This window comes from Hydrococcus rivularis NIES-593, from assembly GCF_001904635.1.
Taxonomy (GTDB): Bacteria; Cyanobacteriota; Cyanobacteriia; order Cyanobacteriales; family Microcystaceae; genus Hydrococcus; species Hydrococcus rivularis.
Map to the genome: position 1 here is coordinate 57,672 of NZ_MRCB01000015.1, position 57,671 is coordinate 115,342.

Consider the following 57,671-nt stretch of genomic DNA (forward strand, 5'->3'; position numbering starts at 1 on the left):
TCCCTCCGGCATCGATAATGAGGTTATGTCTCAAGTTGGCACCCGCATCACCTGCTTGCTGAACGACGAAAAAGATATCGATGCGATTTTTACTGGGGTGTCTGGCGGTCAAGGTTTGCGATCGGTTTTAGCAAAACTCGACTCCAAACAACAAGCGCTAATTCTCGGTCACGCCGTTCCCATGCCCGTGGTGGTGCGTACCCGCGCCTACGACCAAAAATTTTATGCTGAAATAGGCGATACCGATTGGGAAGCGATGCCAGATGAGGAAGTGTTGGCAGCGGCTAAGTCAGCTAGGGCGGATTTGGGGTTTTGATATTTTAAAGAACCACATCATATTCGTATTTGTCTCCAATTGGAGACAAAATTTCTCATACTGCTGCTAGATAGTAAACATTAGACCTCTTGCCAAGAAATAAATTTCTTGGCTAACGGCATAAGTCCATTAAAATGGACTGAAAGCCTTATCTAGTCATCATTTAGTCCTATAGGCGAGGACTTTTGCGATCGCGCTTGGGAATTCATTCCCTTGTTGAGTGAAGCGCAGGTGCAAGATCTGATACCAATTTTCATTCATTAATGACAGAGATAGTCGATTGCCCTCACCCCCAACCCCTCTCCCAAATAGGGAGAGGGGTGAAGAATGTCGATCGCGAAAAGCATGAAAATTGGTATGAGATAACCAAACTTCTCGAATTTCCTCAATCTTGGCTTCGATCGCAACTTAAGTAATAATTTTTAAATCGATTAAGTATCTACAGAAGGCTTTATTTTTCCACTGATTCTTGCTCTCTTCCTCATCCAAACTGCTAAAATCCCTAAGAAAATTATCCCCATCGCACCCGCAATCGGATTATTATCTATTCCCGTTATCCAAGGAGAGACTTTCCCTGTATATTGCAACAATTGACCGACATTAAGAATATAATATCCCCAGACTAAACCGGCATGAATGCCAATACAGATTCCCAATCGTTGAGAGCTAGAACGTTTTGCCCAAACTAACGTCAATCCCAGTAAAATTAAAGCAGGAAAAGTTGGAAAAGTCCGAAGAATTTCTTCGATGGGTTTGAGAAAGTGTAGTAGCGCAAAAATTAGTGCATTTGCCCAAAGAACGGTATTGGGAGAATAATCTCGCTCTAACTCATTCAAAAACCATCCTCTAAATAATAATTCCTCGGCTAATCCAATTCCCAAAGCACTTAATAAGCCTTCCCCAACAATTCTCAATAAAAATATTGAAGGAGTTTTAATAATAACCCAACCGAGAATTGCTTCTAAAGCAAATAAACCTAGCACAGATAATAAACCAATACTCAAACCATTGAGGAGATCGACACCATTTTGTCTTGTCCCAACTAACCCGTAACGTTTTAGCCAATGGGAGTCTAGGTAAACTTTTTGACTCCAGAAGCGAAGCAAAATTATAAATGCTATAAACATCAACCCCATCGTCAGAATTGTGGCTAAATTGGGGTCGCTTTTTAGGAGACTATAAACAGGAATCGCTAAAGGAAGCCAGATTGACAGCAAGGCTAAGATAAAAATCCCCAGCCTTGCTGGTGCTGGGTAAGAGATAATACGAGTTAAGTTAAAAGTCAAGATTAAATAGAATTTGCTTTTTTGGGCTGAATCTAACAAGAAAGAGTCTCGAACAGCGTTGTAGGTGCGATCGCTGTTCGTTGCTAGCCGACTCTAGATTGATTTTACTCATCCGGTTCGATAGTACTGCTCAAGCCATGATTTTTCAGCGTCTCGCAGTAGAACTCGGCGGGTTCTAACGCACAGGTAATGACCAAGGCAACGCCATTGGTATGCGCTTCCATCATAATATTGACAGCTTGAGGCTGGGTCATTCCTGCCACTGCCTTCATGAGAGTTTGTACGACATACTCCATCGTATTGAAATCATCGTTGTGGAGTAGGACGCGATAGCGAGGAGCTGGTTTACGGACTGTTGAGGTAGAACGCTTTTCCAGAACTTCGGTAGACACAGTTTTCCTCCGTTGATTAGTTCAGTTACTCTTTGAAGTTCTTAACTCATATAAAAAATGTTAAATCATTCTTTACGGTCGTGAAAAGTTATATAGCGATCGCTCGGTAATGTTACCAACTATATCTTGCACCAGTATGTCATCCTTCGCTACTGCTGATGATTTCTCCAGATGTTTCGCGGAGTTTATCCGCATCGTAAAGCGAAGGACTCAACATGACAATGCAAGGTCTGAGTTAAGCTATTTCCAATCTTTAATGCTGCTTGAGAACAGAAAAGATCGGTTGCGGATCGGGTTTGATTTGTACTGCGCCTGCACGACCGTTACCATTCTAACTGGCATGAAGGGGCGAATTGCCGTGATAGGCATCGATTAACAGTTTCCTGAGATCGTCAATCAGCCGATAGCGCGGGTTAGATCCGGTACACCGATCGTCAAAAGCGCGATCTGCGAGTTCATCTAGCTTGGTATAAAATTCCGTTTCGCTTTCGTCGATGACATCTTTGATTGCCGTCGGAATCTCTAACTCGTGCTTGAGATCTTCTACTACTTCGATCGAGCGATCGATCTTTTCTTCTTCAGTATTGCCTCCCAATCCCAGATAATTGGCAATGCGAGCATAGCGCCACATCGCATTAGGATATTTGTATTGAGAGAAAGTGGCTTGCTTGAAGGGTGCATTCGTAGCGTTGTAGCGGATGACGTAGGAAATCATCAGCGCATTAGCTAACCCGTGGGGAATGTGGAACATTGCCCCCAACTGGTGCGCCATCGAATGACAAATCCCTAAAAATCCATTGGCAAATGCCATCCCTGCCATCGTTGCCACATAGTGAACCTTCTCCCGCGCCTTGGGATCGCTTGCCCCATTCTTATAGGCACTGGGAAGATCTTTAAATTAGGGATCTTCTTTGCGCCTTTGCGTCTTGGCGTGAGATCGAACGACAACAGCGGCAAAAGTATACTCGATTTATTTTAAATTCCCAGTACAATGACAGCTATAATTTCTCACTCCGAAAAAACCCTTTCAGAAAGACTCACTCGAGCTAAAATCAAATGGTTTCGCCGCCAGTTGTCTACTTGGGCCAAGAAAAACTTGCGCGACTTTCCCTGGCGACGTACTACTGACCCCTATGCTATCTTCATCGCCGAATTCATGTTGCAAAAGACTGATGCGGCTACAGTCGTCCCTATTTACGAAACTTTTCTGATTCGATATCCTACTCTCAAAGATTTAGCCGCAGCAACTGTTGACGATCTTGCCCAAATTTTAAAACCGCTCGGTCTCCTATTTCGAGCCGAGCGACTACTACAGTCGGCACAAACCATACTGGAAAAATATCAAGGAAAAATCCCTCTTTCGGAAGATAAATTGCTAGCATTGCCAGGAATCGGCATCTATACAGCGCGGTCTATCTGTGCCAATGCCTTCAACCAACCGCTAGCCGTTCTCGATACTAATGTTGCTCGGATTTTAGAGCGCTTTTTCGGACTGCGGGGAGAGCGGGTGAAATCTCGTTGCAAGTTGCTTTGGAAAGCCGCAGAGTCGGTTGCCCCTGCCAGAAAGGTAGGAACGTGGAATCTAACGTTGCTCGATTTTGGTGCCACAGTCTGTACGGCTAAAAATCCTCTCTGCGACAAGTGTCCTCTACAAAAGCAGTGCAATTATGCCAATTCAGCTTTTTTATTATAGAAATAGTTATTTCTCCAGTGCCAGTTGCTGAGATTCTTTTTCTAGAAGATCGATTAGATGTTCGTCGCCGTTTGCTTTAGCGACTTGTAAGCGACGTTCTAGACTGCGGCGCATATTTTCTAGATGGGTTTGGGAGATTTCGTCAGCAACAACTGTCTGCGGCTGTTGCGTGGGAAGCGGATAATACACGCCCGTCGTATCCCATTGAGGAACAAAAATTTCTCCTTCTCTAGGTATGGGACGAGTGCTATAGGCTATCCCTCGATACTGTCGATCCCATTTGGGCTGAAGTTGGGGAATATGTCTGGGATAGCGATAATTCCAGTTTCGTCCGCGATATTTGCCACCAATTTCTCCTTCATTCATCTCTAGAATTGGTAGCTCTTTTTCATAATCAATACCCCGATAGGATAGTTTCATATCGTTTGCCTCTAAATAACAGTTCAAAATTCAAATTTTAAAGTTTGCAATCGCTCGAATGCTTAACTGATGCGGTAATGAACGCCCCGATAAATCATTTCTTGAGAATAACGACGGCACAATGGCTTTTGAGAGCGATGAATTTTTGAGGGAACGCCCCGATAGGTTCCGTCGATTCCGTCTTCCATGACTTCCTGCACTACAGGGCGATATTCATACTCGATACCACGAAAAGAAAGTCTCATGACTATACCTCCGCTTGAATGGGGGACAAGGAGAACGCGCTAGGCAACTCTAGCGTTATTATTCCCGTCCCCTATTGCTAAGGTAGCAGCTATTAGCAAAAACAACAAATAATTCTGTATCTATGATTACATTTTGTCAAAAATAGGTTACGAAACGATCGCTCAACTTTTTTTGCAGAGGAAAGGTTCGGCAAAGATACAATAGAGCCGTCTATGATAGTATGTTTTAATTGCTCATGGCTACTGCTACACCTGTTAAAACCGAGTATGAAGCCATTATTGGTCTAGAGATTCACTGCCAGCTCAACACGAAAAGTAAAATTTTCTGTACCTGTTCTACTAACTTTGACAGTCCTCCCAATACCAATATCTGTCCCGTCTGCATGGGATATCCTGGAGTCTTACCCGTTCTCAACGAAGAAGTCCTTGCCTCTGCGGTTAAGCTGGGACTTGCCATTAACGGTCAAATAACCCCTCACAGCAAATTCGATCGCAAACAGTATTTTTATCCCGATTTGCCGAAAAATTACCAAATTTCTCAGTACGACCTCCCCATTGTCCAACACGGTTCTTTAGAAATCGAGTTAGTGGATAAAAAAACTGGGCAAGCAACGCGCAAAACCATTGGGATTACTCGCTTACACATGGAAGAGGATGCAGGAAAACTCGTCCATGCAGGTAGCGATCGCCTCTCCGGTTCCACTCATTCTCTAGTCGATTTCAATCGTACTGGGGTTCCCCTGCTCGAAATCGTCTCCGAACCCGATTTGCGATCGGGCCAAGAAGCAGCAGAATATGCACAGGAGTTGCGCCGTCTGGTACGCTACCTTGGCATTAGCGACGGCAATATGCAGGAAGGATCGCTGCGTTGCGATGTTAATGTCTCCGTTCGTCCGGTAGGAGAGAAAAAATTTGGCACGAAGGTAGAAATTAAGAATATGAACTCGTTCAGTGCCATCCAAAAAGCGATCGACTACGAAATCGAACGGCAAATTTCTGCCCTAGAAAACGGCGAAACGATCGTCCAAGAAACTCGACTGTGGGAAGAAAACGGTCAACGCACCGTCAGCATGCGGTCTAAAGAAGGGTCTAGCGATTATCGCTATTTCCCAGAACCCGATTTGCCGCCGATCGAAGTTTCTGCCGAACAGTTGGAGAAATGGAGAGCGGAAATCCCGGAACTTCCTGCCCAAAAACGCCATCGTTATGAATCAGAGCTAGGATTGTCTGCCTATGATGCTCGCGTGTTGACCGACGATCGCAACGTGGCAGAATATTTTGAAGCGGCAGTCGCGGCGGGGGCTAATCCCAAATTGGTTGCCAACTGGGTCACTCAAGATATTGCTGCTTATTTGAATAATAACAAATTAAGTATTGGCGAAATCGCTCTCAAACCCGAAATTCTGGCAGAATTAGTCAACTTAATCGAAAAAGGAACGATTAGTAACAAAATTGCCAAGGATATTTTGCCAGAACTGTTGGCCAAGGGGGGATCTGCCAAGGATTTGGTAGAAAAGAAAGGACTGACTACACTGTCCGATCCCGCAAAACTAGAAAAAATTATCGATGAAATCATTGCCGCCAATCCCAAGGAAGTTGAAAAGTTTCGTAGCGGCAAAGGCAATATTAAAGGTTTCTTTGTCGGACAGGTAATGAAGAAAACTAGCGGACGTGCCGATCCAAAGCTGACTAATCAGTTGATAGATAAAAAACTTCAGGAATAAGTATCAAATTGTGAAACAATTTTACTGTTTTTTTCCTTCTAACTCTCATAGTGGTAGACTGTACTCAGTAGATGCACCCTGATATTTTGGGAGAATCCCTTGGCAGGATCTCCCTTTTTTGTTGTTTTTTATTTAAGACTTAATTTTCTTTATTGTAAGTAACTTTTTATCCTCCTATATTCTGCTTAAAAATTTCTAAAAAGTTATTAGAAATGCTCCATTTATAATCGATAATTCTTTTATGCAAATAGCCATTTTAGTCCTCGTTCAAGTTCTGATTGTCATAGCCCTCTCCCGAATCATGGGAGTTGGATGCCGCGCAATCAAACAGCCTTTAGTCATTGGAGAAATCATCGCTGGAATTATGTTAGGACCCTCTTTATTAGGGCTAGTTTCTCCAGCGATCGCTAACTTTTTATTTCCTGAGTCAACTTTACCCTTCTTAAATGTCTTATCAGAAATTGGCTTAATCTTTTTTATGTTTCTGATTGGGTTAGAACTCAATCCGAAATATTTAAAAAGTCAGCTTAACGTTGCTATATTAACTTCTCACGTTAGTATTATCGTTCCTTTTTCTTTAGGAAGTTTACTGGCACTATTTCTTTATCCTTTAGTTTCCAATAGTTCGGTTTCCTTTACTGCTTTTGCGTTGTTTTTGGGCGCAGCTATGTCAATTACTGCTTTTCCAGTATTGGCGCGGATTATTACCGAAAATAATTTACAAGGGACAAAATTAGGAACTCTAGCCCTAACTTGTGCAGCAGTCGATGACGTTACGGCGTGGTGTTTATTAGCACTCGCGATCGCAGTGACTCGAACTAACAGCGTGGCAGGTGCTTTTCCAACTATTATTGAAGCCCTAATTTATATCGCCTTTATGGTAACGGTAGGGCGATGGTTTTTGCAAAAACTGGTCGTTCATTACAGGCGCAAGGGAAGACTATCTCAGTTAGTTTTGGCAGGAATTTACATGGCAGTTGTTACTTCTGCCCTCATTACAGAACTTATTGGAATTCATCTCATTTTTGGTGCATTTTTATTAGGGGCAGTCATGCCCAAACATGCAGGTTTAGTGAGAGAACTGGCTGAGAAAACTGAAGATTTCGTTCTCATTTTTTTACTGCCCGTCTTCTTTGCTTTTAGCGGTTTGCGGACGCAAATTGGTTTGTTAGATCGCCCTGAATTATGGCTGTTATGTGGTGCAGTTGTAGCCGTTGCTATTATTGGGAAATATGCAGGGACATATGTTGCAGCGCGAGTATCTGGCATTGAAAAAAGAGATGCTTCCGCTTTAGCTTGGTTGATGAATACTCGCGGATTAACCGAGTTAATTGTCTTAAATATTGGCTTGAGTTATGGAGTCATTTCGCCGCTATTATTTACCATGCTAGTCATTATGGCATTGGTGACGACATTTATGACTTCTCCTCTGTTGGAGTTAACTTATCCGAAAGAAAAAATTCGGTTAGATCTGATTGAGGAACAACCCGAAGAAGTAGCAGCAAAACCTTCTCCTGCTTATAAAATATTGGTGCCAGTTGCTAATCCAAAAACTCAATCAAGTCTGCTTAATTTAGCAGTCGCGATCGCAGGAAATCTATCTTCTGTCGTTCATCCTCTTAGTTTAATCGAATTGGAAGAAGATTATTTTTTCCAAAGTACTCCCGATGAAGCAGAAAGATTAATTAGACAGCGACGAGAAGAATTAGAAGCATTAATTGAGACGTTAGAACCTCCTGAGATGAGAAAGAATGTTGCTCCCATCGTTCGCATTGCTAACGATGTCGCGCGAGAAACAGCTAACATTGCCATCGCCGATAATGCTAACTTAATTATTGTTGGTTGGCACCGTTCGACCTTTAGCATGAATCGGTTGGGAGGAAGAGTAGGAAAAATTTTGAATACTTCTCCAGTCGATGTCGCTGTTTTTATCGATAACAGACAGCAAAAATTAGACTCGCTTTTAGTCGCTCATTCTGATAATATTCATGACGATTTTGCCTTGTCGCTTGCCTTAAGATTGCTGATAAACAGTCCCAATCGAACCCTAAAAATTCTTCGCTTTACAAAAGCTCAGCAAGAAACCAATGAGTTAGGCTATGAATTGCGCAACATGTTACAATTATTGCCTCAAGAGGTGCGATCGCGCATAGAAATTATTAAACCTCAAGAAGAAACCGATCCCATCCGAACGGCAATTAGAGAATCGCGCAATGCCGATCTCACTATAGCAGGAACGAGTCCGGCATGGGGAATCGAACGTCAAACCTTGGGACGCTATACCGACCGACTGTCGCAAGAATGCCACTCGTCTTTATTAATTACTCGCCGCTATTCTCGCGTCATTAGTCATATTAGTTCTTTGGTAAATCCAGAACAAAATTCGCTCTTATCGCGATCGAATGACAAACAATGAAAGAACATTTTAACTTAAAATCTTTAACATTTTATGGAGTCATGATAGGCTCGGTTTTGGTTCTTTTTAAAGGGATTACTGCCTACGGAGAAACTTATCTAAAAGCTTCTCCATCTGTGGCTGGAAATTATCGAATTAATTCTCAAGCATTACCAGAATGTCTTGGATCGAAAACACTCAATTTAAACATAGAACAATCAGGAATTTATTTATTTGGAAATTTATCGACAAACGAACAAAAAATTACTTTAGATGGCAAACTTAATGACGAACAGGTATTATTATCAGGTAAAGCCGAACGCATCGCTCAATGTCAAATTCCTAATTCAAACAATGGAATTGAAATCAAAGGACGCACTCAACAAAAGACATTTATAGGAGCAATTAGATGGAATGCTAATCCTCAAGAAATAAATTTTACAGGAACTCTAGAAACATTACCAACCAAATCCGAACCAGTAGACAGAGAATTTATTCTCTGTCTAAAATGCTAAAGTCCGTTTGAACGGACTTAATATTTGGGAAACAAGAAATTTATTTCTTGGTGAAAAATGAATTATTAACAGAATTATTAACAAAAGTATAAGTTAGAGAATGTTTCTCTTTTTATCCAAATTATTGCCTATATTTATCTACCCATTAGGATTAGTTTCTATCTGTTTAGTAATTGCTCTAGTAATGTCATGGAAAAAGTTTTCTTGGGAACAATTACCCATTGCCCTAGCACTAGGAATTATTTTATTAAGTAGTAATGCTTGGGTAACGACTTTCTTAGTAACCTCGCTGGAATGGCAAAATCTTCCGACAGATATTCCAACAGCAGAAGCGATCGTAATCCTGGGAGGATCGATTAAACCTGCTTCTAAACCTCGACCAATGGTAGATGTAAACGAACAGGGCGATCGCGTTCTCTACGCAGCGAAATTATATCGCGATAAAAAAGCACCTTTAATTATCGCCTCTGGCGGTCGAATAGATTGGCTCAACAACGATCGCTCCGAATCGGCAGATATGGCACAATTGCTAGAAATGATGGGAGTGCCATCGGAGGCAATTATTCAAGAACCAAACTCTCTCAACACCTATCAAAATGCGGTCGAGGTCAAAAAAATTCTTGATGAAAAAGGCATTCGCAAAGTGTTATTAATTACTTCTGCCCTACATATGCCGCGATCGCTTCTCATTTTTAAACGGCAAGGAATAGAAGCTATTCCAGCACCGACGGACTTTTTAGTTAGCGAACTCGAAAATCAATTCTTAGGAAATAGTTTTCAGGCAATTATCCTCAATTTATTGCCAGATAGCGATCGACTCGATAAAACAACCAGAGTTCTCAAGGAATATATCGGCATAGCAATTTATCGTCTGCGAGGATGGCTTTAACGGTTATTAGTAAATTGAACTAATAAGCGAGGAAAATACTTGCACTATCGAATTGATTTTAAAAATTTCTCTACTGTTTGATTAAAAATTTTTGGTTCGACTAAAAATGCCCAATGATTGCCCGGAACTTCACAAATTTGTAGATTTTTTAAATAAGTTTTATAGGGTTTAAGCTGCCATGCAGTGCGATTGAGTCCTTTTTGGGGTTTGACAAACAGCGTTGGAATGTCAATTAGTTGCGTTAGTCCTGCTACTTGCATGACTTCTTCAAAAATGCGATCGCGTGCTTGTACAACAAATTTACTGCCCCAAGTTCCATCGCTTTTTTGTTCGATACTAGCTTGAAAAACTTGTTTCTGTAAAGGCGTCCAATCGCGATATTGTTTCAATTGATGCGCTAATCTTTCCGCTTCCTCGTAACTAGAAAAAGGTCCCATAATTTTAAGAAAAGGTAAAACACGGTACAAAATTGGAAACGTTATTTTAAACCAACTGGGAATTTTCCCAATAAAAAAGGGATCGACGAGAATTAAACTCTGAAAACGTTCGGGATATTGTCTTGCCCAAATTGTTAATAATTTAGCACTCCACGAATGAGCTAAAACATGAGTGGAAGACCAACCTAAATGTTTCATTAGCGCTTCTAAATCGGCAATAAAATCGGAGAATAAATAATTATTTTCAGGCTTGCTACTGTCTCCATGACCGCGCAAATCGGGAGCAATAATGTGGTAGTTTGGCGCTAAATAATCTCCCAGACTCGACCATACTAAAGCGCAATCAGCCAAACCGTGTAAGAGAATTAAAGGTTCTTTTCCGCTATTCCATTCTAAATAAGACAACTGAATGTCAGAAAGGTCTAAGATTTGACGGATAGGCGCGATCGCATTCATATTACCAGCAAAGCTTTTTTCTTTCAGATTTAGCAAGTGCCAAAAGATTAATCAGGTAATTGCATCCGTCTTAGGGTGCGTCTAGCTGCATTAAAGATAAACAATCCCAAAATAATTAAAATTATAAAAAATAGCCAAACCCCTGCCCAACCAGTTCCTCTGACAAAAGTATCTCGGCTGATTTCGAGATAGTATCTAGCCGGAACGATATTAGAAATCAGAGAAAGAGGGAAGGGAATATTACTCAAAGGATAAATAAAGCCAGATAAGAGAAAAGCTGTTAAAAAACCAATTAGAGCGACTGCTTGAATAGCTGAAGTTCGATCGGCCGCTCGACTGCCAATTAGGAGTCCAAACATAACACTATCAGTTAGATAAATTAGCGTGCTAATTAATAAGAGAATTGGATCGCCTGCAAAACCGATTCGCCAGAGTAACATCCCAGATCCTACAATAAAAATCATTTCTAAAATACCAATGATGAGATAGGCTAATCCTTTTCCTAAAAGCAGTTCTGTTGCACTAAGGTTAGAAGCATAAACTTGTATAATCGTTCCTTGCACCTTTTCGCTTACCATGGCAAGTGCCGCTAATAAGGAAGGATAGATCCATAAAATTATGCCCAACAATCCGGGAACGATATAAAGCGATTCTTTTCTTCCAGGATTAAACCAAAGGCGAATACGGGGGATAACTTTATTAGTATTTGGTTGTAATTTAGAACTGCGTAAAAAATATAGAGTTGTTGCTCGGATACTATTTTGAATCACCCTGGCATTATTCACATCGCTGCCATCGACGATTGCTTGAACTTCTACAGGGATTTCGGATTTAATTTTACGGCTAAAATCCGGTGGAATCACAACAGCAACTTTAGCCAGTCCCCTATCGACAACTTCTTCAGGGTCGTTAGAAGATAATTGACTACCTTCAGCGATGGGAATAAACTGATTGGTAGCAAATAAACGCTCGATGTAAGCTCGACTTAAAGGCGTATTATCAAAATCTTGTACGTATAAGGGAATATTTTTGGCTTCTAGACGAATAGCATAACCAAAGATAATTAAAGTTATAAAAGGTAGAATAAATGCCAAAGCTACTGTAAGGCGATCGCGCTTAAATTGAGATAATTCTTTGTAGCATTGCGAGAGGATTCTTTTCATAATTATTTGTCATTTGTCATTAGGCATTTGATAAAAGGATGAAAGATTAGAGAGTATCGTTATTCTGTAAAAAAATAACAACTTCCATCAGTTATCGTTTGCTACTTATTGATTAACTATAGCAATCTAAATCATTTGCGAGCGTAGTGCGATTGGGACGCTTGCACCGGCAAGATACCCGCATTACAATTTTTATGAATCAACTAGGATTGCTATACATTAGGCAATAAAGCCTCTGCTAAGTGACAGTTAACAGGTTGGGAAAAGAAATATCCTTGTGCTTCGTCGCATCCCAAATTTCTTAATTGAGCGAGTTGATAAGAGGTTTCTACTCCTTCAGCGATCGCTTTAATGCCTAAAGAATGAGCTAGCGTAATAATGGTCTTAACGATTTCGCAATTGTTGCCTTGAGCGTCGATGGAACTAACAAAGGAGCGATCGATCTTTAAGGCATCGATTGGAAAACGGTGTAAATAACTTAAGCATGAATAACCTGTACCGAAATCATCAATAATCAACTGAATTTTTTGTGCTTTGATTCCACCAAGAAGCTCGATCGTTTTTTCTCCTCGATCCATCAACATGGTTTCAGTCAGTTCTAGTCGGAGATTTTGCCCATTTAAACCAGTATCGCTGAGAATTTTAGCTAACTTATCCACAAAATCGAATTGTTTGATTTGTCGGCTCGAAAGATTGACACTAATATAAATAGATGAAGCTGAAGGAAGTTTTTGTTGCCAAGTGCGTAACTGTTGGCAAGCCTCTCGTAAAACCCATTCGCCAATCGGAACAATTAAGCCAGTCTCTTCGGCGATCGCGATAAAATCGCCAGGATAAATTAACCCTTTTTCTGGGTGTTGCCAGCGCAGCAAGGCTTCAAACCCCGTCACTCTATCACTCGCTAGAGAGACGATCGGTTGATAGTACAGTAAAAATTCTTGACGATCGAGCGCATAGCACAAGTCAGTTTCGATTTGCGACAGATGTAGCGTCTGAGCGTACATTTCGCGATCGAAAACGGCATAGCGTCCTTTTCCTAAAGCTTTAGCGCGGTACATCGCAATATCCGCATCCCGCAGCAAGTCCGTGGCCATTTTGATAATTGGTCGCACCAAAAACAATACCAATGCTGGCACCAGCAAACAATTTTCGCTCTTCTAAATGAATAGGAGAAGTAAGTTTATCTAATAATCGTTCGGCGACGGCGATCGCATCTTGAAAATCTTTGAGATCCTCAAGGAGAATAGCAAATTCATCCCCACTCAAACGAGCCACAGTATCTGCCTCACGGGTACATCCTTTAAGGATGCGGGAGACAGCAATTAAAAGTCCATCCCCCACAGCATGTCCCCAACTATCGTTAATAATTTTGAAGCGATCGAGGTCGATAAACAAGAGAGCAAATAAATAATTTTTGTTTCTTTGACTGCGTTGGAGCGCTTTTTGCAGGTGCTCCATCAACAAAGTCCGATTGGGTAAACCCGTCAGCGCATCGTGTAAAGACTGTTGCAAAAGTTTTTGTTGGGTTTGTTTGTGTTTGGTAATTTCTTGATGGAGTTTGCCAATAACTTCTTCTAATTGTACCGTTCTTTGTTGGACTTTTTTGCTCTAATTCGGCGTTTAACTGACAAATTTCGGCTTTAGCTGCCCTCAATACCAATTGATGCTGGATGCGAACCACAATCTCTTCAATTTGAAAAGGTTTGGTGATATAGTCTACTCCTCCCACTTGAAACGCTTTCACCTTATCAAAAACATCATCCAACGCGCTGAGAAAAATGACGGGAATCTCGCGAGTATGGGCATCAGCTTTGAGTTTCTCGCAGACTTCGTAGCCATCCATTTCTGGCATTTTAATATCTAGCAAAATGAGATCGGGAGGGGCTTTTTTGGCGGTAATTAATGCCATTGCCCCATTTTTTACGCAGCGAACTTGATAGCCTCGCTTCATCAGAGATGCTGACAAAACCCGCAAATTATCGGGAGTATCGTCAACAACTAAAATATTGGCACCAAAAGAATTTAACTGAGTATTATTCATAAATTGATAGCTTCTTGAGCGAGGGTCATCAGGCGCTCGAAATCAAAATTATCGACTTCTTTCTCAATAGCTTTAGCTAAAGCTTGATGTTCTTGAGGGATTTGGGACAATAATTGCGCAATGTGTTGCTCGTCAATTAAAGCAGCAGCCTCAACAAGTTCCTTTAACCATTCATCGGGCATAATTGCTAAAGCGGCGGCGGTTAATTTTTCAACACTTGCTGTTTCAGAGGTATCCTCAGAATCAAGCTCTTCATAGATATAATTCACGCCGAGATATTGAGCCATTTTTTCAAAAATGACTTCTTCTCGAAAAGGCTTGCGCACAAAGTCATCGCAACCAGCCGAGAGAACAACAGCTTTTTCTTCTTCGAGAGTGCTGGCAGTTAGAGCAACAATTACTGTCGCTTGTCCTTGGATATGGGATTTAATTTGTTGAGTTGCCTCATAACCATTCATCACAGGCATTCGCATATCCATCCAAATGAGATGGGGTTGCCAACTTTGCCAAATTTCTACGGCTTCTTGTCCGTTACTAGCTTCTTTTACTTGAAATCCAATTGGTTGTAATAATCTTAATAAGAGTTGTCGGTTTTCCCAGCGATCGTCTACCACTAAAATACGATATTCTTGTTGATTAGGTTCGAGTCCAATGACTCTTTGAGTTGTTTTTTGTGCAGTAATTTTGCTCGCTTCACTCAATTGCGCTTGGATATTAAATTTAAAAATACTTCCCTGACCAACTTTAGAACTAACTGTAACTGTGCCTCCCATCAATTCGACGAACTTTTTAGTAATTGGCAAGCCTAAACCCGTTCCTTGTTGGGATTTTTTGCCGCTTTCAGTTTGCACAAATGCTTCAAATAAAGTCTCAATTTCTTCGGGGGCAATTCCAGCGCCAGTGTCTTCGATTTCAAAGTAAATTGTTGTTTGTCCTTGGTCATTTTTACTTTTTTCCTTGTGGCTTCTTGCCAATGAATCATGACTCATGACTGATGATGCTCTTAGGGTTACACTCCCTTCATGGGTAAATTTGATGGCATTACCTAGTAAATTAATTAAAACTTGACGGAGTTTTTTGTCATCAGTATTAACGTATCGGGGCAGATCGTTACTACGTTCAATAATAAACTCTAACCCTTTAGATTCTGCTCTCAGTGCTAACATTTCTTCGATTAAGTCTAACAAAGCATATAAATCGAAGTCTGTGGGATAGAGAGTCATTTTTCCCGACTCGATTTTAGCTAAATCTAGTACGTCATTAATTAGAGAGAGTAAATGTTCGCCACTGCGATTGATAATGCCAATATTCTCCTGTTGTTGTTTGGTGAGAGAGGTTTCTCGATTCAATAGTTGGGAGAAACCGAGAATGGCATTGAGAGGAGTTCGCAATTCATGGCTCATATTTGCCAAAAATTCGCTTTTAGCACGATTCGCTCGTTCTGCTAATTCTTTAGCTTGCTTTAGTTCGGTAGTTCTTTGTTCTACTCTAGTTTCTAACTCTTGATTGCTTTTTTCTAATTCTTGATTTACCCTATCTAGTTGTTGGTTGGTAAGCGCTAAATTAGCAAAAGAGGATTGCAGTTGTTGCGCCATTTCGTTGAAGGAGTGAGACAATACGCTCAGTTCGATGATGCCTTTGACTTCTACTCGTTGGTTTAAATCTCCTTGGGCAATAGCAACAGAAGCTTTACCCAAACGCAGAATCGGTTGCGTAATCCAACGAGAGGTAATTAATCCTAACAAAACTGCGATTAATAATGCCGCAAAACAGAGGGCGATGGTTATCTGAGTGTTGGCATTTATTTGTGCCATAAAGTCTGATTCGGGGATGGTAGTGACGACTAACCAATCCAAACAAATTCATCTTTCCAGGGAGTGACTTGCACAAATTGGCGTTTGCTTTGTAGTTGAAAATCCAGTTTTTGTTTGTCTTTAATGGCTTGAAAGTTACCAAATTTTTGTTGTAAATACTTGGCTGTTGCTTGAATTTGTTCGTCGGAACTGTTGAGTGCGCTGAGTCTTTTTGCTACGCTATTGACTAGGGTAAAAGGTTTTTCGGTACTGGAAGAGGCAATTAATAATCCATCGCGCTCGACAATAAAAGTTTTGGCAGTCGGGCTAATTTTTAGTTGCTGTAAGAAATCGCTAATACTAGCTAAAAGTAAATCGACTCCAATAACACCCACAAGTTGATGTTTTCGATCGTAAATGGGACTGGTAGCGGTAATAGAAATATATCCTGCTAAATTTTCTCCATCCCAGTTGTATACAGAACTCCATATTGGTTTACCTGCTTTAATGGCATCTTTGTACCAATTTTCTGTCTTCGGGTCGTAGTCATCGTATACTGTTACTATTTCGGTGCGGTTGCCCTGGCTATCAGTCGCATAAGTATAGCTTTTCCATTGGGTAGCGGAGGAAAGTTCATCTATGGTAACTCCCTGTCCGGCTAAAAATTTTCCCGCACCCGCATATTCTCCTGTAGTCAGTGCATAAGCCATGTAAGACACATGTGGGTAAGCTTGTAGTTGTTTCCAAAAGTAATGTCCCGCTGTCTTAAAGTCTTTTAAGTTCAATAATCCTAGCGCGATCGCGTCGAGATTAATTTGGTTGATTTTCTGAGGAGTTTCTAAATAATTATCGAGATGTTTGGAAACTAGATTGCTGCTTTTGTCCATCAAGCGATCGGCAAGGTCGTTAACCGCCTCCTGTCCGTTTTTGAAAGAAAGATAGCCCACCAATCCCACTGCACCGACAACTTGCAGCACAAAAGGCAATACTAAGACTAAGCGTAGAGGTATGCCTCGGAATTGCTTAGCTTGCTCTTTTGGAGTCGCGATCGCCTTGGATAATTTCATGTCGCTCCACTGAAATGATAGGACTTAAGTAGCGTTTTAATTCTAGGTTTCCCCCAAATTTCTCTTAAATAACATTTGCTCGCCGACTTATACCATTTTTCATTCATTAATGACAGAGATGATCGATCGCCCTCACCCCCAACCCCTCTCCCAGTTTGGGAGAGGGGAAAAAGATGTCGATCGCGAAAACCTGAAAATTGGTATTAGTTGGTGGGGAAGCGGAAAATCAATCTCCTTCCCCCCACTTCCCCACCTCACCTTTGCTGGGTGCGTTGTACGAGGCCGATGAAAGCATCTTCGAGGGAGAAAGGAATCGATCGCAGCGAATGAATTTTAATTCCAGCAGTTTCTAGTAAAGATCGGACTTCAGGAACTTCTTTATCGGGATAATCGAGAACGAGGTGCAGACGATCGCCAAAAATTGATACCCGCCAAGACGATAAATGAGTTTTTAATAGATTAGAAGCCTCCTGAGTGCGGTTGGTGACAACCTCCAGCAACTGACCCGGTTGAGATGCTTTAATCTCGCTAGGCGAACCCTGTACCACGATTTCTCCTGCTACCATCAATCCCATGCGGTTGCATTGTTCCGCCTCCTCTAAATAGTGAGTTGTCACTAAAATTGCCATTCCTTGACGCGCGAACTCGTTAATCGATCGCCATAACTGACGACGCGCAAGCGGATCGACTCCCGAAGTCGGTTCGTCGAGAAAGAGGATTTCTGGTTCGTGCATTACTGAAGCGCCAAAGGCAACCCGCTGCTTCCATCCTCCCGGCAATTGACCCGTAATCATATTCTCTTTTCCCTCCAGACCGCAAGTTGCCAGGACCCAGTCGATTTTGGTGCGGCGCAAGCGGCGGGGAACACCATAAACCCCGCAGTAGAACTCTAGATTTTCAACGATACTCAAATCGTCGTAGAGGGTGAATTTCTGACTCATGTAACCGATGCGTTGGCGCACTTGAGTGCTGCGTAAATTCCTTGTTTCTCCTGCCACAGAGATCGCGCCTGCCGTCGGATCCAACAATCCGCACAGCATTTTAATTGTGGTCGTTTTCCCCGCGCCATTTGCTCCCAGCAACCCGTAAATTTCCCCATAGCGTACTTCTAAAGTCACTTCTTCAACTGCATGGAAGTCGCCAAACACTTTTTTGAGAGAACGCGCACCAATAGCTACATTCAAATGAGAAGGTAGATTTTCGCTTTTGCTGCGGGGAAAGGGAATCGATTCGGGATTGTCTCCATACTCTCGCAAGCGGGTTACGAAGACATTTTCTAGAGTTGGAGGGACAACTTGAATGCGATCCGGCGTTATTTGTTGCTGGCGAAATCTTTTTCTAACTTCTGCTTCACCTGCCGATGCATCTTTAACCAAAACATCCAAGCGATCGCCAAAGGTTTGTACATCTACGATAGAGGTAGCGCGATCGCGATTGGACGTTAAAACTGCCTCCGCCAATGCCAGTCGATCCGTCCTTACTTCTAATCGCTGCAATCCCAAACTCTCTCGCAACTGCGAAAGCGTTCCAATTTGCTTAATTTCTCCTTCGTGCATCAAGGCAATGCGATGGCAGCGTTCTGCTTCATCGAGGTAGGGCGTAGCGATGACAACCGTCACTCCCTCACTGGAAATGGCGGCGAGAACGTCCCAAAATTCTCGGCGAGAGATGGGATCGACTCCTGTAGTCGGTTCGTCCAAGAGTAAAATTTTCGGTTGGGAGATCAAGGCGCAACAGAGGGCTAATTTTTGCTTCATCCCCCCAGAAAGACGACCCGCCAAGCGATCGCTAAATCTCTCCAAATCCATCAATTTCAGGTATTTAGCGCGGCGCTGGTAAAACAATGGTTCGGGAACTTGGCGCAATCCCGCCGTATAGCGCAAATTTTCATCGATACTTAGGTCGAGATAGAGAGAGAATTGTTGCGTCAGATATCCTGTAGACAAACGCGCATCGCGAGGTAATTTTCCTAATATTTGGACGTTTCCCGATGTCGCCTCCATCACGCCAGCGAGGATGTGGAAAGTCGTTGTTTTTCCCGCACCATCGGGACCGATGAGACCAAAGATTTCTCCTTGCCGTACCGAAAAATCGATCCCTTTGACAGCGACTAGCTTGCCGTAGCGCTTCAATAAACCTTGGACTTGGATAACTTCATCATTCTCATGCATAGATAATTACAATCGCAATTTGCCTAGTTATTCTTTCTGAAGTCTTTCCGATGCTTGGGCTATATAAACGATTGTCTTGTATACCAAAGATACTTTGCTATTTTCATCGCCATAGCGATCGCATAATTTCCCTAAGCCGGAGACCAATCGCTGTTGTACAGACTCAGAAAGGGGGACAAACGATTGACTCCTTGCTAAACCAATCAGTCCAGATAGATCTAATTCCTGTTTGTAAGCAAACTCATAACTGCGGATACTAGCAAAATTGTACGAACGCAACAGGCGAAAGAGTTGCCAGTCGTACCAAGATTGAACCAACTTGGAAGGCAGCAGAATTACTTTTTTGACAAGGCGATCTAGTGGATTTGGGAACGATAGCCTAAAAATCAGGCGAGTGCAATCTACGGTAAATTTGTCCGATGCATCGTCTTGGTTCCAAACTAAAGCTAAGCGTCCGCCAGGTTTAAGAATGCGGCGAAACTCTGCCACAGTCGGTTGGCGATCGAACCAGTGAAACGATTGAAAGCAAGTCACCAAGTCAATTGATGCTTTCGCTATGCCAGTCTTTTCTGCCGTGCTATCGAAAAACTCCACCAATGGATGAGGCGCTGCTGCTTGTCTCATATCGGCATTTGGTTCGATCGCCAGTACGCGCACCCCATGTTCGGCAAGCAGGCGTGAGGAAATTCCCGTCCCCGCACCAATATCGGCAGCTACAAGAGGATTATTCAGTCCTTCTAGAATGCGATCGATGGCTGTTGCAGGATAGCTGGGTCGGTATTTGGCATAATCTGTTGCGCGATTGCAAAATCGTTCCAAAGAGTTCATTGGTTTAACTCACCAGTTATACGACTTCGCGAACTACTAAAAAAATTTGAAGTGAGTAAGTAAGGTGGCGAATAAGACTTTAACGAGGGTGAAAATCTCGACTAGACTATAACAAAGCTAACGGAGAGGGAGGGATTCGAACCCTCGGATGGGTCTTACGAGTCCATCAACAGATTAGCAATCTGCCGCTTTCGACCACTCAGCCACCTCTCCTCGGTGACAGAGTTCTAGTGTAGCAGATTTTTAATAAAGTAATGGCGATCTTGACCTAACTTTGTTTGTAGCAGAATTTAGTAACATACTGATACACTTTTTTACATACTGCCGTGTATAATATAAGCAAACTAGAGGTTATAAATGCGGATCTGTCAAGGAGGTAAAGACAAAAAAATCTCAAGGATTTTTAACGCAACTCTTGTTTTGAATTTAAAAGGAGGAAGCCGCTAAGGCGAATTCTGGGCTTCTCGATTTATGGAAGTGCCAGCAGAAAGGAAGGGAATCGAAGTCAAGGCAAATAACTGCCCCGAACTTACCCCAACCTTTGTTCCATTTGAGGTTTTAATTGTAAGAATGAATAACAAACCAACAAAGTCCATAGCACTTATCTCGGTTCACGGCGACCCCGCTGTGGAAATCGGTAAAGAAGAAGCGGGTGGACAGAATGTTTACGTGCGCCACGTGGGTGAGGAATTAGCACGACAAGGGTGGAAAGTAGATATGTTTACTCGTGCAAGTGGCGCTCATCAACCGAGAATTGTAGAACATGCTCCCAATTGTCGTACGATTCGTTTAGTAGCTGGACCGGAAGAATTTGTACCGCGCGATGAAATTTTTGGCTATCGCCATCAATTTGTAGAAGCACTGCTGAAGTTTAAAGAAAAAGAAGGACTCGATTACTCTTTAATACACACGAATTATTGGATTTCTGGGTGGGTAGGACTGGAGTTGAAGCGAAGATTATCCCTACCCGTGGTTCATACCTATCATTCTTTGGGTGCGGTCAAGTACAAATCAGTCTCTACTATTCCCATGATTGCCAGCACCCGATTGAAAGTAGAAAAAGATTGTTTAGAAACAGACGATTGCATTGTAGCCACCAGTCCCCAAGAACAAGAACACATGCGATCGCTGGTGTCTGCTAAGGGCAAAATTAAGATTATTCCCTGTGGAACCGATATCGAACATTTTGGCGGAATCGATCGAGAAGAAGCGAGAGTTCTTCTTGGTTTTGAGTCAGATGCAAAGGTCGTCCTCTATGTCGGACGTTTTGATAAGCGCAAGGGAATTGAAACGCTGGTTCGCGCCGTCAACGCATCTGAGTGGCGCGACGATCCTCGGCTAAAGCTAGTGATTGGTGGCGGTTCTCGTCCGGGTCAAAGTGACGGCATCGAACGGGAGAGAATAGAAAGAATCGTTAACGAACTGGGATTGGCAGAGAAGACCCTCTTCCCCGGACGGATCGGCGATCGCGAGTTGCCGATTTATTATGCGGCGGCTGATGTTTGCGTCGTTCCCAGTCATTACGAACCTTTTGGTTTAGTCGCCATCGAAGCGATGGCAAGCGGCACGCCTGTTATTGCTAGCGATGTGGGCGGATTGCAATTTACGGTCGTTTCTGAAGAGACGGGTTTACTTGCGCCGCCGAAGGATTTTGAGTCTTTTGCCGTGGCGATCGATCGCATCCTCTCAAATCCCGAATGGAGAGATTTCCTTGGCAGAAACGCCAGAAAGCGCGTTGAGAAAAAGTTTAGTTGGAAGGGGGTAGCTTCCCAACTTGGCACTTTGTATGCCCAACTAATTGAGGAAACTGAGGCGGTTCCTCTAGGTTCGGTCAGTGCTTAGGTAATACCACATTCGTAGCCTCATAACTCCCAGATTCTCCTCGCTTTATCGAAAAGACAGCGAGGAGTTTTTCTCGTCGATTGCTTCTAGTATCGATTCAGTCAATCCTTGCGGAATATTTATAACCGGAATTGAAGCTAGTCGATCGCTCTGTTTAATCGATTGCTACCATCACGTCAGATGACTTAATAACAGCGTATACTTTTTTTCCCTCTGAAAGTCCCAGACTATCAGCCGAAGCTTTAGTAATAATCGAAGTAATTGTAACGCCTGGAGCTACTTCGATGACAACTTCGGTATTCACCGCGCCGGGTACGACTGCTTTCACAGTCCCTTTGAGCGTATTGCGAGCGCTAATCTTCATAGTGCGTTCCTCAAGTTTTTATCAAACCATCCTAATAACATAAAGGAAGGCTTAGTCGATTAGCAATTTTTATTGTTAAAAGATGATGATTAAATGGCGATTAGACTAATACCATTTTTCATTCATTAATGACAGAGATAGTCGATCGCCCTCACCTCCAACCCCTCTCCCTATTTGGGAGAGGGGAGAAGAATGTCGATCGCGAAAACCTGAAAATTGGTATAATAATTAAAAATTTAGATTATTTCGAGTTTTTTGTGGGCGATCGCAGCGTACAATTTCATCACACAATTATTAAAAACGAAAACAGAGTCAGATTACTGTCTAACTAATGCAAGTCCAAACAGCCAATTATGCGACTTTAGTGGAACTTTTGTACGATAGAGCGCAATCTCAACCCAAGAAAACGGCTTTTACCTTTCTCAAAGATGGGGAAACGCAAGCAATTAATTTAACCTATCAAGAATTAGAGCAACAGGCAAAAGCGATCGCCCTCCAACTCAAGGAACTCAAAATTAAGCAAGGCGATCGCGCAGTATTAGTTTATCCTTACGACGGAGCATTAGAGTTCATCGCAGCTTTCTTTGGTTGTTTGTATGCAGGAGTCGTTGCCATTCCTTGCTATCCGCCGCAAAATAGCCTCGCACTGCGCGATCTTCAATCTCGTCTCCTCTCCTGTCAAGCCCAAATTATTCTAACGAGCAAATCCCTCTTAGCAAAACTCAAAAACCAACTCATTACGCCAGGATCGGATTCTATTTTCAACCAACTCGATTGGCTAGCCACAGACGATCTAGAAAAGTTGCCTGAAACATCTTTACTCGATTGGGCAAAACCCAACTGCGATCGCGATACCCTAGCCTTTCTACAATATACCTCCGGTTCTACCGGAATTCCCAAAGGAGTCATGGTCACTCACGCATGCATCCTGCACAATCAAAAAATGTTGCAGATGGCATTCGGTCATACGGAAGAAGCAAGCGGTGTTAGCTGGTTGCCCCTATTCCACGACATGGGATTGATTGGCACGGTCATCCAAGCGGTATATTTAGGAAGTCCTTGCATTTTTATGTCACCTATTGCCTTTATCCAAAAGCCGATTCGCTGGCTTGAGGCAATTTCGCGCTACAAGGCGACTACAAGCGGCGCACCCAATTTTGCCTACGATCTCCTATCGCGTCGGGCAACTCCCGCACAGGTAGCGAATCTCGATTTGAGCAGTTGGACGGTGGCTTTCTGCGGTGCCGAACCTATCAGAGTCGAAACTTTAGATCGGTTTTCGGCAAAATTTGCACCTTGCGGTTTCCGCCGCGAAGCATTTTATCCCTGCTATGGCATGGCTGAAGCCACTTTATTCGTCACTGGGGGAATACACACAGAACCGCCAGTGGTTAAGTATGTCGAAAAAGCCCCTCTAGAAAAGAATCGCGTCGTTATTGCTAATAGCCAGAAAGAGGGAGTTAGAGAAATTATCGGTTGCGGTCGTGCCTGGTTAGATAGCAAAATTATCATCGTCGATCCCGAATCGTTAACCCAATGTCCGAGCGATCGCGTCGGGGAAATTTGGGTATCTGGAATGGGGGTAGGTAAAGGATACTGGAATTTACACGAACAGACGGAACGCACCTTCTGTGCTTATCTCAAAGATACGGGAGAAGGTCCGTTCCTGAGAACGGGAGACTTGGGGTTTATGCAAGATGGCGAACTGTTCGTTACAGGTCGTCTAAACGATTTGATGGTCTTTTGGGGGTTTAATCACTATCCCCAACAGATCGAAGAGACTGTAGAAAAATGTCATCCCGCCTTGCGATCGGGTTGCGGTGCTGCCTTTGCAGTCGAAGTCGCCGGGGAAAATAGACTCGTTATTGCTCACGAGATAGAACGCAGTTATCGGCAAGGGTTAGTTATTGATGAGGTAGTAGAAGCGATTCGTTGGGCAATCTTTCAGGAACATTTGATCGATGTTTATGCGATCGTTCTGTTGAAGACGGGTAGTCTTCCCAAAACTTCTAGCGGTAAGGTGCAACGAAGGACCTGTCAGGCTAAGTTTCTCGAAGGAAGTTTGGATGTCGTAGGAGAATGGCGCTTAAAAGAGCAAAGCGATATAACTTCGTTGATTAATAGATATTTGAATCCTATGACTCACTTGAGGCGCTATTCGCTGTTGTTTGGGGGGCGATTGAGACGATTTTTTTATTTGTGGGCGAATGGGAAAAAAACTAAAATTAAATGACTATTTGAAATTTTTGGAAATAACTAAATATTCTGAATGCGTAGATTACGGTTTCTGTTACTGGCGATTTTTACGACTCTCTTAATCGTTTTACCGGTCAGCGCTGCCGATCGCATTCTTTTTAATTATGGTCCTTTAGGTTTCTCCATTTCGGTTGAGGCTTTAGCAACCTTTGCTCAAGAGGGCAGAATCGAGAAAGAATTAGCCTTTTTCCTCAACCGTTTGAGTCCGCAACAACAAGAGCGGGTGCAAAACTTTTTGCGATCGCGCTACCAAGTCAATCCTATGGTAATCTATCGTCTCTCTCACAGCGCTGTAGGAGAAGGGTTGCTAAAAGATGTGGGCGAGTTAATTAATATTCCCAAAAATCAAAATGGTTTTTATGGACTGCGAGGAGCGTTAATTCAAGCAGTTCTTGAATCTAAGAGTATTAATGCGATCGATCTGATGCGCAAGTTTCCTACTGATATCGAGCTCAATACTGAGAACATTATGGGATTCGTTCGGGAAATGTCTACCATGGTAGACAAAACTAAGACGCTCGTTGCAGAACTCGATCGCATGACTTCAGAACAAGCCAAGTCTGAATCGTCTATCGATCTCAAGCAACTTCGAGATATTAGAACGCCAGGTCAGTTTAACAGTTCCAGGCAAACCGTCGAATTATACGACTCCCAACGCGAACGCGAGTTAATTGTCGATCTCTACTTGCCAGAAACATCGCAGCAAAAACAATTTCCCATTATCGTTGTCTCAAATGGCATCGGTGCCAAACGCGATCGCTTTGATGACTTAGCTTATCATCTAGCCTCTTATGGATTTGCAGTTGCCATTCCCGATCATCCTGGCAGCAGCAGTCAGAGGCAGCGAGAATTTTATAAAGGATTATACAAAGATAACTTCGATGCGATGGAATTTCGCGATCGCCCTCTGGATGTAACTTTTTTACTCAACGAACTACAAAAGCGCAACCAATCTGAATATCAAGATCGACTAAACCTACAACAAGTTGGCCTATTTGGTTATTCCTTTGGCGGTGCCACTGCCCTATCATTAGCAGGTGCCGAACTAAATTTCGAGCAACTAGAAAGAGACTGCAATTCTCAAACTCGCTTGCTCAATATCTCCCTGTATTATCAATGTCGCGCCCTAGAGATCCCAAAACAGCCTCTCAATTTGCAAGATAGTCGAATTAAAGCCATCTATCTCTTCGTGCCTTTTAGTAAAAGTCTCTTCGGACAAGCGGGAATGAGTCGCGTTACCACTCCTGTCATGTGGCAAGCGGCAGCCGAAGATATCATCACTCCCCTCGTATCGGAGCAGATGCCCGCTTTTGATGAGTTAGTCGCTGCCGATAAATATCTCTCCGTCTCGACGGGATTGCCCCACGCCTGGGTGCTTTTACCTCTGATGCAAGGACTGACAAACCAAGAAATTTCTAAGGAGGAGGCAGCAGCGATCGCTCGCGATTATCAAAACATCCTCGCGCTATCCTTTTTCAAAGTCTATCTCGATGGCGATGAACAATACCGTTCCTATTTACAAGCTTCTTACATCAAAACCCTGAGCCAAGCTCCCTACAACCTCAGCTTAGTGCAGTCTCTACCGTCTCTAGCGAGTCAATGAAAAAGCTCAGCCTTTATATCCTATTCTGGAAAGGAAACAAGCAGATCGATAGGATTAGGGAGCGATAAAAATGCGAATTTTAATTATGGGAGGAACCCGCTTTATCGGGGTTTATTTAACAAAAATTTTGGTAGAACGAGGTCACGAAGTCGTTCTGTTCAACCGGGGCAATAATCCCGCACCCGTTGCAGGAGTAAAGCAAATTCAAGGCGATCGCACCGATGCTGCCCAATTAACCGAAAAATTTGCCTCAGAGTCCTTTGATGCTATTTTCGATAATAATGGTCGGGAACTGAGCGACACTCAGCCCTTGGCAGAAATCTTTAAAGATAAAATTAAACACTTTGTCTACGTCAGTTCGGCAGGCGTTTATCTCAAATCCGACCAAATGCCTCACCTCGAAGGCGATCTCGTCGATCCCAAAAGCCGTCATAAAGGCAAATTCCAAACAGAAGAATACTTAGCACAAGCCGGCTTGCCTTGGACTTCCATTCGCCCGACCTACATTTATGGTCCCCAGAATTATAACGACCTAGAAGCTTGGTTTTTCGATCGCATCGTGCGCGATCGTCCCATTCCCATTCCCGGCAATGGCTTGCACATCACCCAATTCGGTCATGTCAAAGATCTCGCTAGCGCTATGGCAGCCGTTTTGGGCAACGAACGAGCGATTGGAGAGATCTATAATATTTCCGGCGATCGCTACGTCACTTTTGATGGCTTAGCCCGCACCTGTGCCGCAGCAGCCGGAAAATCTCCCGACGACCTGAAATTAGTGCATTACGACCCCAAAAAGTTCGACTTTGGCAAGCGCAAAGGATTTCCCGTTCGAGTGCAGCATTTCTTTGCCGATATCCATAAAGCGATGGAACATCTCAACTGGAAACCAGAATACGATCTCTTATCTGGATTAAAAGATTCTTTCCAAAACGATTATCTCGCTTCGGGTCGCCACCAAGCAGAAATTGATTTCTCAATCGATGAAGAAATTCTCGCGGCTGTTTGAGGCGAAATATATAGCAGTCCTAAATCATTCGCGAACGTAGTGCGGAAAGCGAAGCGTGTTCGTAGGACTTATACCAATTTTCAGGTTTTCACGATCGACATTCTTCTCCCCTCTCCCCAATTGGGAGAGGGGTTGGGGGTGAGGGCGATCGACCATCTCTGTCATTAATGAATGAAAAATGGTATTACGTCCCGCTCGCGCTTCTCATGATGCCCGCACTACAATTTTTATGAATCAACTAGGATTGCTATAGACCGCTGTCTCAATCGGGCATGGCAGCGTCATGCCCGCAATAGGTATGTTGCAGAGATTTTAGAGATTCTCGATGCCTGCGCTACAAAATATAAATTTTCTCAAGACCTTCAATATTTCCCGATGTTTTTTTCTTAGTTTTAAGGAAGAGAACAGAAATTAATTATGCGATCGGAGAAAAATAATGTCTAATCCAAGAACAAGCATCACCAAAGCACCCAGTCGCGCTCCCCAACAAAAACAAGCTTTAGAAATAGATAAAATTAGAGAGATTATCGAAACTAAAGTTTTAGCTGCGGAAGCTAAAATTGCCTCTCAAGCCACAGAAGACCCTAAAATCATTCTGAAAGCCGTTCGGAATGCTATGTCGGAAGTTATTGCGCTATTGCCCGACCAACAGACAGAAATTAATCAGACCATTGCTGCTGCCATTGAAGGCTTGATTCACGGAATTATCATTCCCAAACGCTCGGCGATTAACAGAATCCAAAAACAAATTCAAGAGCTACAAGCGAAGGAGAAAGAAGAAGAACAAAAGCTCCAAGCACAAATCGATGGCATTCTTAAAGTAGTCGAAGATCTAGGTAACGCTGAATCAGATAATATTCATGACGCGATCGCATCGGCACTCAAAGCGATCGAAGACAAAAAAGAAATGGAGTTCTTCTTGGGTGCTTCTTGCTAAAGTCAAATCCGAACCTAGTCAGATGGGAGCCAAAAACTCAACATGACTTTCTCTAAGAGCTATAAAGCTCCCCAATCTACCTAGTAATCCCTTACAATCGGAAAGGAGTATTTTTAGGGTTAACTATGATCAAATTGCGCTTAAAGCGATACGGAAAGAAAAGAGAAGTTAGCTACAGAATCGTAGCCACACAAAGCACCAGTCGCCGACAAGGTCGTCCCCTCGAAGAACTGGGATTTTACAATCCGAGAACCGATGAAACTCGGTTGAACGTTCCCGCGATTGTCAAGCGACTCAAAGAAGGTGCTCAACCAACAGAGACAGTACGCAACATTCTAACAAAAGCCAAAGTTTTTGAACAAGTCAATGCTTAAGGCAACAAACTTGTCTAAAGATACTCAAACTTCTATTCCAGACTATTGTGGGTTGGTAAAGTTTCTCGTCAGTCCGTTTTTGGAGTCGCCAGAGTTACTCAGTATCGACTGCGAGCAATCTAACCAAAACAAACGAGTTTGGGTTCGATTGGCTTTTGAGGGAACGGATAAGGGACGAGTTTTCGGTCGTGGTGGCCGCAACCTACAAGCTATTCGCACGGTTCTAGAAACGGCGGCGGCGGCAGCAGGTCAATCTCTTTATTTAGATATTTATGAAAGTCAAAGCGAAAAGCCAAAGCGACGGGAAGGTCGAGACAATAATGGCTCTCTTAAATCTCTTAAAAGAGAAAGAGAGGGAAGAACTCGCGCTCGTCGCCCCCATTCCCCTAGAACTTCAGGCAAATCGCGCTTCTGATTGGCTTTAGAATCGGGAAGCAGATAATAGGTTTTGAGAAATCTCGAAACCTATAACAATCCAACAAAATGTAGCGGACCGTGACCGCTTATTAATTCAATAATCAAGGCAATAAAGCCAACCATGGCTAAGCGACCGTTCCAAACTTCGGCGGCGGTCGTCATTCCCCATTCCCATCTTTCCTGGGGATACATCTTCATATTCTTCTTCGGGCGGGGCACTTCAGCAAAGGTCTGAGGTGCTTTTTTTAGCGACTCAACCGTCAACTCAGCCAAAGCATCAATGAAAACTGGATGGGTGTTAAGGGCAGGAACTCGTTGGAAGTTTTTAATTCCTGCTTCTTCTGCCACTTCTCGATACTCGATATCGATTTCCTGTAAGGTCTCGATGTGTTCGGACACGAAACTAATGGGGATAACTAATAAATCTTCGATTCCCTTCTTCCCTAATTCTTTTAGAGCATCTTCGGTATATGGCTTGAGCCATTCTACCGGACCTACCCGACTTTGATAAGCTAGCGTATAGTCGTTGGAACGGTTAAGGGTTTTCATTATCAGGCGCGTACATTCCTCGATCTCCTGTTGGTAGGGATCGCCTGCTTCGTCAACGTAACTTTGTGGAACGCCGTGTGCGCTAAAGAAAATATGAACGCGATCGGGGTCGGAAAATTTTTCTAATTCTTGGACGATGAGATCGACCATTGCCTTGATGTATCCGGGACTGTCGTACCAGCAAGGAACGATCGTGTAATCAATCTGTCTGAGGGCAGGGTCTTTCTTCCACATCTCTTCGAGGACTCGGAAACTAGAGCCGCTAGTACTGATGGAAAATTGCGGATAGAGAGGGAGTATGACTAGCCGCTTGATGCGATCGCGTTTGATAGCTGCGATCGCTTCCTCCGTGAAAGGATGCCAGTAGCGCATCCCTATATAAACCCTTGCCTCCTGACCGATTTCCGCTAGCCGTTCTTCTAGCGCCTGCGCTTGAGCTTCCGTAATTCGGCGCAACGGGGAACCGCCGCCGATTTGCATGTAGTTTTCTTGCGATTTTTGGAATCTTAAGGTTGAAATCAACCAAGCAAGTGGCTTTTGCAGCCAAGAAAAAGGAAGGCGAATGATTTCCGGATCGGCAAACAAGTTAAATAGAAAAGGACGAACGTCTTCTAACTGCTCCGGACCACCTAGATTTAGTAGTAAAACCCCGACACGACCCATGATTATTACAGATCACTTACTTTTCATATTCTTTACCAAGTTTAACAATATATTGGTTTTTCAGTTAAAACAGGTAACGAATTATACGCTATCTTAAAGTCGATCGGTGGGATTTTCGGCTTTCTGTTAATTTTTGTAATTATTAACTTTTAACTTAGGTTGAGGGGAACAAGGGACAAGGGGTGTGGAGAGATAGGGGAGGAGATGGGGAAACAATTAACGACTAACGACTAACCACTAACTAATGACCAATCCCTAATCCTTTTATCCAACAACCGATCTAAATAACAATAACAGCAACCAAGCATAAGCTCCCAGCTTTTTTCCTCTCTTATCTCAATCATCCCTGGAGTTGTACTGAAATTTAGTTTCAGATACCTGGCTCCCTTTCTTTTTAGCTGAGGAAATACGAGTGCTTAAGTTGATTGCTGCTATTGTTGGTTAACGAGACAGATGCGAACTTAAACAGGTTTTTCTCCTATTAATTGAACTATCGAACCTTGCAAGTTTATCTGCCAGGGAAGCTTGTTTAGCTTCAATTTTTAATTTAGCATTCCATTCTTGTCGCTTCTAGAGATTGCAACTAAAGTTTACATTATGGGGATCGCTACAAAACAAAGAATAGGTAATTATTCGTGCGATCGTGGCTGGAGCGATCGAGCTAGCCAGCGTAAAAATCGAGAAATACAGTTAATAGAAAAGTCAATAGACCTGCCAAAATTAGTAAATAAAGCACAAATTTAGCTCGAAATGTTGATAGCATCAAAGGAATTGCTTTAAGATCGATAATCGAACTAAATAGCAAAAATGCCAGCAGCGCTCCTCTTAAAAAAGTAGCATTTAAAAAGCTAATAAAGAATACATCGGCTGTCGAACCAACTGAAAGAACGGTTCCAAGCAGCAGCATGACCAAAATTTGTGTAGCGGGAGTTTTTGCCCAATTCAGAAGCGCCTCTTGAGGAAAAAAAACTTGACAAATCGAGGCGATCGCACAGCCTAAAACCAGAAAAATGCTTAACTCTATCAATTCTCGCACGGTATTTTCTACAAAAAGGTTGGCAGCTAATTTTCGAGATTTTTTAGTTGTTGTCGCTGCGCGATCGCCCTCATCTAAATTTTCTATTTCCTGTAAAGGCTGGCTTGGTACGGGCGATAGCAAGAAAGTACCCGATCGCAGCAAGGGAGAGCGACTTTCGATCCCGTTGGCTTCTCCACCTGAAGGAAGCTTGTCGTTATAGGTACTAAAGATACAAGCAATGACGACTGCCATAACCCAGGCAAACAAAACCCGAAAGAAAATCATTCCCGGTTGCTCCGGAAAGGCTTTCCAAGTAATCCAGAGAACGATCGGATTAATCGTAGGTGCGGCAATCAGAAAACTCATCGCTACCGATTTAGGAATTCCCTGCAACAGCAGCCGTCGCGTTACGGGGATATTGCCGTACTGACCTACCGGGACTATCAATCCTAACCAACTACCGACGATCGCGCCTATAATCGGACGACGAGGAAACTTGGTAGCTAATCGATGCTCATCGGCAAATACTAGCAACCAACTAGACACAAAAATTCCCAACAACAGGAAGGGAAGCGCTTCTAAGAATAGGCTCAAAAACAAGGTAAAAGCGTAACTGAGCTGGATCATGTTACTAAAGCGGGCAAGTCGCTATATCGAGCATCGGGTTTGAAAAACAAGCTTATACCATTTCTAAAAAAGAATGCTACAGATGCTCAAGGAAAAAGCCTTACACAGAGGACAGTTGACTAATTGCGAACTGATAATTGCGAATTGAGAATTGGTAATACTTGGTTGTTATCTCAATTTCAAGTAGAGCTAGCATAGATCTACAACCCATCACCAAGTAAAAGTATGGCTCGCATCAATCCTTACAGCCTACGAATGCAAATCGGTCGCATGTTCGAGCAAGGACAATCGTTTTTCTGTACGATTAAAGTCCACGATTGGCTCAAAGAACGCAATCAAGATCCCAACGCCTACGACATTATTTTCCATCCACAACCCGCGCCACCAGGAGCGAATATGAGGACGATGGTTGAAATCGAACTGCGCCGCAAAGACGGACAACCCGTCGATCCTTGGTTGCAAGAAGAAATTAATCGCTACGCCTAAAATGTCATACCATTTTGGATGAAAGGATTTTGGTCGCCGTTGTGCTGGAAATCAATTCCAGCGGCGTGCGGCGACTGCTCAGACGCAGATTTTGGATTGGGAAACCCTTTCTACGATTGAATTGTGTAAATTCATCTGTCGCCTTCTTATTTCAAATTGGTATCATTTCCCTAATTTACGATTGTTGCAGCATCCGAGCAAATCTGGATCGAGCAGCGTTATCAAATCGATTTTAGTTTAGTTAACTGCTTCCATCCAAGCAAGACACTGTTGCATTTGTTGATGCATCGTTTCGGCATCGGCATGATAGCGGCGACCGTGACCGGGTAAAACCCACTCAAAGGTGTAGTTGGCTAATTGATGCATGGACTTGACCTGTTCTGACCAAGAGTACCAGCAATAGCGAGGAAACGCATAAAGATGCTTCAAATAGGGAGACCAAGCCAGATGATCGCCTGTAAACAAGAATTTTTGGCGATAGAGTAGAACCGTGTGACCTTTGGAATGTCCGGGAACGGGAATAATTAATACGTCTGGAGCTAATTCTATTGGTTTGGTTCCCGTCAGTTGAATTTCTATATCTTTGGTACTCGATGTAATGTCATCTGCGTGGAGAATGCGATCGCAGTTAAAATGCTCTCTAAATTTTCGATGATCGGCTACGTCATCTCGATGGGTTAGATACATGTAGCGCACTCCTCCCATTTCCTCTAGTCGTTTAACTAAAGGGGGCGCATAGCGAGGCGAATCGACCAAAATATTACCATCTGAACGCTGAATTAAGTAACTAGCCGCACCGTAGGAATGCTCAGAATGATAGCCGCAGTGATAAACATTCTCTTCGATAAGAATGGGAATGCTTTGCTGAGCAGCTTTGATATCTTTAGGTTTTTCTACCGTGCCAATAGAAGCTGTCGGACAGGACAACAGCGCTTGCATGGCATGCAATCGTTCTATTTCATTGGCGGGTTGATGATAGACAGCTGACTGTTCTCCCGAACGATTAAATATTTCTGGTGCTATCGAGCGACAAGTATCGCAGTCGATGCAGGTGGAATCGACATAAAAGTTACCATCGACGTTTTCAGAACGTCGCTGTTTGAGCTGAGCCATTATTTTCTCTAACCCTTTAAAAGTCTTGCGTCTATTCTAGCCCATAAATGTAGTCGTTATGAATACGGTTTATTTCATGAAGCAACAAAATTAAAGCGATCGCACTTCACAATCGAGAGCGATCGCCCCAGCCTAAACTCAACCTATGTCAACTTCAGTTATTGATTTTAATTCTTGCCATTTCGTTGTAGAGAAACAACGCGCTCTTCCATAGGAATATAAGATAGAGCGTGATCGCCAGTATAAATCTGCGTAGGACGGTAGATCCGGTTAACTTCTAATTGCTCTTTCCAATGGGCTAGCCAACCGGCAACTCGCGAGATGCCAAAGATAGGCGTAAACAGGTCGTTAGGAATTCCCAACTTGCGATAAACCAAACCGGAGTAGTAATCTACATTGGGATAAATTCCTCGTTCTCCAAACCCTTTCTCTTCTACAAGGACCTTTTCTAACTTGATAGCAACGTCGTAATACTCGTCGCGACCCTTCTTTTCAAAAAGCTCTTCTGCCCAATTTTGCAACATAATTGCGCGGGGATCTTTAACTTTCCAAACGCGATGTCCAAAACCCATAAATTTATGTTTGGGATTTTGCTTTAGGCACTTTTCTACATAAGGGCGGACATTATCTACCGAGCCGATTTCTTCAAGCATTTCGAGAACTTCTTCATTGGCTCCCCCATGCAGCGGTCCGGCTAGCGTTCCCACAGCAGAAGCAATCACGGCATAGGGGTCGGTTAAAGTCGAAGCCGTCACCCTTGCCGAGAAGGTAGAAGCATTCATGGTATGCTCGGCGTGGAGAATCAGACAACGGTCGAAAATCTCGGCTTCTTGAGGATCGGGAATCCGCTCGGTGAGCATGTATAAAAAGTTAGCAGAATAGTCCAGATTGTCGTTGGGTTGAATGGGATCGTTCCCCCGACGCATCATATGAAACGCTGCCACCATGGTTGGAATTTTAGCCAGCAGGCGCACGACTGCCGCTCGGATATAAGCTTGGTCATCTAAGGCTCGACGGGAGTAAAATAGTCCTAGCGCTGCCGCAGAGGTTTGCAGCGCATCCATCGGGTGTCCCGTTTCCGGGAAGCATTTCATCATGTCGCGAATGCGATACTTGATGCGTCGATGGTAGCGGATTTCTGTTTCAAACGCGGCGAGTTCCTCTTTAGTCGGTAGTTTACCCCAAATCAAGAGATAGGCTACTTCGAGAAAAGTACTTTTGACGGCGAGTTCCTCGATTGGAATCCCGCGATATTCAAGAATTCCCTTCTTTCCGTCTATATAACTGACGCTAGATTGAGCGGCTGGAATTCCTTCCAAGCCGGGTTTATATTCGCAAGCTGTTGTCATGGTTCTAATCGTGACGTGTTTCTACTACCTGAAGCTAACTTACCTCAAGATGCTCTAGTGTCTTCGGTTTTACCGAAATGCTTTAATGATTGTTTATTATCTAGAGCATTATTTGGAGCCTAGAGCAGCCATTTGGGCGAGGTCAGTAAAAATAATTCGCTGTTGCCTAGAGGGTTTTCTCCATCGGGCAGGAGCAAGCCGATAACACCTGCTTTTTTCACCACTAACTTTTCTTTCGGACTTCCCCACACTAAAATTTCTGCCCAATTTCCCAAGTCCGGTTGATGACCTACTAGAGCAAGACAGCTATTTCCTTTATTGTATCGAGATTCCAACCACCAGTTCGCCCAAACCCGTACATCGCCATCGGGAGCTAGGGCAGCAAATTCTTCTAGGCGATCGCACAAACCTGCTTTTTGCAAAATCTCAGCCGTTTGATACGCCCGCACTAGCGGACTGGTCAAAATTAAATCGAATCGCACCCCAATATCATACAAGCGTTGGGCGACTTGCTGCGTCCTTAGACGACCTTTATCCGTCAGGGGTCGTTCTTCATCGTTAGGATACTTAAGGGGATCGCGATCGCCAGCAATCCCGTGGCGGATGAGGTAGAGTTCCACGATCGGTTACCAGTGAGCAGGTACAAAGGACAGATGACTAATGACTAATAACAATTAAGTATGAATCACTTTATCGTCGGGGTTGACCAAGCGTAAGAATTTTTGCTTGATTTGATTGTCAAAGACTTCCCATTTAAGCTTAGTGTATTCGGCATTGTCGTTGCTGCCGCTCAAGAAGCCGATGGGAATTTCAAATCCTCCCGCCATATTGCGTCCGCCGCCATAATAGCGCCCCTGGCTGTCTTTACCGAGGGCTTGTTTGAGGAATTCGTCCGGATCGAGCGTCAGTTTGGTAGTTCTCAGGGAACCGATAATAACTTCTATGTCGTTGTCTTCATCGTGAACGATCCCATAGACGACGGCAGTGTGGACGTTTTCTTCGGTGGCGAGGAAATCAGCCGCCTGGGGAATAGCATCGCGATCGTCATAGCGCAAATAGCCCACCCCAGCGATAGAAAAGTTATTTTTGAGCTTGCGATTTTTTAGCGCTCGCTCGATCGCATCCATTACGTGTCGCGATCGCGCTGATTGTAGAACGGCACTGAGCAACTGGCAGTCGTAAAATCGGCTTAGATAGGCTGCTGCTAGTAAATCTTCTTCCTGCGCTTGTAGTAAACCATTGGTATCGGAGCGCACGCCGTGCATCAAAGCAGTGGCGCATTTAACGTGGGCTTTGTTGTTACTGTTAAAGGTTAACAGTCCCGCCTGGATGTATTGGGTCAAAATCGTAGCCGTAGCTCGGATTTGCGGGCGCACGTCGATAAATTCTGCCTCTATTTCTCCTTGCTGGGTGTGGTGATCGATGACGACAACAAAGGGGATTTTTGCCTGTTTTACCAAGGGGATAAGTTGGCTAGTCGTTCCTTGACTGTCTACCAAAACGCATCCTTGATAAACGGATAAGTCCCGATCTTTGAGAGTCTGTACGCCCCACCGTTTTGCCGGTAACTCCGTTAATTTTACCAAGGCAATATTCTCTTGATGGGAAAGGGTTCCTGCATAAACAATGTCGCATTGGATGTCGTACTGCTGGGCGATCAGTTGATACGCCCAAGCGCTAGAGAGGGCATCTGGATCGGGAAAATCTTGGATGACGACGATCTGATATTCGCCTCGATGCCTTTCTAGCGTCTGCTTCAGTTTTTCTGCGATCGGTCTGATAGATGCAGCATGGCTTTCTCGCTCGAAGGTCAAAGCAGCCGTTTCTTTGTGCCGATCGACAACTGCTGCATCTGCTTTGACTTCTGAATCGGTGGAATTGTTGCGATCGAGAGGAGTAAGTAAATTTGAAGTCATTTGAAAAGAATTTTAAAAAAGACTCAGCCGTTTTCCTGTAATAATTGAAGAATTATATAACCTGCTTCTAGTCTAAAACTAACTCACCTGTCGAGTGATGGATTTCATCGATTTATTTTCCTTGAGCGATAAGATTAAAGACAGCTCAAACTATTTACGATATAGTTTATACAAAAATTTCTGTAGAAAGGGAGTCGGGTTAACCGACACGACAGCCGGACGCGATCGGCAGCGCAGCACTCACACAAATTCAATATCGTTCGACTTCTGAGGCGATTGTTTTTATCATAGCCTAAACTCAATAGTTTGTTATTGTATTGGAGATTGGTAATATCAATTCGCCAGGATTGGTAATTTACCTTAATGTTGGCAGGAGGCGCCCGCCATAATCTTTGATTAAAATATAGTCAGGACATGAACTTGTCATGTAAAATTCACAATATTGTCACAGAAAGTTCATATCCCTCATCTACAGTAAGAAATGTCAGCTCAAGCGCTCTAGCCGTTTTCCTCAAACGACACTCCTCACACTGCTGAGCTGACATTTCTTCTCCTAGTGACCCGAAGCTATAGGGTATGCGAGACGATTCAAATACTATGAAACGAGCTTCTTTTGATTCGGAACTTCCCCATCAATCTTCTTTTTCTGGCTCTCGCTTCTCTCCCGCGAAGAGAATGGCAACCTACCTATCGCTGCTGCTGTTAGGAGCAGGAATGGGAGTAGGAGGAGTATATATTGCCGTCGGTTCGCCAATGTTGACGCGTACGCTGGGGACTTCAGCTTTAGCTCAGAATAATGAGAACTCTCAAGAAGATTCTACTCCCGCGATCGCCGCTCCCACTAACTTTGTGAGCGAGGTAGTCAATCGAGTCGGTCCGGCGGTAGTTAGAATTGATGCCTCGCGCACGGTACGAACACAAGTGCCAGAGATGTTCGACGACCCGTTTTTCCGTCGCTTCTTTGGGGATGCAATTCCTTCTTCTCCAGAGCGGCAGATTCAGAGAGGCATAGGTTCCGGCTTTATTGTTAGCGCCAACGGTCAGATTTTGACGAATGCCCACGTAGTCGATGGCGCGGATCGAGTTACCGTAACCCTCAAAGACGGTCGCACTCTAACGGGTAAAGTGTTGGGGACAGACGATCTGACGGATGTAGCGGTTGTCAAAGTAGAAGCAGAGAATTTGCCGACCGTGAAGTTGGGCGACTCAAACGCACTCCAAGTCGGAGAGTGGGCGATCGCGATCGGAAATCCTTTAGGATTAGATAACACTGTCACCACGGGGATTATTAGCGGTACGGGTCGCAATAGTTCCCAAATCGGCGTCGGCGATAAGCGAGTCAATTTCATTCAAACCGACGCGGCGATCAATCCCGGTAACTCTGGCGGTCCTCTACTGAATGCCAAGGGAGAAGTAGTGGGCATCAATACCGCAATTATTCGTGGCGCTCAAGGTCTCGGTTTTGCCATTCCCATCGATAGAGCAACGCAGATTGCCGAACAATTGATCGCCAAAGGGAAGGTCGAGCATGCGTATCTGGGCATTCAAATGGCAGAGATTACCCCAGAACTCAAGCAAACGTTACAAGAAAACGAGGGGTTGACCATCAATGCCGACCAAGGAGTATTGATTGTCAGAGTCGTTCGCAATTCTCCAGCTGCTCGTGCGGGATTGAGGGCAGGCGATGTTATCCAAACAATTAATGGTCAATCTGTCAGCACGCCCAGTCAAGTTCAAGATACTGTCGAGAAAACAGCAGTAGGCAATGAGTTGTCCATAGCAGTAGAACGCGATGGGAGAACGGTAAATTTGAATGCTAGAGTGGGAGTATTCCCAACTCGACAAGCTCAAGGTTAGTAGCTGGAAAAAGGAAGCACAGACAAAATTCCGATCTCCTCTAGGGACAAGGTATTGTCTTGTCCCTACGTCTAACTTCCAACCCTTAATTTCTCTCTATGCGACAAGTTCTCAGCGGATTTGGCTTCCTTTCGGGAGCTTCTTATCCTTTTCGCGCCCTGGCAGTTTTTCGACGCACGCCTCGTCTGTGGGGTTATTTAATCGTTCCAATTTTGCTCAATTTTTTTCTGGGCATTATTTTATATGCAGGCTCTCTATATTTAGGCTGGCAGGTAGTCCAGGATCTCATCACTTATCTCTCCAATTGGATCGATTTATTAATTGCTAATCTTCCCGCTTGGTTAGGGATTTTAGAGTATCTTATTGTTGGGTTGGGTTTTTTACTGCACCTGCTGTTGATTATCGTGTTATTCATCGTCACGGGCTTTTTGTTGATTCAAGTGGGGGTAACTTTGGGAGCACCTTGGTATGGAAAACTATCAGAAGAGTTAGAGAAAATCCGCACGGGTAAGCTACAGGTGATAGAGGTCGGAATTTTTCGGGATATTGGGCGGGCAATCTTGTTTGAATTGAAAAAACTGGTACTCCTCGTCTGCATAGGAATCCCTTTATTTTTATTAAATTTTCTGCCGGGAGTTGGTACGGCAATCTCTACAGTTGGTGGCATAATCCTGACGGGAACGATTGTTTGTCTCGATTTTTTGGACGCTCCCCTAGAACGCCGACGCTTGAGCTTTCGAGACAAGTTGAGCGTTGTTTTTGGCAGTTTGCCCGCCAGTGCTGGTTTTAGTTTAGTTTGTTTGGGATTGATTAGTATTCCCTTAGTCAATCTAGTAACGATTCCTTTGTGCGTTGCTTCGGGAACATTGTTTTTTTGCGATCGCATTTTGCCCAAGCGTTTTCGGTCTGTTGATAATGCTAAGGGCTAATTAGCTAATTTATGTTAAGTCAAACGATCTCGATTCCCAATACTCCAAATGTCAGTTTGGTAGCCTTTTATGGCACTAAACCAACTGCCTTAAAATCATTCACTGAATCCTTACAAACACGCATTTCAGAAGCGCTGGATAATAGTTTTGAATGTTATCCCCTCGAACAAGTACACGCCACAATTATTGGATGTGAAGGATTGAAAACAGAAAAAGGCATCCTAAGCAAGTGGTTTTTAGAGCATCGGGGTGAAGAAAGATATATTAAGTTAGCTGATTTTATCAATTATGTTCGTCAGAGCGATCGCTTGCCCATTCATGTGAAGATCGGTGGCTACGATCCAAAGATCGACTATGGTTTTTTAAGTCAAAATAAGCATCCCTTTGAACGTTCTTTTCAATTTCTAGGAAATATTGCCGTATCGATCGGATGGTCGTTGAGAGAAAGAAAAATTTCTCGCGATCTCGATTGCTTTCGTCTAGAATGCCAAAATTTTAACTTACTCCATAAATATCATAAGCACCCCAATTCAGTAGATAATGATTGCTATATGCGGATTGGCGTTATCAAAGGCAAAGTTGATGATAAAAAAATCAAAAAGATCGAACGAGAAATTCAGAATAGTTTGAGGAATATGTCGCCCGTTCATTTATCTATAGGTTTCGATAATCTCAAATTTATAAGGTATCAAGATCTAGCGCCTTCACCTGACAAAACTCAAGCAATTTCTCTAAAAAATGCTACTGAAGATAAAGTCGAAAAACTTTATCCATCTAGATTGTAAAAAACGTAAACGATCGAGCAAAGATTATTGAGTTAATAATGCAATGGCACAGTTACTAAAGGAAGCAAAACAAAAAATATCCAACTCCAATGCCACCAATTATAAGTCAGATAAGAACTATCTTCGCTAAGAATAAGATCGATTCGTTCTTTTAAACGGCTATGAGAAGTTGGATCGCTTAGAGCAGCACAAAAACTAGCTGATATATCTATGAATGAAGATTGACTAACTTGTTGGGCAACTAACAGGAGCGATTCCGCTAGAAGCAAAGAATCTACTTGTTGAATTGCTTGCCGATCTGCTCTTAGTTCTCTTAATAATAAAAGTTCTTGCCAAAGAGATTCTGTATTCGGCAACCAAAACGTTAGCGATCGCAACCAACCTAACCAGAAAAACCAAAAAGTATCTCGATTATTATAATGAGCTTGTTCGTGAGCTAATACAGCTATGATATGTTCGCGATCGAGGATATTTAAAAGTCCCTTACTTATAACTAATTCAGGATTTAAAAAACCAATTTGGGCACTGTAAGGAAAATTTGTCTCTAAAATTCTGGCTATTTTTCCTTCTACTATTTGCTGGGGATAGGCACAAATTTTTTGTCGAGATTGCCACGCTTGATAGGATAACTTAATAACTAAAATGCCTGCAAAAGTAACAAACCCTATAGCTAGAATATAGCTCAACCAGCTTGCTCTCCAGCCTAGCATTGTGCCTTTATATCCCATGCACGATACTGCTACAGCCGTCATCAGCAATAGTAAGGGAGGAAAAAGAAATAGAAATAGCGATCGCTGCCAGGATTTTCCCAAGTTTCTTAACAGCTTGAACGACAGTAATCTAATACTAAAAGCCAATCCCAAGGCCAACAAAATCATCAATGCATGCATTATTTTTGTTCCTCTCTTTGGCGACGAATTTTTTCTAAACGGGACGCAATCGCTTCTAGTTGTTCGAGACTGGCTGTATCCAGGCTATCGGCAAAAGAAGCTACAATATCGGGATTACTAACGGCTAAAAATTGATGCAACTGTTCGTAAGATTTAATTGCCCGCGCTTCTTCGCGAGATACCAAAGGTTCCCAATAAAAAACGCGCCCTTTTTTATAACAAGACAACCATCCTTTGTTAGTTAAACGATTGAGAACGGTGGTGACTGAGGTATAAGCTAATTCTCGGTCTGGATCGGATAAAATTCGCTCGTGAACTTCTTTGACAGTCGCGCAACCCAGTTCCCAAACAATGTTTAAAATTTCTGTTTCTAAAGGGCCCAGAGACAGTTGTCTGGGGCGATAATCAGGTAACGGAGACATATTTCTTGTTTTCGTTTGCTGTTTAATGATGCCTGGTTAAAGGCGATAAATCAGATCGTCGATCGCGCGATCGATTTCGTTAATCGATCGTTAAGCCAATTTAATTTTAGAGGGTTAACGTTCCTGATAGAATGGCTTCGTCCCTTTTAACTACACTAACATGTCTGCTGAAACCCAAGCATCGTCACAAAATACGACTGGCGCTGATGCGGTAGATGCCGCTATCGCCAAAGGAATCGATCTCGATGGCACTCCCATCCCGACTGAAAAACTAGAACTCTACAACAAAGTCATGGCACTAGAAGCTAACAGACAGCGTAGCGGCGTTAGCAATACAATGCGATCGCGAATCGTTAGAATTGGTTCCAAGCATATTGCTAAAGATGAATTAAATCAAATGTTAACTGATGCTGGTTTTGCCCCTCTAAAAGAGAAAGAAATCGCCTTTTTTTATGGCAATAAATAACCTATAAGATTGAGAGGAATCGCCTGAAGGGACGTTCGGCATTTAGGATCTTAAAGATGTGCTACTCAAACTCTGCGATCGCAATACCATGTCCGAACGTCGGTTCTTCCAATTCCCCCACCTAAATTTTAAAATCTGGATTCTTGCAGCCGGTCGATCGATCTCTCAAATTGGCACGGGTTTTACACTATTTTATGCGCCAATTTTTTTCGTCAATCAAGTTGGTTTATCTGCCACGACTGTCGGAATTGCTTTAGGAAGTGGCTCGATTTCTGGGATAGTCGGACGTTTTTTAGGGGGATCGTTTTCGGATTCTCAGTGGTGGGGACGCAGAAAGACTTTATTGCTTTCTGCCGCTATTTCTGCGATCGCAGATGTCGTTTTGGCGCTTACCTATAATTTTCCCATGCTAGTCATTGGCAATTTATTGATGGGGTTGGGAATCGGTTTATATTGGCCCGCTACGGAAGCCGCTGTTGCCGATTTAACCACCATCGAACAGCGAAATGAAGCGTTTGCCATTACTCGCTTAGCCGATAGTATTGGTTTGGGATTGGGAGTCGTTTTGGGCGGTGCCTCTATAGCTTTTTCAGGTAATTATCGCACTTTGTTTATTATCGATGGCATTTCTTTTCTTGTTTTTTTTGCTATCGTTTATGTTGCCATTTCTGAAACTTACCAATTTCACGAACGCCAACGCGATCCGAGTCGAGGATGGTTAGTTGCATTAAGCGATCGCCGTTTAATAATTTACTCTATTGTTAACGTTATTTTTACTACTTATGTCTCTCAAATACAGAGCACGATGCCTCTCTATTTCAAAAATTTTGTTTCGGGAAGAGGATTTTCTCCCACGATAATTAGTCTTATTTTTAGTTGGCATATCGTCTTTAGTGCCCTCTGTCAGTTACCCGTCGCGAGATTTCTTAACCGCTTTAGCCGCATCGAGGCTTTGATCTTTTCTCTTCTGTTTTGGGGAGTCGGATTTATCTTAGTTTGGCTGACAGGAATTTCCACAACTCATGCTTTAGTCTGGGCAATTTTAGCGCTAGGAGTTTTGGCAGTGGCTACGGTAGCCTATACGCCTTCTGCTTCTGCCCTCGTTGTCGATTTATCGCCTCCGTCTTTGAGAGGAATTTATTTATCCATTAATTCTCAATGCTGGGCAATTGGTTATTTAATTGGTCCACCACTGGGAGGATGGGCACTCGATCGCTCTCCCAGTTTTGCCCATGGTTTTTGGTTGGCTTCTGCTGCTAGTATTGGTATCGGCATCTTGATTTTGAGATCCCTCAACCGAATTTTAAAAAGCGAGCGCTAATTTTCTCAATTTTTTTTCTATATAATTTGCGCCCAATTTTTTGTAGCGTTTTGCTTTACTTTTTTGATTTTCTGTCTTATATTTTAAATAATGGGCATTTATGTGTTTTTATTGTGAGGCAAATTTTTCTATTATAAAAAATATCCTTTAAAAAATTATCTCAAAAGCTGCTAACAATTACAAGAAAATTTTCACGAATAGGACTTACGCACTCACCCGTCATGCAATAGCAATAGTGAAGCATCTCAAACCCCTAAGAGATTCTTCCCCTTCGCTATCGCTGAGGGCTACGCAGCGCTTCGGCTCACATCGCTCTCCAATGACAAATTTGGGTTTGAGTGCGTAACTTCTGTTACTAATTAATAATTAAGATTTTATCGTCGCCGTTCTTGTAACTTGCGATAAACATCTCTAAGATCGACCTGATGATAAGCCAAAGCGACCAGGGCATGATAAAACAGATCGGCTACTTCAGAAGCGATCGCGTCTTTATCGTCGTCCTTACATGCCATCACGACTTCTGACGCTTCTTCGCCAATTTTTTTGAGAATTTTATTATCTCCGCCTGCCAATAGCTGACAGGTATAAGATTTTTCAGTTGGATTATCCCTGCGATCGCAAATAACTTTAAACACTTCAGATAAAGTATCGGCAGGCGGAGCATCCTTGATACCATCTACTCGATGAAAACAACTCCTTTCCCCTGTATGACAAGCGATATCGCCTATTTGTTCGATGGTGAGTAATAGAGCATCGCTATCGCAGTCATAGCGAATGGATCGCACCTTTTGAATGTGTCCAGAAGTTTCTCCTTTGTGCCACAATTCTTGTCGCGAACGACTCCAATACCATGCCTCGCCGGTTTCTAGGGTTTTTTGGAGAGAGTCTCGATTCATCCATGCCATCATTAAAACCGTCCCATCGAGATAATCTTGAGCGATCGCGGGAACTAATCCTTGCTCGTTGTAGCGAATTTCATCGATAGGGAGGGCTTGGGTTAGCGAGGTTGGCTGAGTCGAAGACATAGTGTTGGTAAGCTCTCAACAAAGCTGTAGTGCTTTCCAAATTGTACTTTATAAAGACTCTTATCTTTGATATAGAGAGTGTCAATGAATGGCATGATAGTTTATGATACCCATTCAGAAGCTTTGCTGTTGAGATTATTGGCTTGGCAAACCGATCGCGCTGACATTGCTGTAGAAGACAATCTCTCTGTCAAAATAGCGTTTTATCCGTGCAGTCGGTTGGGAGTTACCGATATAAATCAACGCGCTTTTAGCCTGGGAAAATGCCTTGGCAATTATCTCTCACATTTTGTCCGAACGATCCGATTCAAAAACTAAAAGGAAAGAGTTCTGCTCCCAACTCTGGATCTGACGGTGCGATCGCTGCTCGCGAGAGACTAAATTCGATGAGTGCAAGCGTTTGAGAAGATGCCTCTAAAGTCGAGACAGCAAAGTTTGGAAGGGTACTGAGTTAAGTACGTACCATGAATGAACTAAATTCTTTCGGGAGAACAATGGTAAAAAGATTCATTTGGGTTGTTATAGCAACCGTATTTTTTGTATTTCAATTCCACGTTAGCGGTGCATCGGCTTTGGAATTCGATGAAGCCACGCGCACTATCACCTTAAACGAAGCCGGTGAAACCGTCACCCTGAGTTCTAAAGAAGTGACCGAAGGTCAGCGTCTATTTAACTCAACTTGTACGAAATGCCACCTCCAAGGCAAGACCAAGACCAATAACAACGTGAGTTTGGGTTTAGATGATTTGGCTGGTGCAGAACCTCCTCGCGATAATCTTTTAGCTTTAGTCGATTACCTCAAACATCCCACCAGCTACGATGGAGAAACCGATTTGTCTGAGGAGCATCCCAACGTCAGCAGACCCGATCTTTATCCAGAACTAAAAAATTTCACTGAAGATGACATCTATAACATCGCTGGCTATATGTTAGTCGCGCCGAAGTTAGATCCGAGATGGGGAGGAACGATTTATTTCTAACTCTTGAAAGTTGACGATTTCGGCGTTACAACGTTGACTCAAAAATTCCCCCTGGTTTTTCGCTGGGGGGATTTTATTATAATTTTCTAAAAATCTATAAATGTTAATGACCAATGACCAAATTTTAGAGAGCAATCGCGCGAGAAGCCTTTGGTGGGAGACTTGGCGGCGATTTCGTCGAGATGGGATGGCTATCTTGGGAACGGTCGTTCTGTTGAGTATTATCATTGCGATCGCCATTGGACCGCTGATTTATACTGCTCCTATCGATCGCATCGATTTCGGGCAAGCGGCCGCGCCTCCGAGTTGGCAACATCCTTTTGGCACTAACGATCTCGGTCAGGATTTACTAGCTAGGATATTGTTTGGCGGGCGCGTTTCTCTAACCGTTGCCCTCGCAGCCATGTTAGTGACCACCTTCTTGGGAACGTTTATCGGCGCGATCGCAGGATTTTATGGGGGAATTGTCGATAGCGTACTGATGCGCCTGACAGATTTATTTTTATCGCTGCCTCAGTTACCTTTATTGCTGTTGGTGGTGTATTTATTCCGAGACGCGATTCGGGCGGTCGCCGGCCCCGAAGTCGGGATTTTTCTGCTGGTTGTTGTGGTCATTGGCGGACTCAATTGGATGCCCGTGGCGCGATTGGTGCGAGCCAATTTCCTGAAACTGCGGGAGATGGAATTCGTCATGGCAGCTACTGCCATAGGCGCGCGTCCGAGTCGATTAATCTGGATGCATCTCTTTCCCAACGTTCTTAACGTCATTATCGTTGCCGCTACCCTAGCGGTTGGCAATGCCATCATTACCGAATCGACTCTCAGCTTTCTGGGATTGGGATTTCCGCCCGATGTCCCTACTTGGGGCAGAATGTTGTACGACGCTCAAAATTATCTGACCTCGGCTCCTCACATGGCACTGTTTCCCGGTTTGGCAATCTTTTTGACCGTGCTGAGTATCAACTATATCGGCGACGGTTTGCGGGATGCCCTAGATCCAAAAACGCGATAATCTTTGATAACTTATTCGATATTTTTTAGGTTATTCTAGGGAATTCTGAGAATATATAAATTAAATAAACGCGACTTTGCCTATTTATGAGCGCTACCCCAGTAATCGTCCCTTTTGTCGATCTTTCCTGGCAACACGAACCGCTACAAACCGACATAGAACAAGCGATTAAAAGCGTCATCGAGCGAGGAGATTTTATCCTGGGTCATGCCTTGAGCGAGTTTGAAACGGCTTTTGCTCGTGCTTGCGGAGTCGAACATGGCATCGGGGTAGCATCGGGCACCGACGCGATCGCCCTTGGCTTGCAAGCTTGCGGCATCGGCGCAGGCGACGAAATTCTCGTTCCTGCCAATACATTTATTGCCACGATTCTGGGAGTTATCCAAGCGGGAGCAACCCCCATTTTAGTCGATTGCGACCCCGATACCGCCCTCATCGATTTAAATTTGGCTGCTAAGGCAATTACTGCCAAAACCAAAGCGATTATCCCCGTTCATTTATACGGGCAGATGGTTTCTCCAGGGCAGTTATTAGATTTTGCTAGCGCCTATAACCTACTGATTTTTGAAGATGCTGCCCAAGCGCATTTAGCGCAACGGGAAGGCTACACGGCTGGATCGGTAGGAATCGCAGCCGCCTTTAGCTTTTATCCGAGTAAAAATCTCGGCGCGTTTGGCAATGGCGGCATGTTAGTGACTCGCGACGAAGCGATCGCCAAAAAAGTCCGAACCCTGCGCAACTACGGCGCGCCCAGCAAATACTACCATGTCGAACTGGGCAAAAACAGCCGTCTCGATACGATCCAAGCCGCCATCCTTCAGGTTAAACTGCCCTATCTATCCAAGTGGAATCGCTTGCGCTATCAAGCTGCCCAAGAGTACGATCGCCGCTTGCAACCCCTACAGTCGTTCGGAATCTCTGCGATCGCCAATCAAAGCGGCGCGGGACACGTCTATCATCTCTACGTCATTCAAATTAGCGAAGCTTGCCCTTTAAACCGCAATGAAATTCAGAACCAACTGGCAGCTAGCGGCATTCAAACGGGCATTCACTACCCTCTTCCCTGCCATCTCCAACCTGCCTGCCGACATCTCGGCTATCAAATCGGCGATTTTCCCAGCAGCGAACGGCTGTGCGATCGCATTTTATCCTTGCCAATGTATCCGGGGTTGAGCCGCGAACCGATCGAATTTCTTAGCGACCAGTTGTCATCTCTCGCTAGAGTGGTTTCAATTTAAAAAGGTTGTTGTTAAATCTAAACGCGATCCAACTAGGAGCGTAACAATGCTCGCCAAACAAAAATTTCCGCTCGTCAGAGAACAAAACCTTTTTACCATCCTTATTATCGTTTTACTGGGCGTTCTCTACGCTCCGATCCTTCTCCACTGGTACGATGGCTGGTTAAACAAAAGTATCAGCACCGAACACGAATACTTTAGCCACGGGCTAATCGGTTTTCCCTATGCCGCCTATATTTGTTGGATGCAGCGTAAAAAGTGGCGGCGCTTAGAAAATCGCTCTCATCCCATCGGCGGATTTTTATTGCTATTAGCAGCAGTTTTTTACTCAACTGGCTCTGCCGAATTTGTCAATCTGTCCTTTCCCATGATTTTAACGGGAATCTGTCTCTGGCTCAAAGGACTGCCCGCTTTGAGGCTGCAAAAATTTCCTTTGCTTTTAATTTTACTAGCTACTCCCAATTCAGTTCCTTACCTAATTACGCCCTATACGTTACCCCTGCAAATGTTTATTGCGGGAGCCGCAGGTTTTCTTCTGATGCAATTAGGATTTAACGTTACGGTGGATGGAATTTATCTAGCCGTCGATGGAAAACTCGTAGAAGTCGCTCCCTATTGTGCTGGCTTAAAAATGTTGTTTACCAGCCTCTATGTTTCTTTACTTCTTTTACATTGGACGGGAAATTTAAGTAATAGAAAAAAAACAAATTTGTTATTAATAGGAGCCGTCGTCATTAGTATCGTTGCTAATATTATTCGCAATACGTTACTGAGCTTTTTTCACGGTAGAGGATACGACCAACTCTTTAAATGGCTCCACGATGGAATGGGCGGCGATCTGTATTCGACCGCTATGTTAGGTGCCATTGTCTTACTTCTAAATTTTTTAGGGAGGTTCGATCCAGTCATCGAGTCAGAAAAGTCGGAATCACTTTCTAAAACTCAAGAGTCATAATTTCTAAACATCGAGGGAGGGATAATTTGATGGCTGCGATGAACCTAATTAAAATCCAAAAATCACTTTCAATTACTCGGATGGCTTTAGTCTTGCTGCTGATTGCGATCGTCGCTATTGGAGCCATTCCCGGCTACTTGAAGGGTCAGTGGTCATGGGCAGATTTGCCAAAAGTGACCCAGATCGAGCGGCTCAAAAATCTACGCGACAATGGTTTAACGCTTCCTGGCTGGAAAACCATCGAACAACAACAAGTTTTGGTTGGAGGAAATCAATGGTCGTATCAAAAGCTCGAACGAGAGGGAAAAAATCCCGTCGAACTCTGGCTGATGCCCCAAGATTATTACAAAAACCATCCACAAGTTGAATGGACAGATCTTAACGGTTTCGAGCGCTGGCAGACAGATTCCCACAAAACCCTCAATCTAACCGATCGCGTCAGCGCTAGCTTTTTTAGAGCCTGGAATCGAAAAACCTATGCGGTAGTTCAGTGGTATGCTTGGACTGGCGGCGGGAATGCTTCTTCGCTGCAATGGTTTTTAGCCGACCAATGGGCACAGTTACATCGCCGCCGTGCTGCCTGGGTTGCCGCAAGTCTAAAAATTCAAATCGATCCGCTCTCAAGTGTAGAATCGACGGAAGCTTTCGCTCAATCCCTGGCTCAAACGGTTCGGACAACTTTAGAAAAAGAGATTTTTCACCCATCGTAAAGGCTAGCGATCGGGATTTACGAGCAGTTAAAGTAGGAAAATTGCTTTTTAAGCAATGAGGGGTAGATCTACAAGACGAACGCGAGCGAAATTTTCTCGTCTCGCGTTCAAGAGATTTAAATACCAACTTGCCGTAAGTACTGACGAGGATTGTAACTGCGAAGGTGGCGGAGTTTTTCGTAGTATTCCCGTTCGGTGGCGCTAAGATTTTTAGGCGTATCGATCGCGATCTTCACCAATAAATCGCTTCGTCTGTCTTTGGGATGAATCCATCCTTTGCCCCGCAGCCGGAGAGATTGACCGGAACGAATGCCGGGGGGCACTTTTACCGTTACCATGCCATCGGGAGTCGGAACCTCAATGGAGGCTCCTAAAACGGCTTCATCTGGTGCGATCGGCACCTCGCAAACTAAGTTATCTCCCTCAAACTGGAAAAAAGGGTGGGGTTCCAACTCCACCGTCAAGTACAAGTCGCCCCGTTGTTGCGTGTAGGGACTTACCGAACCTTTGCCGCGCACTCTTATACGACTGCCCGGTTTGGCGCCGGGAGGAATGCGGACATCTACAAGCTCATTGCCCAGATTAAGGCGTTTTTGAACGCCGCGAAATGCTTCGGAAAAGGTGAGGCGAATGCTGGCTTCCCGATCTGCGGCAGGTGCTTGAGTCCCAAAACCGCCAAAGTCGCTATATCCGCCAAAATCAGTATATCCACCCGGTCTACTACCGGTTGAAGTTCGGTAAGTGTAGGTTCGACCTTGAGTCCCGCCGGGACTAGAAACGCGACCGAGTAATTCGTTGATAAAATCTTCAAAATTGGCGAACTGGCTGAAGTCAAAGCCGCCAAAATCAACGCCAGCGCCACCGGGAGACCACCCTCCAGCTTGTTCCGCTTGTTTCCAGTACCGACCGAATTGGTCGTATTTTTGGCGCTTATTGGGGTCTGACAAGACTTCATAAGCTTCGCTGATTTCTTTAAAGCGTTCTTCGGCTTTTTTATCGCCGGGATTGCGATCGGGATGATACTTTACCGCTAGCCTGCGGAAGGCTTTTTTAATTTCTTCGGCGCTAGCATTTTTGCTGACCCCTAGAGTGGCATAATAGTCTTTGAAGTCAGTCGAAGCCATTATATAGATATCTCCTCTTCAATTACTGGTGGTTCGCGCTTGTTGGCGAGGATTTAACAGTTAATGAGTTAAGAATAATAACTTTTTCTGAGAGCTCCTCTTCATCTAGGTTAACAGAATGATTAACTGAAGTCAGTTCGGTTCTTACTCTCTACAGCAAGGGCAATTTCCGTACCAGTTGTACGGACAGGTTGAATTTTCAAAATTTCTAATCTGGTCTCCAATCTCTTCCGGCAAGCCTGCCTCGGCTTTCAGTTTCCGACGTTCCCGACCGTTGGGTTCGGACTCATTACTCCAAAATCGCACAAAAATGAAAAAAAAATGAGACTTTTTTGCGAGAAATTCAGTTAAAATTTTTAGAGGCGCGAATTAGTTACTAAATGGAATCTTTATCAACAGTATTAATGGCAGTAGGATTATCAGCAGATGCATTTGCTGTTGCTATGAGTAGTGGGTTGCTGATTAAGCATATCAAAATTAATAAAGCGCTAAAGATTGCTTTATTTTTCGGAGGATTTCAATCTCTCATGCCGCTGCTTGGATGGATGGCAGGGCTAACTTTTAGAGAGATTTTATCTTCATTCGACCATTGGATTGCTTTTGGCTTGTTGGGAATTATTGGAGGAAAAATGATCTATGAATCCCTGACAAGCGATGATGATGAAAGAAGATTTAATCCTTTAGATACCTACACGCTGACCGTTCTTGCTATAGCGACCAGTCTTGACGCTCTTGCAGCAGGACTGGGATTAGCAGTAATTAAAACTTCAATTGTTTTAGCAGTAACTACTATTGGGGCTATTACTTTTAGCTTGTGTTTTTTTGGCGTATTCATCGGTCATAGATTCGGAAACTTATTCAGTAAAAAAATTGAAATTATTGGTGGATCGATCTTAATTTTTATTGGAAGTAAAATTTTGTTTGAACATTTAACTATTTAGGAAATATTTAGCGATCGACTCTGGCAAGGGAAGAAATTATTTGCTTGCGATCGCCGTTCTCAAACCAACCAATTGCTGTTGGAGTCTATTTTCTACGATTGATGGTCGATTTCTGGCTCCGACCTGGATAAACTTTTGGGGCAAAAAGTTGGTAACATCTAAAATGCCCAGTCACCATTTGCCTTTCCTGAATTTTTGGTTGGCAAAGGTGTCTTTAAAAGAGAAAATGAGATTACAGTTTCTATGTCAGTCTGTCTTGTGGATAAGGTTCGTACTGTTTCAGACGCAAAGCGTGATTTCTATACTCATCACACCCGCCCGATCAACTCGATCTATCGCCGCTTCGTAGAAGAGTTGATAGTAGAGATGCATTTGCTCTCCGTCAATACGGACTTTCGTTACGATGCTATTTATGCCTTGGGAGTCGTCACCGCTTTCGAGCGTTTCATGCAGGGATATCAACCCGAACAAGATAAATCATCGATTTTTGCAGCACTGTGCCAAGCAACTGGCGGCAATTGGGAACAGTACCGTCAGGAAGCCGGAGAAATCTTATCCCAAGCCAAACAGATGTCGGTGCAGGAATTAATTGCTAAAATTAATTCCTCTGCCTCTACGGGCGGCGAAAATAGATTGGTAGAAACTTTACAGGCAATAGCTAATCGGTCGAACTACAAGTATAGCCGTCTGTTTGCCATCGGTCTGTATACGCTTTTAGCAGAAGCCGATCCAGACATACTCAGAGACCCAGAAAAACGCGATCGCACCCTCAAGGAAGTGACCGAAGCCTTACATCTCTCGCCAGAAAAGCTACAAAAAGATTTAGATCTCTATCGCTCAAACTTAGATAAAATGGATCAGCTTCTCAAGGTTCTTGAAGAAGCTTTGGAAGCCGAGCGCAAAAAGCGCCAACAGCAAAAACCAGAGCAAGGAACCGCTCAAATCAATAGCGACGAGAAAAATCCGTAAAGTTAAGTAAAATGTCGCAATAACGAAGACTCATGACAACCAAACCGAGATCGGGAATCAACGTCGAACGCCAACCCACTCAAGCACGCTTGAATGAATTAGGAGTGTTTGGCTGGTCGATTTGGACAAAAGAAGTATCGGAGTTTCCCTGGACGTATGATGTAGAAGAAACCTGCTATTTTCTCGAAGGCGATGTCGTCGTCACTCCCGATGGCGGCGAACCTGTAGAAATAGGAAAAGGAGATTTAGTGACTTTTCCCGCAGGAATGTCCTGCACTTGGAAAATTCGCCGCGACGTAAAAAAACATTATTCCTTTGGCTGAAAGATCGGTCAAGAAGAGTCTAAATTGCAGGGTTAAATTGGGAAATTTTTGTTCGATTGTTCGGATTAATCCCCTAAATCTAGCTAAAATGAAAGTACAGGCTGTCGTGGAGGGCACAATTGTGACAATTTCTTCCTATCTAGATAAAATCTTTTCCGAACTCGAACAACTCGATCGCGTCGATACAGTTACAGGTGCCATTTATCGCCAACAAGCGCAAGAGATTTTAGCCGATCCTTCTATTGCCTTGAAAGTTAAAGTTGCGATCGCCGATTTGCTCAGCCAAGCCAACCGACAACTTGCCATAGCATCGGCTGGAAACAATGAAGAAAGCTATTAACATTTCGTCGCTACACTGCAAAGCGGTGTAGTGGCGGATTGGCAAGGTCGAGAAGGAATCCTACTTAGTAGGATATTAGGTATATTAGATCTCTCGATTTCAATCACAAAATTTAATTCTCATGCCAAGAAAACATGTGGTTGGAGGTAAGGTGGAAAGGCTTCGTCTCGTACCTTACAGTAAGGGGCTTACCCCAATATTAAAGTTAAACTCGTAAAGTTATCAGTCATTGACACGAAAGCGCGAAAGGTTACACTGATAGCAAACAACTAATAACTAATAACTGATAACTGAATTCATGTGCGGCATTGTTGGTTATATTGGTACCCAAACAGCAATAGATATTTTATTAGAGGGATTAGAAAGGCTAGAATATCGAGGCTATGATTCTGCCGGAGTCGCTACGGTTTTAGAAGGAAAACTCCGCTGCGTTCGCGCCAAGGGCAAACTCTACAACCTGCGAGAAAAATTAGCTAGAGAAGACAATACCGCCCGCATCGGCATCGGACATACCCGTTGGGCAACCCACGGCAAACCAGAAGAACACAATGCCCATCCCCACATGGATACAGACGGAAGAGTTGCCGTCGTTCAAAACGGGATTGTAGAAAACCATCAGGAGTTGCGCGAAGAACTTAAAAGTCAAGGTCGCCAGTTCCTCTCGGAAACCGATACGGAAGTCATTCCTCATTTAATTGCCGATTTATTACCCGAAAAGACAGAAGAAGATTTAAGCCATCCCAGTCCTTTCTTAAAAGCCGTCCAACAAGCCGTCAATCGGTTAGAAGGGGCATTTGCGATCGCAGTTTTATGTGCGGACTACCCCGACGAACTGATCGTCGCCCGCCAACAAGCCCCCCTTATCGTAGGATTCGGTCAGGGGGAATTTTTCTGCGCTTCCGATGCCACCGCCTTAGTGTCCCATACCCGCGCCGTACTGCCTCTAGACAATGGAGAGATAGCCCGCCTCACGCAGCTGGGTGTAGAAGTCTACGACTTTACAGGCAAGCGCCTCAAAAAAATGCCCCATATCCTCGACTGGACTTCTACTACGGTAGAAAAACAGGGCTTCCGTCACTTCATGCTAAAAGAAATCCACGAGCAACCGGGGGTAGTACGCGCTTGTCTGGAAACCTATCTCAATCCCGATTGGCACGCACAAGATCGTCCTGCCTTTAGCCCGATCAATTTGGGCATCCCGCCAGAACTTTACGACAATCTCGAACACATCCAGATCCTCGCCTGCGGGACGAGTTGGCACGCCAGTCTAGTCGGCAAATACCTCATCGAACAGTTAGCCGACATTCCTACGATGGTACAATACGCCTCGGAATTTCGCTATGCACCAAGTCCAATTACTGCCAATACCCTTACCATCGGCGTTACTCAGTCGGGAGAAACGGCGGACACCCTAGCTGCCCTAGAAGCAGAAAAACAGCGTCGGGCTGGACTCGAACCTAAATATGCTCCTCAGCTGTTGGGAATTACCAATCGCCCGGAAAGTACGCTGGCTCGAATGGTCGATCGCATCGTGAACACCCAAGCAGGAATTGAAATCGGCGTGGCAGCAACAAAAAGCTTCATGGCACAGTTGATGGGATTCTATTTTCTCGCTCTCGATCTCGCCTATCGCCGTCAGAGTTTGCCCATAGAAAAGTTAGCGTTGATTGTAGAAGGGTTGCGCCAACTGCCCGGACAGATCGAGTTAGTGTTAGAAAAACAAGAACCCCTCATCGAAGAACTCGCTCACGAATTTGCCGAGACGCAAGATTTTATCTTTATCGGACGGGGCATTAACTTCCCAATCGCCTTAGAAGGGGCACTCAAACTCAAAGAAATCAGCTATATCCATGCAGAAGGCTATCCAGCCGGAGAGATGAAACACGGTCCCATCGCACTATTGGATTCAAAGGTGCCGGTAGTCGCGATCGCGGTTCCCGGTAGCGTCTATGAAAAAGTCCTCTCCAACGCCCAGGAGGCAAAAGCCCGCGATGCCCGTCTGATAGGAGTGACGGCAATGACCGACCGACAAGCCGAATCGATCTTTAACGATTTATTAGCCGTCCCAGCCGTAGATGAATTATTGTCTCCCGTTTTGACAGTGATTCCCTTGCAGTTATTGGCTTATCACATTGCAGCACGACGCGGTTTAGATGTAGATCAGCCAAGAAATCTGGCAAAGTCGGTGACGGTGGAATAGGGGTTAACCCAATTCACAATTCATAATTGGCAATTCGCAATTTTAGGAGTCGCAGACAAGCTAGGCGTAAGCGATCGCAAAAGGTTTTTACTACCAGCCGCAGCGATCGGAAACCAGAAAAATGTCTACCATGGTAAACAAATCGAGAGATTAATACTAATCGATCGCGGCTTTGAGGGACAAGAAGTCGTTGAAGCTCATCGCCATGCAGAAGAGAAAAAAAGACAGAAGGGGGTTCAAAGCGTCTGCCTAGCCATAAGCTGAGCAAACAGACCTTCTCGCTTGGCTAGTTGCTCAAAACTGCCCTGCTGCACCACTCGACCGTTTTGAAACACGTAGATACGATTGGCATTGCGAATCGTACTGAGTCGGTGAGCAATAACGATTCGCGTCACTTGTAGTCGGTCGAGGCTTTCACTGACAATCGCCTGCGTTTTATTATCCAAGGCGCTAGTCGCCTCGTCAAACAGCAAAATTCGAGGTTTTAACACCAACGCGCGAGCAATTAACAATCGCTGTCGTTGCCCGCCAGAGAGGTTAGTCCCGCCTTCGCTGACGACGGTATGCATTCCCATGGGCATGGATTCAACATCCTCGGCAAAGCCTGCCATCCGGGCTGCTTCCCAAGCTTCCTCCATTGTGACCCTAGCGCCGCTAGCAATATTCTCGAAGATAGAGGCAGACATCAGTCGGCTATTTTGCAGCACGACACCCAACTGTCGGCGCACGGCATGAACGTCTAGTCCTGCCAAATCCTGCCCGTCATAGTAAATGCTGCCAGATTCGGGGACATCAAACCCCAGTAGCAATCGGAACAAAGTTGATTTGCCACTCCCAGAAGTTCCCACTAGGGCGATAAACTCTCCAGGCTCAGCCCGAACGCTTACATCATCGAGCGTCAGGGGTCCATCATCACGGTAGCGGAAAACGATATGGTCTACAACCACTCTGCCCGAAAGCTTGCCGGGATCGGCTTTAGCGGAATCTACTTCTGGTTCGGCTTGCAAAATTGGCTGCGATCGCTTCCACAAAGGTACGATTTGTAAAACATCCACCACCGTACTGCTCAAGCTGGTTGCACCGCCAATAAAGGTGCCAAAAGCAGCGTTGAAGGCAAGGAAAGTACCAGTGGTCAGTCCTTGACCTCCGTCTTGGCGCAGCATGTTAGTCGCAAACCAAAAGAGAGCGCACGATGTTAGGGTAGGCAATACCTTATTAATAACCGTTAGGATGTCTTCAATGCCTTGGGTACTCAGCAGCAGTTTGACTTGTTGGCTATACTGTTTGCCCCAGTAGCCGAAGGCGCGTGCTTCAGCGCCAGCGACCCTCAGCTTGGCAACACCATTAATGAGCTGCACCATGACGCCAAAGATCTCTCCTTGCAACTCCAGTAGCGGGCGAACTTTACGAAGCGTAAGCATACCAGAGACAATCGTGACGGCAATATTGGCCATGGCTGCAACGATCGCGATCGCGGCGAGTACGCCATTGTAATAGATCAACAGTCCCAAGTTCAGCAGTGCAAACAAGCTGGTGAAAATAGTTTTGAGAACCGTGCCGCTCAGGAGTTGACGGATCTGACTGATGGCTTGTACCCTACTATCTAAGTCACCGATTGAGTACTGGCGAAAGAAAGATGCTTTTAACTTCAAAAGCCTATCCCAGACTGCCGCTTGGGTGGTTGAGTCGGCAAAAGTTTCCAGCCGCAGCAGGGCAAGTCCCTGAGCCAACTGAAAGATCGTTGCGCCAAAGGCAGTAGCAGAAAGACCCAAAGCAATTTGCAGCAATAAACCGCGATTAGCATCCGGGATAGCGTTGTCGATGAGGATAGCTGTGGCTTGGGGGGTCAACATTCCAAGCAGCGTCGCCGCAATGCCAGTTAGCAGAACCACCGCCAGTTCCTTCAAACGACCTCGCAGCGCAAATTGCAGTAACTCCCAAGTTTTTAGCGCTTTTTCGGGTAAAGGTCGATAAAATATGTAGGCAGAAGGGGCTAGCCGATCGGCACTGCGAGCATTGACAGGGGTGCGTTTGCGCGTCTTGGGGTCGAAAATCTCGTACTTGCCGTCAGAGATTGGCAATAGCGCCACCGGGCGCGTGTCTTCAAGAGTATAGGCAAGAATAGGACCGGAATCTTTTTTCCACCAGCTATCCGTTAACTGGATCTGGCGCATGCGAATTCGCGAGGCTCGCGCGATCGCTTCTAGGGGATCGGGAACCCGTTTGAGGTCTTCTGACTTGGCTGGCGGACGAATGGTAATTCCTAAAGACCGCCCGACTGCCCCAGCAGCGCTCAGTAAAAGGTCTTCTGGCTGGCTATCGGTTCTCGCCGGAGCGGGTTCGCTTCCCTTGGGTTGCAGCACGGATGACAGTGCCGCCAAGGTTTCATGCATTACTTGACGATTGAGGCGCTCTCTCTCCTCAAACCTAACTAATTCTTGATGCATCTCCTGCTGCTCTAGCAAGTCGATGTAGCGCAGGAAATAGATTTGCAATTGGGCGATACTGTTGATTAGTACATTGACATTTTGGATCTCCGAAGTGTGAAGGCTCTCAAGCTCAACTCTATCTTCTGCCTGCAACCACATCTCAGAACCTAATGGCAACATGCCAGAGGCAGGCTCCAAAGGCAGTTCTTCCAATCCCATCCAAAATGTGCGTCCTTGCTGGATTCGCGTCCAGGATACGCGGTTTGAAAGGGGTTGAAATATTTCCCCGCCCGCTAAAGAAAAGAATTGGATTCCTTCATGAGGTACGCTAAAGCTTGGAGCGGGCAGATCTGCCAGTCCGGAACTCAGTCGCTCGATCCAGCGCTCTACTAGCGCCACGGCTT

General features: G+C 44.1%; 54 protein-coding genes, 1 tRNA gene and 3 pseudogenes (2 of these 58 cut by a window edge). 33 read left to right on the top strand and 25 right to left on the bottom strand.

Annotated elements, in window-relative coordinates:
* Together NIES593_RS13375 and NIES593_RS24215 are read left to right on the top strand one after the other, a co-directional pair.
* Positions 1-316 carry the 3' portion of a helicase HerA domain-containing protein gene (locus tag NIES593_RS13375; protein WP_073600057.1) on the top strand. The gene continues 1,400 nt to the left of window position 1, outside the view, so 316 of the gene's 1,716 nt are visible here — the last part of the coding sequence; the start codon falls outside the window, past its left edge; the stop codon is at positions 314-316.
* 263 nt (positions 317-579) lie between these two features.
* Entirely contained in the window at positions 580-732 is a 153-nt protein-coding gene (locus NIES593_RS24215; protein WP_175561129.1) for a hypothetical protein, read from the top strand.
* A 15-nt stretch (positions 733-747) separates the two neighbouring features.
* Here the strand turns inward: NIES593_RS24215 and NIES593_RS13380 are convergent, their stop codons facing one another.
* The 3 genes and pseudogenes from NIES593_RS13380 to NIES593_RS13390 all read right to left on the bottom strand — a co-directional run.
* Positions 748-1,602, bottom strand: coding sequence for a CPBP family intramembrane glutamic endopeptidase (locus NIES593_RS13380; RefSeq protein WP_175561130.1), 855 nt, complete (start codon positions 1,600-1,602; stop codon positions 748-750).
* A gap of 104 nt (positions 1,603-1,706) precedes the next feature.
* Positions 1,707-1,994, bottom strand: coding sequence for an ATP-dependent Clp protease adapter ClpS (gene clpS, locus NIES593_RS13385; protein ID WP_073600058.1), 288 nt, complete (start codon positions 1,992-1,994; stop codon positions 1,707-1,709).
* A 331-nt stretch (positions 1,995-2,325) separates the two neighbouring features.
* Positions 2,326-2,892: pseudogene (locus NIES593_RS13390) on the bottom strand (bifunctional acetaldehyde-CoA/alcohol dehydrogenase); the annotation flags it as partial.
* 93 nt (positions 2,893-2,985) lie between these two features.
* Here NIES593_RS13390 and NIES593_RS13395 point away from each other — a divergent pair.
* Entirely contained in the window at positions 2,986-3,687 is a 702-nt protein-coding gene (locus tag NIES593_RS13395; RefSeq protein WP_073600059.1) for an HhH-GPD family protein, read from the top strand.
* 6 nt (positions 3,688-3,693) lie between these two features.
* Here the strand turns inward: NIES593_RS13395 and pirA are convergent, their stop codons facing one another.
* The gene (pirA, locus tag NIES593_RS13400; protein ID WP_073600060.1) at positions 3,694-4,107 is read right to left on the bottom strand and encodes an arginine synthesis PII-interacting regulator PirA; all 414 of its coding nucleotides are present in this window, start codon (positions 4,105-4,107) and stop codon (positions 3,694-3,696) included.
* Positions 4,108-4,169: 62 nt separating this feature from the next.
* Positions 4,170-4,352, bottom strand: coding sequence for a DUF4278 domain-containing protein (locus NIES593_RS13405; protein ID WP_073600061.1), 183 nt, complete (start codon positions 4,350-4,352; stop codon positions 4,170-4,172).
* Between the two features lie 236 nt (positions 4,353-4,588).
* Between NIES593_RS13405 and gatB the strand changes: the two genes are divergently transcribed.
* The 4 genes from gatB (at position 4,589) to NIES593_RS13425 (ending at position 9,875) form a co-directional block, all read left to right on the top strand.
* Positions 4,589-6,076 carry an Asp-tRNA(Asn)/Glu-tRNA(Gln) amidotransferase subunit GatB gene (gatB, locus tag NIES593_RS13410; protein ID WP_073600062.1) on the top strand — a complete coding sequence of 496 codons (1,488 nt, stop codon included), beginning with the start codon at positions 4,589-4,591 and terminating at the stop codon, positions 6,074-6,076.
* A 241-nt stretch (positions 6,077-6,317) separates the two neighbouring features.
* Positions 6,318-8,492 (top strand): cation:proton antiporter, encoded by a 2,175-nt coding sequence (locus tag NIES593_RS13415; RefSeq protein ID WP_073600063.1) that lies wholly within the window; start codon positions 6,318-6,320, stop codon positions 8,490-8,492.
* A complete protein-coding gene (locus NIES593_RS13420) occupies positions 8,489-8,986 on the top strand; it encodes a hypothetical protein (RefSeq protein WP_073600064.1) in 498 nt (165 codons plus the stop codon). Before NIES593_RS13415 ends, NIES593_RS13420 begins: the two co-directional genes overlap by 4 nt.
* A 100-nt stretch (positions 8,987-9,086) precedes the next feature.
* Positions 9,087-9,875, top strand: coding sequence for a YdcF family protein (locus NIES593_RS13425; RefSeq protein WP_073600065.1), 789 nt, complete (start codon positions 9,087-9,089; stop codon positions 9,873-9,875).
* A gap of 44 nt (positions 9,876-9,919) precedes the next feature.
* Here the strand turns inward: NIES593_RS13425 and NIES593_RS13430 are convergent, their stop codons facing one another.
* From NIES593_RS13430 to NIES593_RS25590, 4 genes and pseudogenes are all read right to left on the bottom strand, one after another.
* Positions 9,920-10,768, bottom strand: coding sequence for an alpha/beta fold hydrolase (locus NIES593_RS13430; RefSeq protein WP_073600066.1), 849 nt, complete (start codon positions 10,766-10,768; stop codon positions 9,920-9,922).
* Positions 10,769-10,815: 47 nt separating this feature from the next.
* A complete protein-coding gene (locus NIES593_RS13435; protein ID WP_073600067.1) occupies positions 10,816-11,931 on the bottom strand; it encodes an ABC transporter permease in 1,116 nt (371 codons plus the stop codon).
* 212 nt (positions 11,932-12,143) lie between these two features.
* Positions 12,144-13,972, bottom strand: a pseudogene (locus tag NIES593_RS25585) (EAL domain-containing protein).
* Positions 13,969-16,832: pseudogene (locus tag NIES593_RS25590) on the bottom strand (ATP-binding protein). The pseudogenes NIES593_RS25585 and NIES593_RS25590 overlap by 4 nt, the downstream one beginning before the upstream one ends.
* A gap of 109 nt (positions 16,833-16,941) precedes the next feature.
* Here NIES593_RS25590 and NIES593_RS23610 point away from each other — a divergent pair.
* Positions 16,942-17,121, top strand: a complete 180-nt coding sequence (locus tag NIES593_RS23610) for a hypothetical protein (RefSeq protein WP_139253702.1) — start codon at positions 16,942-16,944, stop codon at positions 17,119-17,121.
* On the opposite strand, the gene NIES593_RS13450 is transcribed toward NIES593_RS23610, so the two are convergent.
* The 3 genes from NIES593_RS13450 to NIES593_RS13460 form a co-directional block, all read right to left on the bottom strand.
* Positions 17,087-19,003, bottom strand: coding sequence for an ATP-binding cassette domain-containing protein (locus NIES593_RS13450; protein ID WP_073600068.1), 1,917 nt, complete (start codon positions 19,001-19,003; stop codon positions 17,087-17,089). The genes NIES593_RS23610 and NIES593_RS13450 overlap by 35 nt on opposite strands.
* A 27-nt stretch (positions 19,004-19,030) precedes the next feature.
* Positions 19,031-19,831 (bottom strand): class I SAM-dependent methyltransferase, encoded by an 801-nt coding sequence (locus NIES593_RS13455; protein ID WP_073600069.1) that lies wholly within the window; start codon positions 19,829-19,831, stop codon positions 19,031-19,033.
* A 121-nt stretch (positions 19,832-19,952) separates the two neighbouring features.
* Positions 19,953-20,044, bottom strand: a tRNA-Ser gene (locus NIES593_RS13460).
* A 357-nt stretch (positions 20,045-20,401) separates the two neighbouring features.
* Here NIES593_RS13460 and NIES593_RS13465 point away from each other — a divergent pair.
* Positions 20,402-21,673: a glycosyltransferase family 4 protein gene (locus tag NIES593_RS13465; RefSeq protein ID WP_073600121.1), complete on the top strand. Its 1,272-nt coding sequence runs from the start codon at positions 20,402-20,404 to the stop codon at positions 21,671-21,673.
* 154 nt (positions 21,674-21,827) lie between these two features.
* Here the strand turns inward: NIES593_RS13465 and NIES593_RS13470 are convergent, their stop codons facing one another.
* Complete coding sequence (locus NIES593_RS13470; protein WP_073600070.1) at positions 21,828-22,037, bottom strand: TOBE domain-containing protein; 210 nt, start codon at positions 22,035-22,037, stop codon at positions 21,828-21,830.
* A 128-nt stretch (positions 22,038-22,165) separates the two neighbouring features.
* On the opposite strand from NIES593_RS13470, the gene NIES593_RS13475 reads away from it, so the two are divergent.
* From NIES593_RS13475 to NIES593_RS13490, 4 genes are all read left to right on the top strand, one after another.
* Complete coding sequence (locus NIES593_RS13475; protein WP_073600071.1) at positions 22,166-22,369, top strand: hypothetical protein; 204 nt, start codon at positions 22,166-22,168, stop codon at positions 22,367-22,369.
* Positions 22,369-24,270, top strand: coding sequence for a fatty acyl-AMP ligase (locus NIES593_RS13480; RefSeq protein ID WP_073600072.1), 1,902 nt, complete (start codon positions 22,369-22,371; stop codon positions 24,268-24,270). Before NIES593_RS13475 ends, NIES593_RS13480 begins: the two co-directional genes overlap by 1 nt.
* A 36-nt stretch (positions 24,271-24,306) precedes the next feature.
* On the top strand, positions 24,307-25,896 hold the full coding sequence (locus NIES593_RS13485) for an alpha/beta hydrolase (RefSeq protein WP_073600073.1): 1,590 nt from the start codon (positions 24,307-24,309) through the stop codon (positions 25,894-25,896).
* A 70-nt stretch (positions 25,897-25,966) separates the two neighbouring features.
* Positions 25,967-26,902, top strand: a complete 936-nt coding sequence (locus NIES593_RS13490) for an NAD-dependent epimerase/dehydratase family protein (protein WP_073600074.1) — start codon at positions 25,967-25,969, stop codon at positions 26,900-26,902.
* A gap of 24 nt (positions 26,903-26,926) precedes the next feature.
* On the opposite strand, the gene NIES593_RS24220 is transcribed toward NIES593_RS13490, so the two are convergent.
* Complete coding sequence (locus NIES593_RS24220; RefSeq protein WP_175561131.1) at positions 26,927-27,067, bottom strand: hypothetical protein; 141 nt, start codon at positions 27,065-27,067, stop codon at positions 26,927-26,929.
* 271 nt (positions 27,068-27,338) lie between these two features.
* Between NIES593_RS24220 and NIES593_RS13495 the strand changes: the two genes are divergently transcribed.
* The 3 genes from NIES593_RS13495 (at position 27,339) to NIES593_RS13505 (ending at position 28,628) form a co-directional block, all read left to right on the top strand.
* Positions 27,339-27,839 carry a hypothetical protein gene (locus tag NIES593_RS13495; RefSeq protein WP_073600075.1) on the top strand — a complete coding sequence of 167 codons (501 nt, stop codon included), beginning with the start codon at positions 27,339-27,341 and terminating at the stop codon, positions 27,837-27,839.
* 125 nt (positions 27,840-27,964) lie between these two features.
* Complete coding sequence (rpsP, locus tag NIES593_RS13500; protein WP_073600076.1) at positions 27,965-28,213, top strand: 30S ribosomal protein S16; 249 nt, start codon at positions 27,965-27,967, stop codon at positions 28,211-28,213.
* Entirely contained in the window at positions 28,206-28,628 is a 423-nt protein-coding gene (locus NIES593_RS13505; protein WP_073600077.1) for a KH domain-containing protein, read from the top strand. The genes rpsP and NIES593_RS13505 overlap by 8 nt, the downstream gene beginning before the upstream one ends.
* Positions 28,629-28,678: 50 nt before the next feature.
* Here the strand turns inward: NIES593_RS13505 and hemH are convergent, their stop codons facing one another.
* Together hemH and NIES593_RS13515 are read right to left on the bottom strand one after the other, a co-directional pair.
* Complete coding sequence (hemH, locus tag NIES593_RS13510) at positions 28,679-29,842, bottom strand: ferrochelatase (protein ID WP_073600078.1); 1,164 nt, start codon at positions 29,840-29,842, stop codon at positions 28,679-28,681.
* Positions 29,843-30,503: 661 nt separating this feature from the next.
* A complete protein-coding gene (locus NIES593_RS13515) occupies positions 30,504-31,487 on the bottom strand; it encodes a permease (protein ID WP_073600079.1) in 984 nt (327 codons plus the stop codon).
* A gap of 225 nt (positions 31,488-31,712) precedes the next feature.
* Here NIES593_RS13515 and NIES593_RS13520 point away from each other — a divergent pair, with 225 nt between their 5' ends.
* Positions 31,713-31,973 carry a hypothetical protein gene (locus NIES593_RS13520; protein ID WP_073600080.1) on the top strand — a complete coding sequence of 87 codons (261 nt, stop codon included), beginning with the start codon at positions 31,713-31,715 and terminating at the stop codon, positions 31,971-31,973.
* A gap of 237 nt (positions 31,974-32,210) precedes the next feature.
* Here the strand turns inward: NIES593_RS13520 and NIES593_RS13530 are convergent, their stop codons facing one another.
* From NIES593_RS13530 to NIES593_RS13545, 4 genes are all read right to left on the bottom strand, one after another.
* Positions 32,211-33,086, bottom strand: a complete 876-nt coding sequence (locus NIES593_RS13530) for an MBL fold metallo-hydrolase (protein WP_073600082.1) — start codon at positions 33,084-33,086, stop codon at positions 32,211-32,213.
* A gap of 167 nt (positions 33,087-33,253) precedes the next feature.
* Positions 33,254-34,435: a citrate synthase gene (locus NIES593_RS13535; protein ID WP_073600083.1), complete on the bottom strand. Its 1,182-nt coding sequence runs from the start codon at positions 34,433-34,435 to the stop codon at positions 33,254-33,256.
* Between the two features lie 119 nt (positions 34,436-34,554).
* Complete coding sequence (gene sixA / locus NIES593_RS13540) at positions 34,555-35,055, bottom strand: phosphohistidine phosphatase SixA (protein WP_175561132.1); 501 nt, start codon at positions 35,053-35,055, stop codon at positions 34,555-34,557.
* 54 nt (positions 35,056-35,109) lie between these two features.
* On the bottom strand, positions 35,110-36,351 hold the full coding sequence (locus NIES593_RS13545) for a DHH family phosphoesterase (protein ID WP_073600085.1): 1,242 nt from the start codon (positions 36,349-36,351) through the stop codon (positions 35,110-35,112).
* 597 nt (positions 36,352-36,948) lie between these two features.
* Here NIES593_RS13545 and NIES593_RS13550 point away from each other — a divergent pair.
* From NIES593_RS13550 to NIES593_RS13560, 3 genes are all read left to right on the top strand, one after another.
* Positions 36,949-38,208 (top strand): HhoA/HhoB/HtrA family serine endopeptidase, encoded by a 1,260-nt coding sequence (locus NIES593_RS13550; protein ID WP_073600086.1) that lies wholly within the window; start codon positions 36,949-36,951, stop codon positions 38,206-38,208.
* 98 nt (positions 38,209-38,306) lie between these two features.
* The gene (locus NIES593_RS13555; protein WP_073600087.1) at positions 38,307-39,137 is read left to right on the top strand and encodes an EI24 domain-containing protein; all 831 of its coding nucleotides are present in this window, start codon (positions 38,307-38,309) and stop codon (positions 39,135-39,137) included.
* A gap of 11 nt (positions 39,138-39,148) precedes the next feature.
* Entirely contained in the window at positions 39,149-39,922 is a 774-nt protein-coding gene (locus tag NIES593_RS13560; RefSeq protein ID WP_073600088.1) for a hypothetical protein, read from the top strand.
* Positions 39,923-39,954: 32 nt separating this feature from the next.
* On the opposite strand, the gene NIES593_RS13565 is transcribed toward NIES593_RS13560, so the two are convergent.
* Positions 39,955-40,812 carry a M56 family metallopeptidase gene (locus NIES593_RS13565; protein WP_073600089.1) on the bottom strand — a complete coding sequence of 286 codons (858 nt, stop codon included), beginning with the start codon at positions 40,810-40,812 and terminating at the stop codon, positions 39,955-39,957.
* Entirely contained in the window at positions 40,812-41,234 is a 423-nt protein-coding gene (locus tag NIES593_RS13570; RefSeq protein ID WP_015144942.1) for a BlaI/MecI/CopY family transcriptional regulator, read from the bottom strand. Before NIES593_RS13570 ends, NIES593_RS13565 begins: the two co-directional genes overlap by 1 nt.
* Before the next feature lie 160 nt (positions 41,235-41,394).
* On the opposite strand from NIES593_RS13570, the gene NIES593_RS13575 reads away from it, so the two are divergent.
* On the top strand, positions 41,395-41,700 hold the full coding sequence (locus NIES593_RS13575) for a small RNA NsiR4-regulated ssr1528 family protein (RefSeq protein WP_073600090.1): 306 nt from the start codon (positions 41,395-41,397) through the stop codon (positions 41,698-41,700).
* Positions 41,701-41,788: 88 nt separating this feature from the next.
* Entirely contained in the window at positions 41,789-43,021 is a 1,233-nt protein-coding gene (locus tag NIES593_RS13580; RefSeq protein WP_073600091.1) for an MFS transporter, read from the top strand.
* 374 nt (positions 43,022-43,395) lie between these two features.
* On the opposite strand, the gene hisIE is transcribed toward NIES593_RS13580, so the two are convergent.
* A complete protein-coding gene (hisIE, locus tag NIES593_RS13585; protein ID WP_073600092.1) occupies positions 43,396-44,046 on the bottom strand; it encodes a bifunctional phosphoribosyl-AMP cyclohydrolase/phosphoribosyl-ATP diphosphatase HisIE in 651 nt (216 codons plus the stop codon).
* A gap of 84 nt (positions 44,047-44,130) precedes the next feature.
* On the opposite strand from hisIE, the gene NIES593_RS13590 reads away from it, so the two are divergent.
* The 6 genes from NIES593_RS13590 to NIES593_RS13615 all read left to right on the top strand — a co-directional run bounded on the left by NIES593_RS13590 (position 44,131) and on the right by NIES593_RS13615 (position 48,941).
* Positions 44,131-44,364 carry a hypothetical protein gene (locus tag NIES593_RS13590; RefSeq protein WP_073600093.1) on the top strand — a complete coding sequence of 78 codons (234 nt, stop codon included), beginning with the start codon at positions 44,131-44,133 and terminating at the stop codon, positions 44,362-44,364.
* A gap of 176 nt (positions 44,365-44,540) precedes the next feature.
* Positions 44,541-45,026, top strand: coding sequence for a photosystem II cytochrome c-550 (psbV, locus tag NIES593_RS13595; RefSeq protein ID WP_015144948.1), 486 nt, complete (start codon positions 44,541-44,543; stop codon positions 45,024-45,026).
* Between the two features lie 106 nt (positions 45,027-45,132).
* Entirely contained in the window at positions 45,133-46,038 is a 906-nt protein-coding gene (locus NIES593_RS13600; RefSeq protein ID WP_073600094.1) for an ABC transporter permease, read from the top strand.
* A gap of 86 nt (positions 46,039-46,124) precedes the next feature.
* Positions 46,125-47,276, top strand: coding sequence for a DegT/DnrJ/EryC1/StrS family aminotransferase (locus tag NIES593_RS13605; protein WP_073600095.1), 1,152 nt, complete (start codon positions 46,125-46,127; stop codon positions 47,274-47,276).
* Between the two features lie 46 nt (positions 47,277-47,322).
* Positions 47,323-48,231, top strand: coding sequence for a cyanoexosortase B (crtB, locus tag NIES593_RS13610; protein WP_073600096.1), 909 nt, complete (start codon positions 47,323-47,325; stop codon positions 48,229-48,231).
* Between the two features lie 29 nt (positions 48,232-48,260).
* Complete coding sequence (locus tag NIES593_RS13615; protein ID WP_073600097.1) at positions 48,261-48,941, top strand: cyanoexosortase B system-associated protein; 681 nt, start codon at positions 48,261-48,263, stop codon at positions 48,939-48,941.
* A 116-nt stretch (positions 48,942-49,057) separates the two neighbouring features.
* Here NIES593_RS13615 and NIES593_RS13620 read toward each other — a convergent pair whose 3' ends face one another.
* The gene (locus tag NIES593_RS13620; RefSeq protein ID WP_073600098.1) at positions 49,058-50,065 is read right to left on the bottom strand and encodes a DnaJ C-terminal domain-containing protein; all 1,008 of its coding nucleotides are present in this window, start codon (positions 50,063-50,065) and stop codon (positions 49,058-49,060) included.
* 380 nt (positions 50,066-50,445) lie between these two features.
* On the opposite strand from NIES593_RS13620, the gene NIES593_RS13625 reads away from it, so the two are divergent.
* The 5 genes from NIES593_RS13625 to glmS all read left to right on the top strand — a co-directional run bounded on the left by NIES593_RS13625 (position 50,446) and on the right by glmS (position 54,838).
* Complete coding sequence (locus tag NIES593_RS13625; RefSeq protein WP_073600099.1) at positions 50,446-51,006, top strand: manganese efflux pump MntP; 561 nt, start codon at positions 50,446-50,448, stop codon at positions 51,004-51,006.
* A gap of 258 nt (positions 51,007-51,264) precedes the next feature.
* Entirely contained in the window at positions 51,265-51,975 is a 711-nt protein-coding gene (gene psb29, locus NIES593_RS13630) for a photosystem II biogenesis protein Psp29 (protein WP_139253706.1), read from the top strand.
* A 32-nt stretch (positions 51,976-52,007) separates the two neighbouring features.
* Positions 52,008-52,298: a cupin domain-containing protein gene (locus NIES593_RS13635; protein ID WP_073600101.1), complete on the top strand. Its 291-nt coding sequence runs from the start codon at positions 52,008-52,010 to the stop codon at positions 52,296-52,298.
* Between the two features lie 121 nt (positions 52,299-52,419).
* Entirely contained in the window at positions 52,420-52,638 is a 219-nt protein-coding gene (locus NIES593_RS13640) for a hypothetical protein (protein WP_175561133.1), read from the top strand.
* A gap of 298 nt (positions 52,639-52,936) precedes the next feature.
* Complete coding sequence (gene glmS, locus NIES593_RS13645) at positions 52,937-54,838, top strand: glutamine--fructose-6-phosphate transaminase (isomerizing) (RefSeq protein WP_073600102.1); 1,902 nt, start codon at positions 52,937-52,939, stop codon at positions 54,836-54,838.
* A 236-nt stretch (positions 54,839-55,074) separates the two neighbouring features.
* On the opposite strand, the gene NIES593_RS13650 is transcribed toward glmS, so the two are convergent.
* Positions 55,075-57,671, bottom strand: the 3' portion of a protein-coding gene (locus NIES593_RS13650; RefSeq protein ID WP_073600103.1) for an NHLP bacteriocin export ABC transporter permease/ATPase subunit. 325 nt of this gene lie beyond the right edge of the window; 2,597 of the gene's 2,922 nt are visible here — the last part of the coding sequence; the start codon falls outside the window, past its right edge — the gene reads right to left on this strand; its stop codon occupies positions 55,075-55,077.

Coding starts and splice junctions, on each gene's coding strand:
- hisIE (WP_073600092.1), bottom strand. CDS start 44,046: ATGTCTTCGACTCAGCCAACCTCGCTAACCCAAGCCCTCCCTATCGAT.
- NIES593_RS13565 (WP_073600089.1), bottom strand. CDS start 40,812: ATGCATGCATTGATGATTTTGTTGGCCTTGGGATTGGCTTTTAGTATT.
- NIES593_RS24220 (WP_175561131.1), bottom strand. CDS start 27,067: ATGACAGAGATGGTCGATCGCCCTCACCCCCAACCCCTCTCCCAATTG.
- NIES593_RS13590 (WP_073600093.1), top strand. CDS start 44,131: ATGAATGGCATGATAGTTTATGATACCCATTCAGAAGCTTTGCTGTTG.
- glmS (WP_073600102.1), top strand. CDS start 52,937: ATGTGCGGCATTGTTGGTTATATTGGTACCCAAACAGCAATAGATATT.
- NIES593_RS13470 (WP_073600070.1), bottom strand. CDS start 22,037: ATGAAGATTAGCGCTCGCAATACGCTCAAAGGGACTGTGAAAGCAGTC.
- NIES593_RS13560 (WP_073600088.1), top strand. CDS start 39,149: ATGTTAAGTCAAACGATCTCGATTCCCAATACTCCAAATGTCAGTTTG.
- NIES593_RS13415 (WP_073600063.1), top strand. CDS start 6,318: ATGCAAATAGCCATTTTAGTCCTCGTTCAAGTTCTGATTGTCATAGCC.
- NIES593_RS13405 (WP_073600061.1), bottom strand. CDS start 4,352: ATGAGACTTTCTTTTCGTGGTATCGAGTATGAATATCGCCCTGTAGTG.
- NIES593_RS24215 (WP_175561129.1), top strand. CDS start 580: ATGACAGAGATAGTCGATTGCCCTCACCCCCAACCCCTCTCCCAAATA.
- NIES593_RS13605 (WP_073600095.1), top strand. CDS start 46,125: ATGAGCGCTACCCCAGTAATCGTCCCTTTTGTCGATCTTTCCTGGCAA.
- rpsP (WP_073600076.1), top strand. CDS start 27,965: ATGATCAAATTGCGCTTAAAGCGATACGGAAAGAAAAGAGAAGTTAGC.
- NIES593_RS13450 (WP_073600068.1), bottom strand. CDS start 19,003: ATGCATGAGAATGATGAAGTTATCCAAGTCCAAGGTTTATTGAAGCGC.
- NIES593_RS13495 (WP_073600075.1), top strand. CDS start 27,339: ATGTCTAATCCAAGAACAAGCATCACCAAAGCACCCAGTCGCGCTCCC.
- NIES593_RS13490 (WP_073600074.1), top strand. CDS start 25,967: ATGCGAATTTTAATTATGGGAGGAACCCGCTTTATCGGGGTTTATTTA.
- NIES593_RS13520 (WP_073600080.1), top strand. CDS start 31,713: ATGGCTCGCATCAATCCTTACAGCCTACGAATGCAAATCGGTCGCATG.
- NIES593_RS13530 (WP_073600082.1), bottom strand. CDS start 33,086: ATGGCTCAGCTCAAACAGCGACGTTCTGAAAACGTCGATGGTAACTTT.
- NIES593_RS13545 (WP_073600085.1), bottom strand. CDS start 36,351: ATGACTTCAAATTTACTTACTCCTCTCGATCGCAACAATTCCACCGAT.
- NIES593_RS13505 (WP_073600077.1), top strand. CDS start 28,206: ATGCTTAAGGCAACAAACTTGTCTAAAGATACTCAAACTTCTATTCCA.
- NIES593_RS13420 (WP_073600064.1), top strand. CDS start 8,489: ATGAAAGAACATTTTAACTTAAAATCTTTAACATTTTATGGAGTCATG.
- NIES593_RS13635 (WP_073600101.1), top strand. CDS start 52,008: ATGACAACCAAACCGAGATCGGGAATCAACGTCGAACGCCAACCCACT.
- NIES593_RS13620 (WP_073600098.1), bottom strand. CDS start 50,065: ATGGCTTCGACTGACTTCAAAGACTATTATGCCACTCTAGGGGTCAGC.
- NIES593_RS13455 (WP_073600069.1), bottom strand. CDS start 19,831: ATGAACTCTTTGGAACGATTTTGCAATCGCGCAACAGATTATGCCAAA.
- NIES593_RS13430 (WP_073600066.1), bottom strand. CDS start 10,768: ATGAATGCGATCGCGCCTATCCGTCAAATCTTAGACCTTTCTGACATT.
- NIES593_RS13435 (WP_073600067.1), bottom strand. CDS start 11,931: ATGAAAAGAATCCTCTCGCAATGCTACAAAGAATTATCTCAATTTAAG.
- NIES593_RS13570 (WP_015144942.1), bottom strand. CDS start 41,234: ATGTCTCCGTTACCTGATTATCGCCCCAGACAACTGTCTCTGGGCCCT.
- NIES593_RS13485 (WP_073600073.1), top strand. CDS start 24,307: ATGCGTAGATTACGGTTTCTGTTACTGGCGATTTTTACGACTCTCTTA.
- NIES593_RS13475 (WP_073600071.1), top strand. CDS start 22,166: ATGACAGAGATAGTCGATCGCCCTCACCTCCAACCCCTCTCCCTATTT.
- NIES593_RS13580 (WP_073600091.1), top strand. CDS start 41,789: ATGTCCGAACGTCGGTTCTTCCAATTCCCCCACCTAAATTTTAAAATC.
- NIES593_RS13550 (WP_073600086.1), top strand. CDS start 36,949: ATGAAACGAGCTTCTTTTGATTCGGAACTTCCCCATCAATCTTCTTTT.
- NIES593_RS13535 (WP_073600083.1), bottom strand. CDS start 34,435: ATGACAACAGCTTGCGAATATAAACCCGGCTTGGAAGGAATTCCAGCC.
- psbV (WP_015144948.1), top strand. CDS start 44,541: ATGGTAAAAAGATTCATTTGGGTTGTTATAGCAACCGTATTTTTTGTA.
- hemH (WP_073600078.1), bottom strand. CDS start 29,842: ATGGGTCGTGTCGGGGTTTTACTACTAAATCTAGGTGGTCCGGAGCAG.
- NIES593_RS13600 (WP_073600094.1), top strand. CDS start 45,133: ATGACCAATGACCAAATTTTAGAGAGCAATCGCGCGAGAAGCCTTTGG.
- crtB (WP_073600096.1), top strand. CDS start 47,323: ATGCTCGCCAAACAAAAATTTCCGCTCGTCAGAGAACAAAACCTTTTT.
- NIES593_RS13480 (WP_073600072.1), top strand. CDS start 22,369: ATGCAAGTCCAAACAGCCAATTATGCGACTTTAGTGGAACTTTTGTAC.
- NIES593_RS23610 (WP_139253702.1), top strand. CDS start 16,942: ATGACAGAGATGATCGATCGCCCTCACCCCCAACCCCTCTCCCAGTTT.
- pirA (WP_073600060.1), bottom strand. CDS start 4,107: ATGAAACTATCCTATCGGGGTATTGATTATGAAAAAGAGCTACCAATT.
- NIES593_RS13555 (WP_073600087.1), top strand. CDS start 38,307: ATGCGACAAGTTCTCAGCGGATTTGGCTTCCTTTCGGGAGCTTCTTAT.
- NIES593_RS13515 (WP_073600079.1), bottom strand. CDS start 31,487: ATGATCCAGCTCAGTTACGCTTTTACCTTGTTTTTGAGCCTATTCTTA.
- NIES593_RS13395 (WP_073600059.1), top strand. CDS start 2,986: ATGACAGCTATAATTTCTCACTCCGAAAAAACCCTTTCAGAAAGACTC.
- NIES593_RS13575 (WP_073600090.1), top strand. CDS start 41,395: ATGTCTGCTGAAACCCAAGCATCGTCACAAAATACGACTGGCGCTGAT.
- NIES593_RS13625 (WP_073600099.1), top strand. CDS start 50,446: ATGGAATCTTTATCAACAGTATTAATGGCAGTAGGATTATCAGCAGAT.
- NIES593_RS13615 (WP_073600097.1), top strand. CDS start 48,261: ATGGCTGCGATGAACCTAATTAAAATCCAAAAATCACTTTCAATTACT.
- NIES593_RS13425 (WP_073600065.1), top strand. CDS start 9,087: ATGTTTCTCTTTTTATCCAAATTATTGCCTATATTTATCTACCCATTA.
- NIES593_RS13465 (WP_073600121.1), top strand. CDS start 20,402: ATGAATAACAAACCAACAAAGTCCATAGCACTTATCTCGGTTCACGGC.
- gatB (WP_073600062.1), top strand. CDS start 4,589: ATGGCTACTGCTACACCTGTTAAAACCGAGTATGAAGCCATTATTGGT.